Source organism: Plantibacter sp. 2H11-2 (genome assembly GCF_050031945.1).
Taxonomy (GTDB): Bacteria; Actinomycetota; Actinomycetes; order Actinomycetales; family Microbacteriaceae; genus Plantibacter; species Plantibacter auratus.
Window position 1 is genome coordinate 1 of sequence record NZ_JBNBBL010000004.1, and the last position, 56,218, is coordinate 56,218.

A 56,218-nucleotide genomic window follows, 5' to 3' on the forward strand; every position below is an offset into this window, starting at 1 on the left:
AGATGTGTATAAGAGACAGACCCATGACCTCTCCCGCACGGCCCGCCCCGCTCGCGGCCCGTCTGCGCTCGGCGCTCCCGCCGGTCCTGGTCCTCGCCGGCGCGGTGGGGTACCTCGGGGTCGTGCCGTGGGTCGACGAGCTGCACGCCGTGCCGGGTCAGGTGTCACCGTGGGCGCACGCGGCCCTGGTCGTGCTCCAGGCCATCGCCCTGCTCTTCCGGCGTCGGCACCCTGTCGCGGTGTTCGGCGTGGCGGTCCTCCTCGACCTCGTGGTCCTCGGGTCCAGTGGTGGCGAACTCGGGATCGGCTCGTTCGGCGTGATCCTCGCCACCTATGCGCTCGCTCGTCGCGCGGAGCGGCGGACGGCCATCCGCGCGCTGGTGGCCGGTGCGGTCGCGACGACGGTGGTCGGCGGCATCGCGATGATCTTCGGGTCGTCCGAGGAGCCGCTCATCCTCGTGTTCGCGGCCGTTGCGCGCATCGTGTTGCAGTACGTGCTCCCGGCCGGTGTCGCCGAGTACGCCAGGGGTCGCGAGCGCCTGCTGTCGGCGATCGAGGACCAGGCACGCATGGCCGAGAACGAGCGTCGCATCAGCGTGCAGAACGACCTCCGCGCTGAGCGCACCGCCCTCGCGCGGGAGCTGCACGACATCGCCGGGCACCACCTGTCGGGGATCATCGTCAGCGCGCAGGCGGCCAGCGCTCTGGTGGAGCGCGACCCGGAACGCGCTCGGGAGATGCTCCAGACGGTGCAGTCGGACGCACGGACGACGCTCGTGGACCTGCGGCGGACGGTCGGCCTGCTGCGCAGCGACGACGCGGACGCCCAGGGCGGCGGAGACGGATCGACCCTCGGGCCAGCGACCACTCCGACGATCGCGGCGATCCCGGAACTCGTCGAGGCGGCGCGGTCGCGTGGGCAGCACGTCGCGTACACCGTGACCGGTGAGCCTCGTGTGCTGGGGCCGCTCGCGGAGACGGCCGCGTACCGGACCGTCCAGGAATCGCTGGCGAACGCCGCCCGGCACGCGCCCGGAGCCGTCTGCCGCGTGGCGGTGCGGTTCGAGGTGGACGCGATCGAGCTCATCGTGACGAACGCGGCGTCGTCGCAGCGGCCTGCGTCGCCGTCTCGTGACGGTTATGGCCTCTGGGGCATGCGCGAGCGTGCCGAGCTCATCGGAGCGCGATTGACCGCGGCGCCGACGGACGACGGCGGGTGGCGCAACCGCCTGACCATCCCCGACGAACACCGTCCCGACCAGCAGGGTCCCGACCAGCATCGGAGTGACGCATGATCCGCCTCCTCATCGCCGACGACCAGGCGGTCGTCCGCGCCGGCCTCTCGGTGATCCTCGGTGCCGAGCCCGACATCGAGGTGGTGGGTGAGGCGATCGACGGTGCCGACGCGGTGCGGTTGGCGAAGGAGCTGCGTCCGGACCTGATCTGCATGGACATCCGGATGCCGGGCACAGACGGGATCGCGGCGACCCGCACGATCACCGCGGACCCGGAACTCGACGCCGACGTCCTCATCCTCACGACCTTCGACGTCGACGCGGACGTGTTCGCCGCCCTCGAAGCCGGTGCGGCCGGCTTCCTGCTGAAGGGCGCGGACGAGGCGACGCTGCTCGCCGCGATCCGTTCCGTCGCAGCGGGGGAGGGGACGCTCGACCAGCGCCTCACCCGTCGCATCCTCCGCGAGTTCTCGGAGCGCCGGCGCGAGGCCCCGGTCGCGACCGCGCCGGTCGAGTCACCGCTCACCGATCGTGAGTTCGAGGTGCTCGACCTCCTGGCGCAGGGACTCTCCAACGCGGAGATCGCCGACCGCCTCTTCGTCGAACCCACGACGGTGAAGTACCACCTCGCCGGCCTGCTGCAGAAGACGGGAGCGCGCGACCGCCTCCAGGCCGTGCTCTGGGGCATCCGTGCGGGGCTCGTCGACCCGCGTTGAGCTGTGGGTGCCGCATGCGAACGACATAATATATATTATCAGCTCGTAGCTGACGTAGGGCGGCGTCGTGTCGCGCGGGTCTCCCGCGGAGGAATTGCCGCCGGCTGAGGCCGAGCATAATGGCGGGATGCCGAAGCCTGCTCCTGGTCGACGAGCCCACCGCCGCCCTCGACCGCCGCCGCAGCCACGAAGTCGTCCAGCTCCTCGCCGACCGCGCACACGACTCCAACGTCGCGGTCGTCATGGTCACCCACGACCGCGACGTCCTCGAGCACTGCGACCGCATCTTCGAGATGGTCGATGGGCGCCTCGCCGAAGGCGCTCTCGCGCACTGATCCCGATCCACGACGGACACGGCCGTAACCCCCACCGCATCTCAGGGGACGTCACGGCCGTGTCCGTCGTTCACAACGTGAACGCATAGCTCCCCAGCAGTTGCAGGAAAGATCACCTCTAGCACGGCCTCTGCGACGGCGACCGGTTGCTCGTGCAGATGAGCGTCGGCACGGTCTCCGTCCGATCGCACTCATGCGCACCCGAAGTGGCGGCGCGGTTTCCCGCACCCGGCGGCCCGAAGAACACTGCAGGCCTGCTGGGCGGGCGGGACGTCGGCCGGCCCAGCAGAGCTCGTCTACTTGCCGACGCGTTCGTTGTAGGCCAGGAGTTGGGTGGTGCCCTTGTCCTGTGCCGCCTGCAGCGAGGTGCGCACGTCCGCGCCGCCGGCGATGGCTTGAATGGCGCTCTTCACGTCTGCTCGGCTCTGTCCGAATGCTCCGTTGTGGCATCCGCCGGTGGCGGCTGACTCGGTCGTGTTCGTCAGCTGGGTGAGTAGTGCGACCTTTGCCTGGGTGGATTCAGACTTCGTGAGTGCGTCGAGTGCCTCCTGGTTGCTTGGGAGGTATCCGCTGTCCTGGAAGATCTGTTCCTGCACGCTCTTTGATCCCATGAACTTCGAGAACTCCAGAGCAGCTGCTTGTTCTGCGTCACCGTGTCCCTCACCCAGGATCCAGAGGGAGCTGCCGCCTGGTACCGCTCCGCCCTTGTCGCCGGAGATCGGTAGAGCGAAGGCATTGACGTCGAAGGCGGCAGCTGCCGAGGTTGTCCCGAGGCTGGCCGAGGAAGCCAAGAGCATGGCTGATTGGCCGACGCTGAAGGAGTTCTGAGCTGCGACGCCGTCACTGCCGACATTGACGATTGCCCCGGACTGGAGAGAAGTTTGGTAGTGACTCCATACGTCGACGAGGTCGTCGTTGACGAAGTCGAATGCGTCGGCAGGCTTCCCCTTGAGTCCGTTGTCCGGTGTGCAGTAGACGACACCGTTCAGCGCGCTGAACTGCTCGTTCCACCACTCGTTCTGCTGGAACACGAGTCCGGGCGTTCCGGTTGTCTCGTAGATCTTGTCTGCCCAGTCGAAGAGTTCAGAGACCGAGGTGGGTGGCTTCGACGGGTCGAGTTCGGCGGTTGCGAGGATCGCCGGGTCGAAGAAGACGGCTGGTTGCGAAACCATCAGGGGCACGGCCCACAGTTCGTCATCGAATGTGTAGTAGTTCGCGGCCGCGGGGACCACGCCGTCGGCATCGAACGGCTTGCCGTCGAAAGCAGTGACCGCCTCAGGGGCGGTGGCGAGTCCACTGTCGTGCAAATACGACGCGAAGGTGTCGCCGCCCTGCAGGAGCACTGGAGTGTCACCACTCTGCACGGCGTTGGTGAGCTTTGCCGTCGTTTCGGTGTAGTCGCCCTGATAGACCGCATTGACGGTGATGTCATACGCGTTGTCGCTGTTGAACGCATCGACCTGCTTCAGGAGGGCGTCGGCAGACGAGCCGCCAACCGAATACCAGAAGTCCACGGTGATCGGGCCACTCGGGGTGACTTCTGGTGTTGCTTCACCGGTGCATCCTGCGACGCCGACTGTCAGTGCGGCGATCACCCCGATGGCCGCGTACGTCTTCGTGCGTGTGCTGATCATTTGACTGCTCCTTCAGTGAGTCCTCGAGCGAGGAACTTCTGGCCGACAATCACGAGGATGATCGTCGGAATGCTGACGACGACAAGCCCAGCAAGGCCTGCGCCGAAATCGGTGTCTGCTTCGTCGAAGAGGGCTTTCACGCCAACCTGCACGGTCCGTGACGTCGGCGACTCCGTGACCAGGAGGGGCCAAAGGTAGCCGTTCCATGCGGCGATTGCGGACACGAGGGTGACCGTCATGATGATCGGTTTCGTGAGGGGAAGCAGGAATCGGAACAGGAACCGCATCGGCCCAGCTCCATCGATCGTCGCGGCTTCAAGGATCTCGGTCGGGAAGCTCATGAAGGTCTGCCGCAACAGGAAGATCGAATAGGCGGATGCCACGAACGGGATGAAGACGGCGATCAGGGTGTCGAAGAGGCCGACAGACCGGATGGTGAGGTAGTTGGCAACCACCGTCGCCTCGTTCGGGATCATCATGGTCACGAGATACGCCGCGAGGATGAGCCCGGGACGGCGGAACCTGCCGAAGACGATCGCGTAAGCCGCCAGCACGCTGGTCATGACCTGCAAACCGGTCTGCGCGATGACGACCATGAGGCTGTTGAGCATCTGTCGAAGCAGTGGGGCGCGGTCGAACGCGGAGGCGAAGTGATCCCAGGTGAATCCGGTCGGGAGGATGTCCCAGAGCGTTCCGGTGATAGCAGGAGTCGGTCGAATTGCTCCGAAGAGCACGTACGCCAGGGGAAGGATGATCGCCAGAGCGACGATCGCGAGGTAGGCGAACAGAGCCACTTGCGGAATGGTCTTCTTCATCGGTAGTTGACCTTCCGCTCGAGGACGCCGAACTGAATCGCGGTGAGCGCGAGGATCAGGACGAGCAAGATGATGGATCGCGCAGATGAAGCGCCGTAGTCCGCCGTGCCACCGAACGCTGCCTGGTAGATGTCGATAACGAGTGTGCGGGTCGAGTCGGCCGGCCCACCACCGGTCAAGACGTTGATGATCGTGAACTCTCGCAACGCCTGAATCGACTGGGTGACGATGATGAAGAACAGCGTCGGCGTGATGAGCGGAAGGGTGATGCTGATCGTCCGGCGCCAGAATCCTGCTCCATCGACATCCGCGGCCTCAAACACCTGAGCATCGATCGAGTCAAGCGCCGCTAGCAGGAGTAGCACGGTGAACCCGAGCGCCGTCCACACATCGACGATGATCACCGAAAGCAGCGCGACGTCCGTCGACGTCAACCATCCGACATTGCCACCTCCCAAGGCTTGAGCGATGACATCGAACAGGCCTGTGGACGGGGTCATCAGCGCGCGAAACGCGAGGCCTGCGACTGCTGTCGACACAGCCATCGGAATCAGCACCGATGCGCGGAACACGCCGGTCCCTCGAACACGCCGCGAAAGCGGAAGCGCGATCGCCAACCCGACGATCACCTTGGCAGAAACGGAACCAACCATGAACAGCACCGTCGTGCCCAGCATGCGCCAGAAGTCCGAGTCGGCGAACATCGTCTCGAAATTCTTCAACCCAACGAACCCGCTGGGTTGCCCGAAGAGATTCGTGGACTGCATCGACAGGAAACTGGTGCGCAGAAGTGGCCAGTAGTCGAAAGCGACGATCGCGAGGAGGCTCGGCAACAGGAACAGCACCGCCCACAATTGCGGCTTCTGGCGTCGCCGAGTCCGAGACCTCGGCGCGCCTCGAACGGAAGTATCAACCACGATGTCAGCTCCGATGGATTGTGAGGGGCAATTGCGAGTGTAGGGAACGTTCCCTACACTCGCAACCACCGGTTACAGGATTCTGTAGCCGAGGCGACCAAGCGCGGAAGATCCGGTGAATATGTTGTTGCAGATTGAATGGTTCGGGACGTCGACCCTGACTGAGATGTTCCTGCTCGTGCTGGCGTTCATCTTGTCCGCCGTCATCGGCCTCGAACGCCACCGTCAGGTCAAGAGCGCCGGCCTACGCACGCACACGTTGGTCGGTGTCGGCGCGGCACTGTTCACACTCGTGTCCGCCTATGGCTTCAGCATGATCGACGGCACGAACGTCACCCTCGACCCGTCTCGGATCGCCGCCCAGATCGTGTCAGGCATAGGCTTCCTCGGTGCTGGCGTGATCTTCGTCCGACAGAACATCGTCTCGGGACTCACCACTGCGGCGTCCATCTGGGTGGTCGCTGCGATCGGCATGGCGTGTGGAGCGGGCATGCCGATTCTCGCCGCATTGGGAACCTGCATGCACCTCTTGACGGTGACCGTGCTGTCCCGACTGGCGCGAAAGGTCCCTGTTGCGGGCAGGGGACGCGATCTCATCGTTCACTACAAGGATGGGCGCGGCGCCCTCCGCGCGATCCTTGAACGTGCGTCGGAGCTTGGTTTCGAAGTTGCGCTCACCGGCACAGACCGTGAGGAAGCGGGGAGAGCCACACCAATCGTCGCTGCGAGCCTGAGGTTCAACCGCGGGAAGACATCAATCGATACCCTCGTGGAAGCACTCACCGAGATCAAGGGAGTGCAGCGCGTCGCCGGTGCGGACGACGGAGATTCGTCACTCTAGGAGCAGAGAGCAGCGGTGGTATCGCGATGAGTCCAGCCAAGGAAGGGAATGCCCGCGAGGTCGCAGTGGAGCGGGTGGCGGCTGGCGAGTCCGTCGAGGAGGTGGCCCTACGGTTCAATATCGCTCCCGACAAGCTCCGTCGCTGGTCCGGCCTCGCCCCGGTGACGCCAGATACCTCGACGGTTGACAAGCCCCGGCCGAGAAGCGGACAGGCCACGATTCTGGACCTCGCTGAGCGGACAGGGCTCTCGAAATCAGTGGTCTCGCGTGCGCTTCGCGGGCAATACGGTGTCAGTGCCGACGCGCAAGACCGTGTCGCTCGAGCAGTTGACGAGCTCGGCTACGTCTCGAATGCCGCCGCCCAGAACCTCAGCGCCTACCGGACCAACACCATCGGCGTCCTCGTCCGAGACGCCTCCGCAGCGTTCTACGGCGAGATGCAGTCCGCGCTCCAGAAGCGCGGTACAGCTCTCAACCAGCGCGTCTTCATCACCTCCGGCGCCCTCGACAACCACGACGAGCGACGAGCGCTCGAGGATCTCATCGCCCTCCGCGTGGACGGGCTGATCGTCTGCAGCGGTCGACTGCCACTCCGCGAAGTCGAACGATTCTCAGATAGGTTCCCCGTCGTCGTCGCGGGCCGCCCCGATGTGAACGGCAATGTGAGCAGCGTCTTCGGCGACGAGGATGAGGGAGCCAGACTCTTGGCCCGCCACGTCGTCGAACGCGGACACCGACACGTGGCCGTCACCCGACCCCCAGCCGGTGTCGCACCGCTGCTCCGGCGTCGCACGCAAATCATGGCCGAGGAACTGCAGCGCCTGGGCGCTCAATCCGCATTCCACGACGTCGCCTCGGCGAAAGACATCGCCGAGACGCTTGCTCAAATACCGCCCGCTGTGACCGCGGTGATGTGCCCCAACGACCGCTATGCAGCCGAGTTGCTCCTGGCGCTCCGCGGAGCTGACCGATCACTCGCGATAACGGGTTTCGATGGCATCGGTGGGCTTTCCAGTGAGCTCATCGGCCTCACAACCTGGCAGCAACCCATCGAGGAGATCGGCGTTCGCGCCGTCGACGTCCTCATGCAACGCATCAGCGACTCACAAGCAGGGGTCCGCCACGTCAAGATCCCTGGAACCCTTCGAATCTCGCGTTCGACGGCAATCTAACTCGGAGTTAGTTCCATTGCAGCAGCGTTGCAGCTAACGTAGGGAACGTTCCCTACATTGGAGTTGTTCTGTGAGTCCCAAAGCCAACGGATACACCTATGGCGTATATCTGCGCCCTGACCCCCTCACGTGTCGCGCGGTCGTCGACCTCACTGATCTCCTGAAGCGTCAGTTCGGAATCGTGTCGGCTGCCGCTTTTCCCCCGCACGCAACGCTCGCGGGCGCGGTGCCGAGCGACGCCACGACCGAGGAGCTCATTGCAGCACTCGACCCGGTCATGGGCCAGGCGACGGCAATCCCTGTCCACAACGCAGGAATCAGTCGACACAACATCGCCGTGACGTTCAACGTGGACATGACTCACCGGGGCGAGAAGAACCACGCGATCAAGGCCCTGGCGGTCGCCATCGATGAAGCCTTGGAACCGCTCAAGGGCAGCTCATCCGGCCACCGGATGAAGCCATTCGACGCGGACGGGTTCCGAGCGCATCTCTCGCTCGCGTCCCATGATCTCGAGACGCTCCCCCACCTTCGGAGTGAAGTGGAAGACTTCCTCCGAGCGTCACCACACTCCGCGCCGTCCGACTTCATCGCCGACACCATCACGCTGTTCCGATTCCACAGCGCGGATTGGTCCGGCGAATGGTGGCACGATCTGCGATGGTGGCACCTGCACTCGTGGAAACTGCCCCGCCTGTAGCCGTAACCATCGCTGGCAGAGCTGCTGACCGATGCGACGCCCACAGCTGAGGCACCTCGCGGACTGGTGCCGGTAGCGGTTCGGTCGGCCGAGGATGTTCAGGCCTCGGCACCCTTCGACGAGCCCTGCCTGCTCTCATGCACCGACAGCTCGAGCTCGATGAAGGCGTCAATCATCGCCCGATACGTGTGCTCCACAACCTCGGGTGACGCGCCTGCTCGTTCAGCGAGGGCGCGAACTTTGACGATGACTGTCTCCACTCGATCAGGGGCTCGAACAGCACCACGATCCTGCTTCAACTTCCCCGCCTCGACGACCCCAGGGTCGAGGAAAGATCGAACGCTTCTTCCGAACGATCAACACCGAACTCCTTGCCCTTCTCCCCAGACACCTCGGACCCGGCAATAGAAAACCTCAGCCTGTCCTGGATCTCCCCGCACTCGACCTGGCGGTTGGTGTCTCGAAGAACTCGACGGACCATTCAGCCTCAGGCAGGTGATTGGCGGGAGCGGTAGTTGTCGACCGCCGATCACAGCAGATAAGTTTTGCTGGTGGAAATTCTCTTCACTCCATCTGCTCCAGATTCCCCAGACGGAGGACGCCTGGGCGGCGCTCCGCCGATGACCATCCAGGAGCATGAGCTCTTCGCTACGCATCAGTACCTCCTGACGGTACCCGCGGATCACGCTCCGTGGGCTCGAGGTGTAGAGGTATCGGTGCTGCTGAGGCGAGGGTTCACTATTGGTGACGACGACCTCGAGTACCCGAATATGGCGATGCGTGCGATCGTGCATGAGCCGTCACCGCGCGGCGATCGCCCCGAGTTCGGGTGGCCAGAACTTCGCGCAACTGCTCTCACCGTCATGCCTGGCGATGACTCTCCCGGACTTGTGCGTATCGCAGATGAACCGCAACTGATCCAGCAAGAGCCGGAGTACTCGGCAGCGGTCCGTGCCGACGGACACCGATTCCTGTTCCAGATCGACGAGGACGGCTGGCCAGTCGACGGGGACCTGGCCGGCACCGTGGACGAATACCTCTGGGGTTACGGATCCGTGTACTTTTACGGAACTCCCGGGCCTGACGGAGTCGTCCGAGAGGTCCTCGCGGGTTTCATCGATTTCTGACCATCAGCCTCAATCGATCACGAATCAACACATTCAGCTACGACGGCAGCCGAGGACAGAAGTGGATTTCATCGGTTCCCCTCTGGGGCGGCTGACGATCAATGCGGCAGATGACAATCGCGATTCGCTCAAGGCATGTATCGCGGTTTGGGAGCCAGAAGTGATCTTCTTCTCGATAAAGCTCACTACAGACGGCTTTGTATCGTCAAGTGCGAACTTAGCGAAGAGCCGGATGGATAATTTCGAGAAATTCTCTGTTCTCGCATCCAGAACGGCCGCTATGCGATGAGTCACCTTAACACTGTCGCACCTGCCGGGGTTGTAGGTTTCCATAACCGGCCGAAACCGATCGTTTCTGAGCATGTTCCGGTCTACCTGATGCCGTAGCGAAATTATGAGGTATCTACCGCTTGGCGTCGGGTGGACGGCGTTGCACCACGGATCGCGTAATTCTTCGAATCCGCGGCGTTTTGGATGTGAATAAGCGTTCTACTCGCCAGCCAAATACAACCGCCGACCGGTGGGGCCAGGGGCCACCTGGCTCCAGCGGTCCGAGAGCAGCTCGCAACGGCGGAGACTCCGGAGGCGGAGGCGGAGGCGATGGCGATGGCGATGGGTGCGGTGGCGACTGAGGAACTGCTCATGCGCGGTAGCCTCACTGCATGGGGGAATCAGTATTGAAACGCCACGCGACACCCTCCCGAACCTGGCTGACCCTGTCCTGGTGCGCATCAGTCTTGGCCGCGGCGTTCCTGGGGGCAGGTGTGGTGAGCATCTCGACCTACGCTTCGTTCCTCGACTTCCCGCGGGACGATCCCAGCTGGATCAGCCACCACGACTGGCTCGCCTCCACCGGCACCGCTGCACTGATCATCGGCGCCGCGCTCGCGGTCTGCAGCGTGGTGGCGTTCATCCTGTGGCAGGTTGGGCTCCCGCAGAAGTACACCCGGAACGGGGAGCGGCCGGGACCGGGCGGGCCGTGAATGGCTACCGTACCCGCTCGTCCTAGCGCGGAAATTTGTCCCGCCAATAACAGTCGACAGGACCCATCCGTTTCCGATCGTTTCTGAGCGTGTTCCGGTGGATGCGATGCCGTAGCAAAGTTCTGTGGGCGTCTGGTGCCCAGAACTCGTTGCCGAATCCGAACTGCTCGAAGTCTCAGAGCGCAGGGGTTCTGTTCGTGGAGCCGGTCTGGTGGCGGTAGAGCGTCGCACGACTCCAGCCGACGAGTGCTGCGGCTTCTGCGGCCGAGCGGCCCCGGCTGCGCGCGTCGGCGACGATGGCGAGCTTCTCTGTGATGGTGTCTGGGTTCACCGGTGGGCGCCCGAAGCGGGTGCCTGCTTCACGCGCGGCAGCGATGCCGGCGTTCACGCGTTCGACGATGAGCTCGCGCTCATACTCCGCGAGGGTGGCGAGCATGTGGAGCATGAGCCGGCCCGTCGACGTCGAGGGGTCAATCCCATCCGAGAGCGATCGCACGTAGATCCCGCGGCCACGCAAGAGCTCGACCGTGTTCAGGACGTCGATGAGGGATCGGCCGAGCCTGTCGATGCGCCACACGATCACGGTGTCGCCGGCCTCGGCGTACTCGAGCAATTTCGCCATGCCGGGGCGCTCGATCGCGGTCTTGCTGCCGGATGTCACGTCAGCGAACACATCACGTTTCTGCACGCCAGCGGCGACGAGCGCGTCGAGCTGCAGCTGCGCGTCCTGGCCGGCGGTGCTCACTCTGGTGTACCCGATTTGTCTCATCGCTCCAGCATGTCTCAGAAACCTGCGCGAGCCACGACGAGACACGATTCAATATGAGACGAGTTTTCGAGACGATCGGCCATCGGCGATATCTGCGAACTTCCGGGCCTCAGCTCTCCGGATTTGTCGACAGCTCGCATGTCTCGTAAACCTGTTGCCTTTTGAGACGCTTTCAGATGTGCCTGATGAATAACGCCGTTAGGCTGGGCGCCGGTATCAGTCGTCCGAGGCGACGGATTGCCCTCGAATCGAGGCTCAGACCCCCCAGGGGCGGGCCGCCGGGATACTTCGCGCTCGCAGGAGGCGTCTCGCCCACTTTCCCTTCGATGAGCTGCCGAAGCGACGTGATCTCGTTCGTGAGTGCTTCGATGTGCGCACTGGTGATCGCTTCGGATACGGCCTCCCTTTGCTCGACGCGCTCGACGATCCATGAGGCAAGCGTGGCAGTGACGACACCGATGAGGGCGATCCCGCCGATCATGACTCCGACGGCAACGAGCTGTCCGGTGTACGTCACGGGGAAGTAGTCGCCGTAGCCGACTGTGGTGATGGTGACGAATGCCCACCAGAGGGCTTGGCCAAGTGTCTGGATCGAGCCGTCACCGCCGCGTTCAGCATCAAGGACCGCAAGACCCGCGACGTACACCAGGAGCGTGGATGCGCCGGCGGCATAGATGATGACCCGTCCTCGGAAGGCGGCGCCGGCGGTCCGGTTCAGGATCGCCAGGAGTGTGACGAGCCGGAGTAGGCGCAACGGCCGGAGCAGCGGGAGGACGACGATCGCGAGGTCGAGTAGGTGTGTGTAGAACCATCGCCATCGCGGCCTCGCGAGCACGAGATTGACGATGTAGTCGGCCACGAAGACCACCCACGTCGCCGCGATGATGACCTCGGCGATGCTTCCACCGGGTTCGGCGATCACCTCGTAGGAGTACGCCGCGAGGAAGACGACCGCCGCGATCGCGAGGGGCCATTCAGTGAGCTTCTGCCAACGTGCCTGGGTCATGCGGCGAGCGTATCTGGAGGAGCCGTCCGCGTTGACGTGTCCGGCGGACTGTTCCTGTGGTTGATCGGCGGGTCGGACTACCGAGCTAGAAAGTCGGGAACCTTGCGTTCGGTCATCCTCGCTGGCCAAGTTCAAGATCCGTGTGTCCGTAGCCGGGTTCCGTCTTCAGGGGGATGTGTCGTCGTGACGTGTTTGGTGCAGTTGGATCATGGAGTTGATGCTTCGAGGAGGAGATGTGGAAGTTCGGCGGCTACGGCTGGCACTGCGGCTCGTCAGCGTCGTTGCCGTCATCGGCGCGGCGGCCGCCGTCGTCTGGTTCGGGTTCGCGGTCGCCGATGCGTCCGGTGCTCAGATGACCGCGGCGAGCGCGATGTTCGCGGCAGTCGCGAGCGGGTGGTCGGGTGCTTTCGCGGGTATCAGGGCGAAGTTGAAGTCGGGCGAGGAAGCTCAGGTCTGACTTCGTGTGTTGGCCCGGGCCACGACGCCGCGGTTGAGGGCGGCGGCGCAGTAGACGATGGCGTGCTTGCCTCGTGGGTCGCGCGGCGGCGATTCGCGCAGCCCGGTCAGGTAAGGCTATCCTTCCTAGGTCCCACCCCTCGAATGAAGGAGACGACGTGCACCAGCGCGCCGCCATCAGCCTCGTCCTCGCCGCGGCACTCGCCGTCGGACTGTCCGCCTGCGGCGCGTCCGAAGCGGTCGAGCCCGAATCGACCGCAGCCGCAGGGCAGGGCGCGACCGACTACCCGCTCACGCTCGACAACTGCGGCACCGAGGTCACGATCGACGCCGCACCCCAGCGGGTCGTCTCCCTCGACCAGAACTCGACCGAGATCCTGCTGTCCCTCGGTCTCGAAGACCGCATGGTCGGCACCGCCTCCTGGACGGACCCCGTCCTCGACTCACTCGCCGACGCGAACGCCGACGTCCCGCGCCTGGCCGACAACGCCCCCACCTACGAGGTCGTCCTCGGTGCCGACCCGGACTTCGTCACCGCGTCCTTCGGCCGCCACTTCAACGAGGGCGGCGTCGCACCACGCGAGCGGTTCGCCGAGACCAGTGTCGCCAGCTACCTCTCGCCCACCGACTGCGACAACGGCACGAGCATCAACGGCGGCGGGACGCGCACGACGCCGCTCACCATCGACGCGCTGTACCAGGAGATCACCGAGATAGGCGAGGTCTTCGACGTCTCCGACCGTGCTGCTGCGCTCGTCGCCAAGCTGCAGGGTCGTGCCGCGAAGGCGACCGAGGGTGTCGACTTCGACGGCACGACGGTCGCGTTCTGGTTCGCCGACACGAAGACCCCGTACGTCGGCGGTGGGCTCGGATCCGCCGCGCTGCTCGCCTCGACCACCGGGCTCGACAACGTCTTCGGGGAACTCGGGGACGACTGGCCGGCCACCACCTGGGAAGACCTCGTCGACCGCGACCCGCAGGTCCTCGTCCTCGGCGACCTGCAGCGCGACCGGTTCCCCGGCGACCGCCTCGACGACAAAGTCGCCTTCCTGGAGTCCGACCCGCTCACGAAGACCATGGACGCGGTGCGCAACCAGCGGTACATCGCCCTGCACGGCGCCGAGCTGAACCCGTCCATCCGCTTCGTCGACGGCCTCGAGAAGATCAAGGCGTGGTGGGTCGAGCACGAGGACGAGCTCTGAACCCGGAGACGGTGACGAGCGGCGAACCGGTGACGAGCGGCGACACGCTGATGAACAGCGACACGGCACGGCGACCGGCCTCGCGCGCACGCCGCGCGACGATCACCGGCCTGCTCGTCCTCGCCGGCGTGGTCCTCCTCCTCGTCTCGGTCGGCATGGCGATCACGCTCGGACCGGCGGACATCCTGCTCGTGAACGTCCGGGACATCGTCGCGAACCACCTCGGTGTCACCGACATCCCGGTGAAGCTGTCGAAGGACGCGATCGTCTGGGAGGAGCGGTTGCCGCGAGCCTTCGTCGCGGCAGCCTGCGGAGCCGGGCTCGGGCTCTGCGGCGTCATCATGCAGTCGCTTCTCCGCAACCCGCTGGCCGACCCCTTCATCCTCGGCATCTCCTCCGGTGCGTCGACCGGTGCCGTCGCGATCGGGATCCTCGGACTGGGCGGGGCGTCGATCGGCCTCTCCGGCGGCGCGTTCATCGGCGCGCTCGTCGCCTTCGGACTCGTGCTGCTGCTGTCCCGTCTGTCGGGCGGCGGGACCGACCGGGTCGTGCTGGCGGGCGTCGCCAGCACGCAACTCTTCTCCGCACTGACCTCGTTGATCATCTTCGCGTTCGCCGACTCGGACGAGACGCGCGGCGTGATGTTCTGGCTGCTCGGCTCGCTCGAGGGCGTGCGCTGGGACGACGTGGCACTCTGTGCGATCGTCGTCGTCGCCGGTCGCTCCTGTGCCTGCGGTACGCCCATGCGCTCGACGCGTTCGCCTTCGGTGAGGACGTCGCGGCGTCGCTCGGCATCCACGTCGCGAGGACGCGGGCGATCCTGCTCATCGCGACGGCGCTCATCACGGCGACCCTGGTGAGCGTCGCGGGGGCGATCGGCTTCGTCGGACTCGTGCTGCCCCACGCCGCCCGCCTACTCGTCGGACCCCGTCACGGTCGGCTCATCCCGGCCACGGCGATCATCGGTGCGATCTTCATGGTCTGGGTGGATGCCGGCTCCCGCGCCGCGTTCTCACCGACGCCGCTGCCGGTCGGCGTCGGGACCGCGCTCGTCGGGGTCCCGGTCTTCATCGCGCTGCTGGCGCGGAGACGGAGGCGCGGATGACCCTGCATGCAGAGCACGTGTCCTGGAACCGCGGCGGCGCGCTCGTCGTCGACGGCGTGACCCTGCACCCCGAACCGGGACAGACCGTCGGCCTTCTCGGTCCGAACGGGTCGGGGAAGTCCTCGCTTCTGCGGATGCTCCACGGGCTCGTGAAGCCGACCGCCGGACTCGTGACGCTCGACGGTGTCGACCTGGCGTCGGTCGGACGAAGGCGCATCGCGCGTTCGGTCGCCTCGGTGACGCAGCACGCCGACACCGACGTCGACATCACGGTGCGCGACATCGCACGACTCGGTCGGATCCCGCACCGCTCGGGGCTCGGCGGTGACACCGCAGCCGACGAGACCGCCGTCGACCGCGCGCTCGCCCACGTCGGCCTGCTCGACCAGGCCGGCCGCCTGTGGCACACCCTGTCCGGAGGCGAACGCCAGCGGGCACAGATCGCGCGGGCACTCGCCCAGGAGCCGCGCGAGCTCCTCCTCGACGAACCGACCAACCACCTCGACATCCGACACCAGCTGGAGCTGCTCGACCTCGTCTGCGCGCTCCCGGTCACCACCGTGATCGCCATCCACGACCTCAACCTCGCCGCGATGTACTGCGACACGGTCGTCGTGCTGCGGGCCGGCCAGGTGGTCGCTGCCGGGGCACCGGGCGAGGTGCTGACCGCGGCGCTGACCGCGGCGCTGATCGCAGACGTCTACGGCGTGGTGGCCGAAGTGACGCTGGACGTCGAGCGCGGGTATCCGGTGGTCACGTTCACGAGATCGGCTGGGCCGTCCCCGTCACGGTGATGCCGCCGGAGGCCGAGACGTCGACCGCCAGCAGACTGGGCGCGCCGACGTGGTGGCCCTGCCGGATGAGGATCCGAGACGGAGGGGTGAGGAGACCGAGCTCCCGCAGGTAGCCACCGAAGGAGGCGGCTGCGGAGCCGGTCGCCGGGTCCTCGGTGATATCGCCGACGGGGAAGAGGTTGCGGGCCTCGACGAGCAGGTGGCCGGCGTCGTCGAAGCCGTGATCGTGCACGACGGTCACCGTCCCGGCCCAACCCTGCTCGTCCATCAGCGCGCGCAGGGCGGCCGGGTCGAAGGTGAAGGCGTCGAAGACCTGCTGCTCGCGGACCGCGACGACCGGGTGCCGGTTGCCGGCGAACGACTCGCGGAGCGGCCACCGCTCGTCGAGGTCGGAACGCTGGAGCCCGAGTAGTGACAGCAGACGATCGGCGACCTCGGCGTCGAGAGCGCGCACGGTGGGTTCGACGCTGGTGAACGACGCGGTGATCGAGCCGGTGCCGCCGTTCGTGTCGGCGTCTGCGTCGGAGGCCGTCTCGACGACGAGGGGCCCGACGTTCGTCTCCAGCGTGAAGCGTCCGACGCCACGGCGCTCAGCCAGGGCGACGGCGGTGGCAATGGTCGCGTGACCGCAGAACGGCACCTCGGCGCCGGGGGAGAAGTAGCGCATGCGCACGTGGCGGTCGTCGCCGTCGACACCCGGGTCGACGACGAACGCCGTCTCCGGATACGCGACCTCGGTGGCGATCGCCTGCATCTCGTCGTCCGTCAGCGCCGAGGCGTCGAGGACGACCCCGGCAGGGTTCCCACCGCCCGGCTCGGCTGCGAAGGCGGTCAGGCGGAGGATCTCGGGAGGTCGCGTGGTCGACATCCGACGATGCTACCCGCTCGAAAACCGGTGTCGCAGCGCGCCGGAGCGGCGTACCGTTCAGCCATGATCAACGACGATCCGACGGTGAGCAATCCCGACAACTACACGACCCTCTGGGAGAACGACTTCGTGCGTGTCCTGGACTACCAGGACACGCCGGGCACGCAGACCGTGCCCCACCGGCATCCGAACAGCGTGATGATCACGCTGACCGACTTCCAGCGCCGACTGCACTCGGGCGAGCGGGTGTTCGACACCGAGCTCCACGCCGGGAACCCGGTCTGGTTGCCCGCGCAGCGGCACTCCGGCGAGAACACCGGCACGACCCCGACGCACGTCATCCTGGTCGAGCTGAAGGGCGCATCGGCTGGCGAGGAGTCGGCGGCGGCGCTCGGGCCTGCGCGATGAGCGGGCGCGATGCTACCTGACCCGACAGGGCTTGACCCGCCGTATCGCGCGGGTCGTGGCGGTCAAGCGCGCGGCCTGGCCCACATGACGACGCCGTACCAGGCGATGACCGCTACGACGCCGGCGATCAGCCCACCGAGGACGAGGTCGCCGAACGGGTCGTCGCCCGCGACGCCGTTCAGGGTCCAGATGCCCAGGATCACCGCGGCGGCGAGGGCCGACGGGGTCAGCCAGCGCACCGCGTCGCGGAGCAGACCCGGCTTCGGGGCCCGGCGCCGGGCCGACCCGAGGGCGCCGATCACGGAACCGAGGATGGCAAGCCCGGCGAGGACCACCGTGAGGAGCCCCGGTGCCAGGGCAGCCGTCCGAGCCCAGCCGGCGGCGCCGGCGTCGGTACCGGCGACCGTCCCGGCGGGGAGGTCGAGGACCACACCGAGGTCGTCGCCACGGACGTCGAGCGACCACCGGCCGTCGTCGTCCGGCGCGAGATCGATGGTTGCCGTCTCGCGACCGGAATCCCCCTCGGACGCGGCCGGTCGCCAAGCCCCTGCCTCGGTGGGGGTCCACCCGGCATCGACGGCGTCGTCGAGGAGTTCGTCGTCGGCGGTGAAGCTGAGCCGGAACGGCCCCTGCGCGACGTCCTCGTCCCAGGCGACGCCGCTCGTCCAGCCGTCGAGGAGCGCGACCCAGCTGACCCGGTCGACGTCCCGTCCCTCGACGGTCGCGGAGACGGCCGGCCTCGTGGCGGTCGTCTGGATCACGACGTCGTGCAGGCCGGTGCGCACGTCGGCGAAGGTCGTGCGGAGCAGCAGCCGACCCTCCGCGCGTTCCGTCGTGAAGGGCGCATCATCGCCGTCGACCGTCACCCGGTCGACCGTGAGGCCGAGGTCCTGGCCGTCGACGACGGCGGGCCATTCGCGCACCACCTGTGCGGGCACCGAGCCCTCGTCGGAGAAGTCCACACCGAGCCGTTCGGTGACGCGTAGTCGCGCGCCGTCGCCGTCGGTCCGCGTGAGCTCCGCGTCGAGGTCGGCTGTCGCGATCGTCGTGAGGGTCGATCCGGGGATGTCGCCCGTGTAGGAACGGGGTGTCTCGGACTCCAGCGACGGCGCCGGGAGGACGTTCACGGCGACGATCGCGCCGACGACGAGCAGCACGGCGAGCACCCGGACGGCGATGCGCGGTCCGGTCAGGAAGCCCGCTCTCGACCCGTCGGCGCGCGAGGCGCGATCGGCCGCGGCCGCCGGCATCGTGATCTCCGGGGCGATCAGCGCGGCGACCCGTCTGCCCGTCACCCGAGGCGGAGCGCCGAGCACGGCGTAGGGCAGGAGGCGGTCGCGCAGGGTCGCGCGATCGAGCAGCTGCGTCCGCTCGGCGTAGACACGAATCCCGAGGAGGTGCTGCTTCACGAGCGCACCCCTGCGGGTCAGCGGCCGGGCGGTCAGGGCGATCGCGAGCACGATGGCGGCGAAGACGGTGGAGAGGGCGACGAAGGCGAGCGGCCACCACACCACCGCGAGCACGGTCTGATGGGAGAGCTGCCGGACGATGCCCCACTGAAGGAGGGTCAGCGCGATCGGTGCGGCGATGAACCAGTCACGCACGAAGCCCTTCGGCACCCGGCGGAGACCCGCCTGGATCTGCCCGGCGCGTTCCGGCCCGGTGAGGTACCGACGCAGGGCACGGGGTCGGTCGCCCAAGCGGCCGGCCCGCTTGGCGGCACCGGCCGCCGCGATGAGGCGCGCCTGTCGTTTTGCCTGCTGCTTCGTGCCGCTCACCGCGGCGTCCTTGAGTTTTTCGGCGAGCTCCATCGTCGCGGGCGACCGGAGGAGGTGCGCGGCGATGCGCGGCGAGATGCCCTCCGGCGGTTCCGACTGGGCAAGGTACCACGGACGTCCACGCGCGTCACCCCACGCGACCGCACGGGCCGCGAACGACAGCAGGAGCGTCGCAGCGAGGACGAGCATCGGCAGGACGGGTCCGAAGGTCTGCACCCAGAAGATCCAGGACTGCGGCGGCATCGTGATCGAGCCGGCCTCGAACGGCATGGTGAACCGCACTTGAGCGTGCGGCGGGAGGGCCTGGTCGATGACAAACGCGTAGGTTACCTCGCCGGGTGGCGCGTCAGCCTCGGGAGTGAGCCAGACCCCGCCGTTCACGAGCGTCCAGGCCATCGTGCCGCGCGGTTGCCGGACGAGACGGTCGTCGAGCTCCTGTGGGATGGTCACCCGCACATCGAGTTTCGCCACGGCCTGCTGCAGGTCGGGGCCGAACACGTCCCATCGGAGGAGGTCGACGGGCTGCCCGGTGGCGGGGTCCGGAGCGACGTAGGCGAGATCGGAGAGCTGGTACCGGATGACGAGCTCGTGGTCGCCCGTGAGTTGCTCACCGGGGTCGACGACGAGCCGGAGGAAGACCGCTGCCCGCTCCCGGGTCACGTCCTGCTTCACACCGTCCAACGTCACCGTGATCGCTGACGGGTCGAGGGCGTGACCCTGGTACTCGGTCGCGAGCACGCGTTCGATCGTGCGGTCGTCGAGGTCCTTCGGGAAGAACGCGTCGATACGCTCCTGGACGTCGGTGACGAGTCGGCCGTTCTCGTCTGTCGTCACGCGGTAGTCGGCGCTGAAGGAGCGGGCGATCCAGGTGTCGGTGACGTCGGATGCCTCGTCGGTGAGGTCGTCGAGAGTGAGGGGCGGGTTGATGACCGGGCCGACGAGGAGGAGGATCCCTCCGATGGCGACGAGCCCCCAGAGCTGCCACAGCCCGCCGCGGAGGCGGGAGCCGCCACGCGACTGCAACCATCGCTCGACCCGCAGGAGCCAGGCGGAGAGGACGGTCCACAGTGGCGTGTGCCGTGGCGCGGGATCCGGGATGCGGGTGTCGGGTTCGCCCACGCCGTCCGGTTCCGTCACGTCGTCGAGTGTAATCCCGTGGCGCCGAGCGACAGTCCGTGGACCGGCTCAGTCACCCTGGCGGAGCGAGTGCTGGGCCTCCTGCATCGCCTCGTCGAAGTCCAGTTCGGGGTCGTGGAGGATCCGGGCGGTCGCGCGAGCGTGCGCGCGGGCCTCGCGCTCGACCGCCTCGGATGCGGCTGTCTGCTCGACGGGTTCGATCGAGGGCTCGCCGATCGTGGCGAACGCACGCGTGAGGCTGAGCTGCACCTCGCGGTCGCCCCGGCCGAACTGCCTCGCCAACAGCTCGGCGAGCGCCGACGCCTCCCGCTCCGGGACGACCCCTGCGGCGGTGCGCCAGGCGGCTCGGGCGACCAGATCCTCCTCGTCCTCCAGCAGTGCGAGGGTGATGGCCGGCCAGGTGCGTTGGTCTCCGGTCTTCGAGAGGGTGTGCAGCGCCTGGCTGCGTGCCTGTGGGAAGACCGACCCGAGCTCCTCCATCAGGCGAGGGACGGTCACCTCGGGGTCGTGCCGCACGAGTGCCCAGGTCAACATGTCGCGCACGAAGAAGTCGGGCTCGACGGCGCAGCGGTCGACGAGCACCTCGATGTAGGCGGTCCTCGGGGTGGTGCCCGCGGCGAGCGCAGCCTGGAGCCGGTCTGAAGAGGCCGGCACGCGGAGGGCGCGGGCGAGCCCGTTCGCGGCGGCGTCGTCGTATTCCGAGGACATCTCGACCACCTTCCGGGGTGTGGGGACGGGTTTCCAGCGTAGGTGTCCGGTGACGCCGACGGCCCCCTATGACGGCGCTCGTCGCGCGGACGGCCAGACTGGACCCATGATCACCATCCACCTCCGCTACCAGATCGACCCCGAGCAGCTCGACACCTTCACCGAGTACGGGCGGCGCTGGATCCGCCTCGTGAACCGGCTCGGTGGCGACCACCACGGCTACTTCCTCCCCGCGGAGGGCGACAACGACGAGGCGTTCGCGCTGTTCAGCTTCCCCTCGCTCGCCGCCTACGAGCAGTACCGCATCGCCGCGACGACGGATCCGGAGTGCATCGAGGCCTACGAGCTCGTACGGGGCACCGGCTGCATCGTGCGCTTCGAGCGTCGCTTCCAGACGCCGCTCTTCGGCGACGAGGCGGACCGCCGACCCTGAGCCTCAGTGACCCTGAGCCACGGTGAGCGTCAGTAGGGCGCGCGGAACGTCAGGGTGAACCGGGTCGGCGCGTCCTCGGTGAGGAGGGACCCGTTCAGGAGTTCGGCGCGTTCGCTCAAGCCGACGAGGCCGTGGCCCGCGGACGACCACGAGCTGTCCGACGTGCGTGCGGGTCGGGCGTTCCGGATGACCACGGTGACCTCGTCTGCGGAGGCTTCGGCGCGCACGTCGACCGCGGCGCCCGGCGCATGCTTCCGCGCGTTCGTCAGTCCCTCCTGCACGGTCCGGTAGATCGCCCGCTGCACGGGTGCGGGGAGGCCGTCCGGCAACTCGATGGCGGAGGTGACGGCGATGCCGCTGTCCGCGATCAACCGGTCGAGGTCGTCGACCGTCGGTTGCGGGGCCAGCGGCGCATGACCGGTCTCCGCGCGCAGCAGCGTCACCATGTCCCGCAGCTCGTCGAGCGTGCGCGACGCGAGCGAGCGGATCGTCACCGCCATGCGTTTCGTGCCGGGTTCCTCGGTCTGCACCTGGATCGCCCCGGCCTGGACGGCGATCAGACTGACCTGGTGGGAGACGACGTCGTGCATCTCCCGGGCGATGCGCGTGCGCTCCTCGACGAGGACGTCGGAGGCGATGCGCGCCCGCTCGCTGCGTCGGATCTGTTCGAGGTCGTGTATGCGGTCGAACAGTTCGCGGCGGGTGCGGACGAGCAGACCGAAGGCGATCGGTGCCGCGGCGTAGAGCGCGGCGTACACGATGGACAGGATCGTGTAGTTGGGCGACGTCCACCCCCACCACGGCACCGCGGCGAGGACGAAGACCACCGCGCCGGTCGTGACGAGCCGCCAGCGTCGACGTTCCCGCACCGCGACGGAGAAGAGCGACGCCAACCCGGCCAGGGTGGCGAGGTTGAGGGTGAAGGCCGGCACGGCGAGGAGGAGCGACAGCCACGGCCAGCGCCGCCGGAAGACGAGGCCGACGGCGGCGGCGATCGCCAGGCCGGACTCCCAGGGCGTCGCCCACTCGAGCGTCGTCAGGCTCTCGACGGCCGCCGCCGCGATGAGGGCGAGTTCGAGGAGGACCGACCAGAGCCGGGAGCGCCGCTTCACCGGGGCTCCGCCTCGTCGCCACGAACGCCGGCACGCTCAGCGATGATGGCGGCTTCGAGTCGGGTCGTCACCTCGAGTTTGCCGAGGATGGCACTCACGTGGTCCTTCACGGTCGCGCGGCTGAGGTGCAGTGCCTCGCCGATCTCGGTGTTGGACGCGCCGGTCCTGAGCGCGGCGAGCACATCCTGTTCGCGGCCGGTCAGCCCGGACAGCCGCTTCGCCGCCTCGCGGTCGGCGGTGCGGGCAAATCCGCCGACGAGCGTCCGGGACACCTGTGGGGAGAGCACGATGCCGCCCGCGGAGAGGGACCGGAGCAGCATGGGGAGCTGCTCCGGGTCCGTGTCCTTCACGAGGAACCCCGCGGCGCCGCTGCGGAGGGCGCGGGCGATGTAGTCGTCGGAGTCGAAGGTGGTCAGGATCGCGACGACGGGCGGGTCGTCCCAGGTCTGCAGTTCGTCGAGGATGTCGAGCCCGTCGCGCCCGGGCATGCGGACGTCGAGGAGGACCACGTCGGGACGGCTCGAGCGGATCGCCTCCACGGCGTCGATCCCGTCGACCGAGGCGACGACCTCGATGTCCTCGACGGCACCCAGGATGAGTTCGAATCCGGACCGTACCAACGCCTCGTCGTCGACGATGGCCACTCCGATCACGGTGTCCTCCTCAGCTAGACTCTCACCCTACGAGTCCCGGGAAGCGGCCGGCGACGGCCGGGAGGCGGAACCCGCCAGGTGGCGGGGGTGGAATAGCCCGCAGCAGGATGCGGGTCGTGCCCGCCGAGGCGGAGACTGAATCGCTTGGTCCCGTGGAGCGGAACCTGGCGCGTCCGGGATCGACGATCTCGGACGGACGATGGGGGAGCACGCATGGGGGACATCACGTGAGGTCACGACAGGGGAGTGGCGCGCGCCGCCGGACCGGCGTCGACGACGCGCCGACGGTCGGTATCGGGATCCTCGCGTCCGTCGGCGTCATCCTGTTGCTGGTCCTGGCCGGCGCGTTCGTCACGACCCTGGCCCTCGGTGGTCGTTGATGGTCGAGGTTTCCCTCGCGCAGCGGATCCCGCTGTCGAAGCCCTTCCACGCCGCCGGTGAACTCGAACAGCTCGAACGCGTCCTCGCCGGAGACCACGTCCACGGCGACGGTGCCTTCACCGCGTCGGCATCCGAGCGCCTCAGGGACCTCACGGGCGCGCAGCACGTGCTCCTGACCACCTCGGGGACCCACGCGCTCGAGATGATGACCCGCCTGATCGGCGTCGGTCCCGGCGACGAGGTCATCCTGCCGACCTTCACCTTCCCGTCGGCGGCGAACGCGGTGGTCCTCACCGGCGCGACGCCGGTCTTCGTCGACAGCGACCCGGTGACGGGCAACCTGGATCCCCAGCACGTCGCGGACGCCATCGGACCACGCACGCGGGCGATCTCGATCATGCACTACGGCGGTGTCCCGGTGGACGTGCCGGCGTTCCAGCAGCTCACGGGCGAGCACGGGCTGCATCTGCTCGAGGACAACGCGCACGGCCTCGGGGTCGCCGGCGACGGTGTCCGCCTCGGCACGGTCGGAGCGATGGCGGCCCAGAGCTTCCACGACACGAAGAACGTGCACTGCGGCGAGGGCGGCGCCCTGCTCATCTCCGATGAGACCGTCCTGCTCCGCGCCGAGATCATGCGCGAGAAGGGGACCGATCGGGCCCAGTTCCTCCGCGGGCAGGTCGACAAGTACAGCTGGGCGGACCTCGGGTCGAGCTACCTGCCGAGCGAGCTCAACGCCGCCGTCCTCGACGCCCAGCTCCGCGACTTCGACGTCATCCAGGGGCATCGGCATCGCATCTGGGACCGCTATGCGGCCGAACTCGCCGAGTGGGCTCACGATCGCGGCGCGACGCTCATGGACCCGCCCGGTGGTGTGCACGCCGCGCACCTGTTCTTCCTCCTGCTGCCGGATGCGCCGGTGCAGCAGGAGTTCCTGCGGCACCTTCAGGCGCACGGTGTCGGAGCGGCCTTCCACTACGTGCCGCTGCACTCGAGCGCGGCGGGCCGGCGCTACGGCAGAGTGGTCACCGAGCCGCAGCACGCGGTCCGGTTCGCCGAGCGTCTCGTCCGGCTCCCGTTGTGGCCCGCCATGACGGACGACGAGGTGGACCGGGTCATCACGGCGGTCCGCGCGTTCGGACCCGTGACAACAGCGACACCAGCAGCACCTGCGGCACTCGCAGCGACGGCATCGACGGGACAGGACTCCAGATGGGCATGATCGGGCAGGGGCTCCGAGCCATCCGCGGCGAGGGCGTCCGGTCGACGCTCTGGCGCGCCGCGCACTTCGCCGACGGACGGTTCAACCCGATGCGGCGCAAGCCGACGGACCTGTACCCGAGCGACGCCATCGCCGCGGACTGGACGGTGCCGCGGAACTTCAACGCCGCCGAGTTCCCGGAGCGCCCGTACGACGTGGCGTGGTTGATCTCGCCGCCGAGCCGGACCTCGGGCGGGCACCAGAACGCCTTCCGGTTCATGGAGTTCCTCGAGCGCGCCGGGCACCGGCTCACGATCTACCTGTACCAGGCGTCGGCCCAGCCCGCGGTCGACATCCCCGGGATCCGGGCGATGATGGCCGCGAGCAGCGCGTACCCGGAGCTGCAGGCCGACCTCGTCCGGTACGACCCGACGACCGGCATCGCGCCGGGCGCGGACGTCGTCGTGTCCTCCGACTGGCAGACGGCCTACCCCGCGTTCCGCTACGAGGGGGCGGCCAAACGGTTCTCCTTCGTGCAGGACTTCGAACCGTGGTTCTACCCGGCCAGCAGCGAGTACGTGCTCGCGGAGAACACCTACCGGTTCGGATTCCACGGCTTCTCCGCTGGGCCGTGGCTCGCGCAGAAGGTCGCGGACGAGTACGGGATGAGCTGCGACCACTTCGACTACTCGGTCGACAAGCAGCACTACTCGCACGTGAACGACGCGCCTCGCACCGAGATCCTGTTCTACGCCCGCCCGCCGACTCCTCGACGCGGCTGGGAGATCGGCGAGCTCGCCCTGACCGAGTTCCACCGACTGCGGCCCGACATCACGATCAACCTCGTCGGCTGGGACATGTCGGGATACGAGACCGGGTTCCCGTTCGTCAACCGGTCGGCGATGGACATCTCGGAGCTCAACGCGGTCTACAACCGGTGTGCCGCGGGTCTCGTCCTCTCGCTGACCGACATGTCGTTGTTGCCGCTCGAGATCATGTCCTCCGGCGTCGTGCCCGTCGTCAACGACAGCCCGAACACGACCGGGGTGCTCGACAGCGAGCACATCGAGTACGTCCCGTTGTCGCCAGCGGCCATCGCCCGTCGCCTCGTCGACATCGTCGAACGGCCCGACGCGGTCGAGCACGCGAAGCGGATCTCGGCGTCCATCACCGCCGCGGACTGGTCCGACCCGGGCACGCAGTTCGTGGCGCAGTTCGAGCGCGCGATGCGCACGTCGATCTGACGCGCCTCCGCCGGGTCGGCCCGCTAGGACCGGTCAGCCCGCCCGCACCTGTCGGCCACGCGAGTCGATGTCGGGCACCGTGGCGGTGGTGGCCGCTTCGCGCGAGCCGAGGGCGGTGAGTGCAAGCTCGACCGCCTCCCGCACGCTCAAGCCGGTCGCCGTGAGGGTGTTCAGCTGCGTGAGGGCCTCGGGATCCACGATGACGACCGAGACGGGCGACTCGGGCCCCGCCTCGCCCACGGCGGACCCAGCGCGAGCCCGACGGGTGGTGAGCCCGCGAGCGATCCACGCCCGGTTCCGCTCGACATCGATCTTCAACAACCGTTGGTTGTTCCGGACCCGTTCGGCGACGAGTCTGCCCTCGTGGATGTCGGAGTACACCTGCCAGCGCGGGTAGAGGAGCCGGGTCGCGAGGTCGGTCGGTCGCAGGGGGACCGGGAGGTCGTCGATGAAGTCCTGCAGCACGGCGTCGGCGAGCGCCTCGCGGAGCGGTCGCCGCTGCAGGGTGTCGTCGGGCGAAGCTGGGAACGGCAGGGTCATGGGGATCCGGTGGTCAGAGGTCGGGTATGGTCCAGTGTCACTCCGGGTCCTGCGCCCCGGGTGGACTCCACCTGGAAACCACCCCGGAACCAACCCCTGCAATCCGTTGACCGTGCAAGTGCCGGTCTCATCGCACGGACCTGATCGGCAGCACGGCGAGTCCGCCCAGGACGGCGAACACGATCGCCGCGACATACAGCGCGTGATAGTTCTCCCCGCCACCGAGCGCGAGCAGGGGGACGGCGACGATCGGTACGAGCAGCTGTGGGAGCTGGTACGACAGTGAGACGATGCCGAGGTCCTTGCCGGCCTCGTCGAACGACGGCAAGACCTCCGTCATGAGGGCGATGTCGACGGACACGTAGGCCCCCTGAGCCGCTCCGACGATGAAGATACCGACGAGGAACACGGTGACGTCGGGGGAGATGATCGCGACCCCGAGTCCGACCGCGCTCAGGAGGCTGGAGACGAGCACGATCGGCTTGCGTCGCCCGGTCCGGTCGGAGATCCAACCGAACAGGACCGTCATGACGATGTTCCCGACCGTGAAGATGATGAGCGCGTTCGCCTGGACACCCGACGCCTGTTCCTTCGGGATGCCCAACTGGTCGATGATGAAGAACAACAGGTAGATCGACACCGAGACGATCGACATCGTCACGAGCAGGCGGCAGGCCCACGCCCAGAAGAAGTCGCGATAGCGCACGGGGTTCAGCCAGTACGTGGACAAGATGTCGGCCACGCGCAACGGCGGAGCAGGTACCGTCCGCACGATGTCCCGGAGCCCGAACACGAGCGCGGTGCTCAGGACGCCGCCGATCAGGCCCGGCACGACGAACCAGGTCCACCGCGCGTCGTTGGGGAGAGCGGCGACGATCTGCGCGCCGACGATCAGGGCGAGCCCGCCCGAGACGCTGGCGGCGGCTGCGACGCGCGCCCGGATCCGCGCCGGGATCTGATCGGCGAGCAGCGCGTGCACCGCCATGTTCGTCGCACCGAAGCCGAGCTGCACGATGCTCCACCCCAGGATCGTCACCGTGAGGCTGTCGCCCGTCGCCAGGATCGCGACCCCGCCGAGCGCCACGACCGCTCCGCCGAGCATCCACGGCCGCCGCATCCCGAATCGCGAGAGCGAACGGTCGGACAGCCGGCCGAACAGCGGCGTGATGATCATGATGACGACGCCGCCGACCGCCGCGACGATCGAGAGGTTCGTCCCCTTCGTCGCGTCGTCGAGGAACGCGAGGGCCTTCGGGATCGACGCCCCGCTGATGGTGCCGAGCGCCAGCGTGACCCCGAACCAGGCCAGGACGAACAGCGGCAGGAAGCCGCGCGCCTGCGGGGACCCGGGGACGGCGTCCGGATCGACCGCCGCGACGGGGACGGCGTCACCGATGCGCGGCTCCGGCTCTGCTGGCCCCGTGGACGGACCGGTGGGTGGGGTGAGAGCTGACATCATCGTCTCCTCGGCTGGATCGGTTCGGGCACGAGCGGGTTCGTCCCGTAGGCTTCACGGAGCGCGGTGGCCTGGACCGCCTGCCACTCCCTCGCGCCCGCCATGACGGCCGTGAGACCACCCGACGCATGGACGTGGCCGCGCCCGATCCACGTCACCGACGGGACCCCCGCCTCCACGAGTCGCCGTCCGTACGCCAGACCCGCGTCGCGGAGCGGGTCGTGCTCGGCGACCTGGATCAGCGTGGGCGGCAGGTCCGAGAGGTCGTCGGCCTCGAGCGGGGAGGCGTAGGCGTCCGCCGCACGCGGACCGCCGAGGTAGAGCGGCACGAGTGCCTCCGCGTCGTCCAGCCCGAACCCGCGCGCGTACCGGGTGGCGGAGTCGCCCGACGGGGTCAGCGACACCGCGGGGACCTCGAGCGCCTGATGGACGAGGGGGAGGTCACCCGAGTCACGCAGGTGGAGGACGGCGCTCGCCGCGATCCCGCCACCCGCCGAGTTGCCGGCGATGCCCAGGCGGCCTGGATCGACGTCGAAACGGCTCGGGCCTGCTTCGGAGGTCAGGACCCGCAGGGCGTGGATGGTGTCGTCGACGGCGGCCGGATAGGGGTGCTCGGGTGCGAGCCGGTATCCGAGCGCGACGACCTGGATCCCGGCGGCGAAGGCCCGGGCGGCGAGCAGTCGGTCGTTCAGGAGCTCGTGGACGGTGCCGGACGTGAAGCCGCCGCCGTGCAGCGCGAGTTGGGTCGGCGCCGGAGACGGGAGTCCTTCCGGGCGGTACCGGCGGAGCTCGAGCCGGCCGGCCGGTCCGTCGATCCAGCTCGTAGTGATCTCGACCGACGGTGGTGCGGGTTCGGTGAACTCCTCCGCCAGGAGGTCGGAGAGCCGCCGCGCCGCCTGCCGACGGAGGGCGAGGTCCGAGGAGCGGAGTGCCGGCAGCTGCTCCGCGTGCTCCTCGATCCGCGCAGCCCAGGCGAGGATGCCCGGGTCCAGCCGCAGCTCCTCCACGGACGTCACCGCGAGGCCTCCGCCGGCTCGCGGAGCGGCGCGCCGTAGCTCACCGGGTCCTCGTGCAGCGTCCGCAGGGTCGTGATGACGTCGCGATGCAGGTGGTCTGCCGCCGGGACATGACCGGTCAGCCCGCCGGAGGTGTGCGTCTGCCCGATGTACCGGACGCAGCTCACCGGCACGCCGGCCTCGCTCAGCACGCGGGCGTAGGCCTCGCCGTCTCCGCGGAGTGGGTCCATCTCCGCCGTGTAGATGACGGCCGGTGGCAGATCCCGGTGGTCGGTCGCGAGGAGTGGCGACGCGTACGGTTCGTGCTGCGTCGCCCGGTCCGGCCCCAGGTACTGGAGCACGAGCTGGCGCGCGAGGCGACGCAGGATGGCACCCGGGACCTGCGTGATCCCCCGGGCGTCGAGGTGTCCGCGCGTCAGGTCGAGTGACGGCGCCTCGAGCAGCTGCAGCCGGATCGGCCGCTTGGCGCGGTCGCGGTTCATGAGGGTCACGGCGGCGGCGAGGTTCCCGCCCGATGATGCACCGCCGATCGCGAGTCGGTCGGGGTCACCGCCGAGTGAACGCGCGTGTTCGGCCGCCCACTCGAACACGGACCAGCACTGCTCCGGCTGGGCGGGGTACCGGACCTCCGGGGCCAAGGAGTACTCGCCGGCGACGATGATGACACCGGCCTCCCTGGCGCGGCGACGGAACCCGGCGTCCCAACCGATCCAGTCGATCCCGGCGATCGTGAAGCCACCGCCGAAGAAGTACACGAGGACGGGCCGACCACCGGACGCACCGTCGGCCAGGGCGGGGAGTCGCTGCTGGTCGGGCCAGTAGACGCGGAGCCGTGCGTCCGGGTGGCCGGGCACTCGGACGGTGTGGTCCGCGGTCGCTGCCACGAGGGTCTCGGTGCCGAGCGCCTCGGAGGACACCCGGTCGAAGGCGGCCGCGTGTGCACGCCGCCCGGCGGGATCCTTCGGCTCGGGCGTCTGCAGCGCTGCCAGACGCCCCGTGACGGCCGTGACGAACGCGTCGACGGTGGGCTTGCTCCGAGCCATGGTGTTCCTCCGATCCCGGCATCGATGCCGTGTCCGGTTCGAGTATCCGCTATCGAAGAACTTCGATCAAAGAACTTTTTACGAGCTAGGATCGTCGGAGGAGGTGCGCCATGGACCAGCGACCGCAGAAGGCGACGATCTACGCGGTGGCCAAGCGTGCCGGCGTGAGCATCTCGACCGTCTCCCTGGCCATCAACCACCCGCAGCGGGTGAACGAGGCGACGCGACGATCGGTCATCGCCGCAGCGACGGAGCTCGGTTACCGAGGTGGTGCCGCCGCGAGCGGTGCTCAGCGGATCGCCGTCGCTGCGCCGTTCTCGAGTTACGCCTCCTACTACCGCCGACTGTCGGGGATCATGGAGCGCGCCGCGATGGACTCGGTCGAGATCGTCGTGCACGACCTCCCGTCGGCGGCGGGGAGCGACAGTCCCGTCCTCGACGCGCTGCCCATGCGAGCGGGGATCGACGGCATCGTGGTGATGGGCGTGCCGCTGTCACCGGCCGCGTTGGAGTCGAAGGCGCTCCCCGGCCCGCCCGTCGTCCTCGTCGACGTCCCGGACGGCGCGCAGCGGCGACTCGGGCTGCCCTCCGTCCTCATCGACGACGAACGGGGTGGCGAACTCATCGCCCGACATCTGTCGGAGCTCGGTCACGAACGCGTGGTGTTCCTCCACGAACCGCAACGCTCCGAGGAGTACGTGTCGGCCGGCATGCTGCGGGCGCGCGGCCTCGGTCACCTGCTCTCCGTCTCCGAGGCCGTGGCCGACGTCGCCGCGACAGACCTCGTCGAAGCCGTCGGTGCCGCGCTCGAGCGGGCGTTCCTGGCCGACCCGGAAGCGACCGCCGTGGTCGCCAACCACGACGAGCTGGCCGCCGCCGCGCACCGGGCGTTCCGCGTCACCGGCGCGCACCTGCCCGAGGGCCGCTCGCTCGTCGGCTACGACGACGGACCGCTGGCGTCGGCACTCGACCTCACGACGGTCCGCCAGCCGTTCGAGGAGTCCGGGTACGCCGCGCTCGATCTCCTGCTCGGCCGCCTCTCGGGTGAGCACGCCCGAGTCTCATCGGTCCAGCTCGCACCCGACCTGGTCGTCCGAGGCACCACCTTCCGCGTCTGACCCGACCCCGCGAGCGCCCGCCGCCGCGACGCTGTTAGCCTCGACGCACGAACACCACCGTTGAGGGAGGAATCGTCATGGGCAACGACGCCGGACGACAGGACCGAGCACGCGCAGGATCGAAGCGGGACGGAGCGCTGCAGCCCGCGGGTGGCGGGGAGGCGGAACCCGTCCTGGTCCAGGATCCGGAGCTGCCGCCCACGGCGGTCGACGAGGCCGACCTCGCCCCGAGATGGACCCCGGCGAAGGTGATCCTGTGGGTCGCCATCGCCTTGCTCGGCGGTCTCGCCTGGACGATGCTCGCCCTCGTCCGCGGTGAGACGGTCAACGCGATCTGGTTCGTCTTCGCGGCGGTCTGCACCTACCTCATCGCCTACCGCTTCTACTCGAAGCTCATCGAACGCAAGCTGCTGCGCCCCGACGACCGGCGGGCCACCCCGGCCGAGTACCTCGCCAACGGCAAGGACTTCGTCCCCACCGACCGCCGGGTGCTGTACGGCCACCACTTCGCGGCGATCGCCGGGGCCGGTCCACTCGTCGGCCCGGTGCTCGCGGCCCAGATGGGCTACCTGCCGGGCACCATCTGGATCATCATCGGCGTGATCCTGGCGGGTGCCGTGCAGGACTACCTCGTCCTCTTCTTCTCGATGCGCCGTGGCGGACGTTCCCTCGGCCAGATGGCGCGCGACGAACTCGGCGTGATCGGCGGCACTGCGGCGATCATCGCGACGCTCGCGATCATGGTCATCATCGTCGCGATCCTCGCCCTCGTGGTCGTCAACGCGCTCGGCGAGAGCCCGTGGGGTGTCTTCAGCGTCTCCATGACGATCCCGATCGCACTCTTCATGGGCGTGTACCTGCGCTTCATCCGGCCGGGCAAGATCACCGAGATCTCGATCATCGGCTTCGTCCTCCTCATGTTCGCGATCGTGGCCGGCGGCTGGGTCGCCGAGACCGAGTGGGGCGCCGCGGCGTTCACCCTCGACCGCACGGTCATCGCGGTCGGAATCATCGTCTACGGCTTCGTCGCCGCGATCCTGCCGGTGTGGCTGCTCCTCGCACCACGCGACTACCTCTCCACGTTCATGAAGATCGGCACGATCGTCATGCTCGCGGGCGCGATCGTCCTCGTCCGCCCGGAGATCACGGTCCCGGCGTTCAGCGAGTTCGCCGGTGGCGACGCCGGCCCGGTCGTGAGCGGCTCGCTCTTCCCGTTCCTCTTCGTCACGATCGCGTGCGGCGCCCTCTCCGGTTTCCACGCACTCATCGCCTCGGGCACCACGCCGAAACTGATCGAGAAGGAGCGCCAGACCCGCTTCATCGGATACGGCGGCATGCTCATGGAGTCGTTCGTCGCGATCATGGCCCTCGTCGCGGCACTGTCGATCGACCGCGGCATCTACTTCGCGATGAACTCCTCCGCAGCGGCCACGGGCGGGACCGTCGAGGGCGCGGTCGCCTTCGTGAACTCGCTCGGCCTCGCCGGAGTGAACCTCACGCCCGACGTGCTCACGCAGACGGCGGCGAACGTGGGGGAGGAGTCGATCGTCTCCCGGACCGGCGGTGCGCCGACGCTCGCCCTCGGCCTCGCGCACATCATGCAGCAACTCATCGGCGGCACGTCGCTCATGTCGTTCTGGTACCACTTCGCGATCATGTTCGAGGCGCTGTTCATCCTCACCGCGGTCGACGCCGGGACGCGCGTGGCGCGCTTCATGCTGCAGGACACCTTCGGCAACATCATCCCGAAGTTCCGCGACCCGGACTGGCGGGTCGGAGCATGGATCTGCACCGCGGTCATGGTGGCGGCGTGGGGAGCGATCCTCATCATGGGCGTCACCGATCCGCTCGGCGGCATCAACACCCTCTTCCCGCTGTTCGGCATCGCGAACCAGCTGCTCGCCGCCATCGCGCTCGCCGTCTGCATGGCGATCGTGGCGAAACGCGGGAACTTCCGCTGGCTGTGGATCGTCGCCGTCCCGCTGGCCTTCACCGCCGTGGTGACGATCACCGCGTCGATGTTCAAGATCTTCTCGCCGGTTCCGGCCGTCGGCTACTGGGCGCAGAACGCGGCGTTCCGTGAGGCGCTCGCGGCGGGCGAGGACAGCTTCGGAAATGCACCGACGCGGGCGGCGATGGAGGCGGTCGTGCGGAACACCACCGTGCAGGGGGTGCTCTCGATCCTGTTCGTGACCCTCGCGATCATCGTCATCTTCTTCGCGATCCTCCACACCGTGCGGTCGTTCCGCTCGGGTGGCGGGCCGAGTTCGGAGGATCCGGCGCTGCCGTCGCGCCGGTACGCGCCGTCGGGGCTCATCGCCACGAAGGCGGAGAAGGTGCTCGAGCGCGAGTGGTCGACCGTGGACGCCGACAAGCGACCCGCGCGGTCGGGGCACTGATGGCCGGCTTGCGGCGGGGTTGGGCGTCGGTGCGGTGGTTCGTCACCTCGCTCATGGGTGACACCGCCTACGCCACGTTCGTGGACCACCAGCGTCGCGTCCATCCCGACGCACCGGTCCCCGACGAGCGCACATTCTGGCGGGAGCGCTTCGCGGAGCAGGACCGAACGCCCGGCTCACGCTGCTGCTGAGCGCGCGGGGCGCTCGTGCCGTCGCGTCCTACTGGTCGACGGCGTGGACGGAGAGGACGACCTGCTCCTCCGGCACGAGCGCCTCGAGGGCCTTGCGAGCGCTCTGGTAGTCGCGGCCCTCGGCCTCGATGGTGCGGGTTGCCGTCGGTCGGAAGACCGCGGTGCCGACGAGGTCGCCGTTCACCCGGCCGCCGCCGTGCAGCCCGGCGAGGGCGTGCCCGGGCGGGGTGGAGGCGAGGACGGCGGCCCGCAGGGCGGCGACGTCCGGTGCGGAGGCTTCGGTGGTGATGGTCGCGCGGTCGCGGACGGTGGCGATGAGCTTCACCCCTCCAGCCTACGGAACGTCGGGTTCCGGGACGAACCCCTTCCGGTCCCTGCCGAGGGACCTCCCGAATCCGGTGATCCTTTCCCGGTCCCTGAGCTTGTCGAAGGGCACACGGGGGGGCTTCCCTTTCCGGTGGTCTTCTCCCGGTCCCTGAGCTTGTCGAAGGGCACACGGGGGGCTTCCCGTTCCGGTGGTCTTCTCCCGGTCCCTGAGCTTGTCGAAGGGCCCACGAGGGACCTCCTGCTCCGGTGATCTTCTCCCGGTCCCTGAGCTTGTCGAAAGGCCCACGAGCAACTTCCACAACCGCTTCGACTCAGCATCTGGAATGTCAGTGGTCCATGGTGGACTGGTTCCATGACCGAGACCACCCTCACCGCGACCCGCGCGAGCGACGAGTACGCCGCGCAGCTCGAGGAGTTCTCGGACCGATGGGCCGAGCTCCACCGGCAACAGGCCGTCCTGGACGCACGGAAGGCGCGCCTCCTGGCCCGCTCCGCCGCCTATGCCGATGCCTTCGCGGACGCCACGGTCCCGGCGATCTTCCCGCCGGCTGAACGTCAGGCGCTTTCCCGTCGGTCGACGTGTGCGGCCCTCGCGATGGCGACCCGGATGCCGGAGCGGACGGTCCAGCTTGCGACGAACAACGCCGAACGTCTGGTGAATGACGCACCGGCTGTGCTGGCGTCGCTGGAGGCCGGCCGGATCTCGGCGCGGCATGCGCAGGTGATCACCGACCAGCTCTGTGACGTCCCGACCGCAGGGCGGGCGGTGTTCCTCGAACAGGTACTGCCGGTCGCCGAAGGTGCGACCGTCTCGTACCTCCGGCAACGCGCTCGCGTCCTGCGCGAACGGCTCCACCCGGAATCGATCACCGCACGCGCCAAGCGTTCCGAGGCCGACCGCCGGGTCGAGTTCGAACCCGCAGCCGACGGCATGGCCTGGGTGCACCTCTTCACCACGGCACCCATCGCGCAGGGCATCATCGAACGCGTCGAAGCAGCAGCAGCGGAATCACGTGCAGCTGGCGACACCCGGACGTGCGCTCAGCTGCAGGCGGACGCCCTCGCAGCCCTGGCCCTCACCGGTGTGACCCCGGACGACGTCATGTCGAGCCCGGTGCTCCCGCACCCGATCGAAGTGCAGGAGCACATCAGGCCGACCGTGCAGATCACGGTCCCGGCGCTCACCGTGGCCGGAGTCTCGGACACCCCGGCCACCCTCGACGGCTACGGCCCCATCGACCCGGAGACCGCGGCACGCATCGCGGTGAACGCACCCAGCTTCACCCGGATCCTCGTCCAACCCGAGACCGGCGCGATCCTCTCCGTGGGGCGGAACCAGTACCGGGTCCCGGCTGATCTGCAACGCGCGGTGCGGTTGCGAGACGGCACCTGTCGGGCACCTGGGTGCGGGCGGCGCGCCAGAGCCTGCGACCTCGATCATTCGGTCGCCTGGGAAGACGGCGGCACCACGGATGTCGGCAACCTCGCGTGTCTCTGCCGACATCACCACCGGATGAAGCACCTGCCCGGCTGGAACCTCGACCACGGGCCCGGCGGGGTCCTCGATTGGACGACACCCGACGGGAAGCACCACCGGACCGAACCAGACCCCGCGCCGTTCTGACCTGCCTCGGCGTACTCGGATCGAAGGGTTCCTCGTGGGCACTTCGACAAGCTCAGTGACCGGAAGAGGTTCACCGTGAACGTTTCGGTTCCTGAGCCTGTCGAAGGGTTCCTCGTGGGCACTTCGACAAGCTCAGTGACCGGGTAGGGCGTGCCCGCGTAGCCGCTGGGGCGCTCGGGGTCGGACCGTCCTGCGTGTGCCGCTCGATGCAGGCGTGCACACCCCTCACCGCCGACGGCTCGGTAGCCTGGGCGGATGACCGGACCGACCGATGCATCCCCGGAGTTCGAACGCATCTCGGACGGTCTGCGGATCCTCGATGCGATCGTCGGCCTCACGCCCCGTGAAGCCGCGACCCACCCGTCGCTGTGGCCGCTGCTCGGCGTCCCTGCCATCGACCGTGGTGCGCTCGTGATCTTCCCCCTGGCCGCCTGCAGCGCGACGGACCGATCAGGGCTCGAGCGGCTGCGCGAAGTCTGTGCGGCACTGCAACAGGACTGCATCCACCTCTTCGGCGGGGACCACATCCACCGGGAGACCGTGCTCGACCCGGATGAGGACCCGTACGGGCGGCGTCTCGCCGAAGTCGGAGCGCACGCGACGACACCGCGCGGGGTGGTGGTGTGGCGTGTCCGCGATCGTGGCGCGGCACTCGTCCTCGTGGTCGACGAGGAGCGCGAGCAGGCGACGCTGGCCTTCCACCTGGTGCCGAAGGATTGGATCTGGAACTGGCCTCCGACGCCCACGACGAAGCGCGAAGCGTCCCGTCGTCGGACCGCGGTGAAGGAACAGGCGGCCGTCGACGTCGTCTGGTCCTGGCCTGCGGCCGACCTGGCTCAGGTTCGGTGAACGGAGGGCTCGCCAGGTTCGTCCGAGGGTGTCGACCCGTTGAGCGCCGCAGCACGTTCGGTGTCCGCGGTGCGCGCGGCGAAGAGCGCGAGCGCCGCAACGAGACCGGCCACCAGTGCGAGGATCGGTGGGAATGAGAACAGCAGGTCCTCGACCTCGCCGGCGCGGATCATCATGCAGACGAGCGCCACCGTCGCGAAGAACGCGGTCCCGCCCGAGACCTGCATGGCGCGGGTGCGCGCTGCACCGTGGTCGCGTCGCCCGATCGACCACTGCATGAGGACGTTGAGGAACGCCAGGCTGTAGCAGACCGCCACGACGGGGAGCCCCGTCTCAGCCGGGAAGATGAACGTGCCCCGGTCACCCGAGTCGCCGGCACCGCGCGTCTCCGCACGCGAGAAGGTGAACGGCGACATCCAGAGCCAGCCTGCTCCGGTCACGAGCCACATGACACCGGTCACCGTGCCGACGACGCCGATGCGTCGGTAGCTCTCACCCAGGGTCCGCAACTCCTTCCGCTTCACGACTGGTCCGCCGTCTGCGCATCCGTCGCGATCGTTGAGCGACCCGGGCGCGGGTCGTCGCCTCCGAAGGCGACGACGCGGTCCCACAACCAGTCGGTGAGGCTCGCGGCCACCTCTTCGTCGTCACGTCCGGCGGCACGACGAAGGAGCCGTCCGCCGGAACCCTCGATGAGGTAGGCGCCCGCATCGTCGGTGAAGAGCTGCGTGTAGTAGTCGCGCTCGGCGTCCCACTGCGGCCACGCTTCCGGGTCCCGTTCGATCGCCTCGTCCATCTCGCCGATCTCGGCGCCGCTCATGAGACGGAACGGGCTACCGTCGCCCCAGCGCCCGCCGGTGCCGGGAAGTTGCCCGTCGTGCCAGGCGAGCACCTTGTCGTCACCGCCGCTCGCGCCCGCGGCGTCGAGGTCGAGCGACGGGCGCAGCGAGGCCGCCAGCTCCTCCGGGAGCAGTGGGTCCAGAGCGGCCAATGCGTCGGCGAGCCCGGCCTCGAAGAGCTTGTCGCGCAGGATCCGCCAGGCGATCTCGCCCATGCCGGCCCGGCGCAGGTCGTCCATCGTCCCGGCGCCACGCTCGATGGGATCGAGGAACGCCCGCGCGACGATCATCCCGCCCTGGGCGACCTCGTCCATCGGGTCCTCACGCAGGACCCGGGCGAGGAGTTCCAGGGCCTCCTGCGGACGGTAGTCGTAGAGATAGGCGAAGGCCAATGCCGTCGAGAGCGTCATCTCGCTCGGATCCGCCTCGATCGCCTGCTGCGCGGCGACGAGGAATCGACCGGGTGGGGTGCCCGTCGACAGGAAGTGCACGGCTCGGAGCCCGAGCGCGCCGGCGTGGGCCTCCGGGGCGGTCCGGCCGGCGAGCTCGACCGCGTCGTCCATGAGTGCCCACCCGCGCTGGGGATCGGCTGCCATCGCGACGGCGGCCGCGTGGTCCATGTGGTCGAACCAGTCCGCCTCCGGGTCCTCGCGGAGGACGAGTTCACCGAGTCGCATGGCCTCCGCGAAGTCGCCCTCGGACCCTTCGAGATCGCGCAGGCGACGCAGTGCACCGAGGAACTGTCGGTCGCGTCGGCCGAGCAACTCCCGGAGGAGGCGTCTGGCCTCATCGACGTCGCCGCAGGCCTGCCGGTGCATGGAGAGCAGGATGATCATCCCGGTGAACTGCGGCGCCCGGGCGAGGACGCTCATCGCCAGCTCGGGGATCCGCGGGTGTTCGGGCTGGAAGTCGTAGAGCTCCCAGGCGAGGTCGCGGTCGTGTTCGATGGCCTCGCGTTCGACGCCGACGGGGTCGCTCATCGGAGCCCGTGCTGCACGCGGTACGCCCGGAGCTGGGCGAAGGTGCCGTCGTCGACACCGTATTCGAGCACCGGTGCGACCTGGTCGAACCACGATGCCGTCGAGGGGGTGAGTCCGGCTGCGGCGTCGAGGAGCGCCTGCGTGTCGACCGGCACGATGGTGCCAGCGTTCATCGAGGCGGTGAGTGACTGCTGCAGTGCGATCCTGGTCACCTGAGCGATGTCGGCACCGGAGAAGCCCTCGGTCGCTGCGGCCGCTGCGATCACATCGACCTCGTCCGTCGGTTTGCCGTCGAGGCCGCCCTGCAGGATGGCCGCTCTGGCGACGGCGTCGGGCGGGAGCACCAGGACGGTCTTGTCGATGCGGCCTGGGCGCCGCAACGCCGGATCGATGTCCCACGGGCGGTTGGTCGCGGCGAGGAAGTAGACGCCGTCGTTCTCGTCCGCCACTCCGTCGAGCTCCTCGAGCAGCTGTGTCACGATCGTACGCATCGACTGCGATCCGCCCCCGGACGTGCGGCGGCCACCGAGCGCGTCGAACTCGTCGAAGAAGATGACGCATGGAGCGGCGGCCCGAGCATCGTGGAAGACACTCTGGATCGCCTTCTCGCTGTCACCCAGCCACTTGCTCAGCAGGTCGGCGAGGGTGACGTGGATGAAGGACGCCCCGAGGTCACCGGCGATCGCCTTGGCGATGAACGTCTTGCCGCAGCCGGGCGGGCCGTACATGAGCAGTGAACCGCCGGGCTTCTGCCCGAACGCTGCGGCGAGCTCCGGGTTGCGGAGTGGCGCGAGGAACGTCGAGTCGAGGTGCTGCTTCACGTCGGCGAGTCCCGCCACGTCCGCGAGCGTGACGGCTGGTCGTTCCGCGTCCCAGAGGCTCGGCTGGTCGATCGGCATGGTGGCGGTTTCGGATGCCGACGGGGCGGGGATCGCCGAGCGGTCGGGCTCGATCGAGGTGTCGGTCGCTGTTCCCCGGAGTCGCGCCGCCATCACGCGGGCGCGCAGCAGCCGGACCCGCGCCGGGTCGCCCCCGAGTCGCTCGAAGGTCGTCACCTCCTGCGCCGCGCGGTCGACGTCGTGCTGCAGCAGCAGGGTGACGAAGTCCTCGCGGAGCGCGGCGTTCTGCGGATCCTGCGCGACTTCCGCCGCGATCACCTCGAGGAAGTCCTCGTCCTGCGTCATGTCGTCCCCCCGGTCGATGTGCGATTCCGACCATCCTGCCAGCGGAACACTGATCGGCGACAGGTGTCCGCCGGCATTGAGCGGGCGGAGGGGGAGCGCACCCCATCCGCCCTGACCCGCTCGTGTACCGTCGAGACGAGCGTCGGACCTGAAGGCGGCTTGAGGTCGATGCGAGGAACGAGGGTGGGACACTGTGCACAGTCCGGACGAGTTGCTCAGTGTCGGCGAGATGAGTCGTCGCACCGGCGTCGCGGTGTCGGCGCTGCACTACTACGAGCGGCTCGGCCTCATCGGTTCCGAGCGGACCGCCGGCAACCAGCGGCGATACCCCCGGCACATGCTGCGCCGCGTCGCGCTCATCTCGGTCGCGAAGCGCCTCGGTATCCCGCTCGAGGACGTGGCGGAGGCGTTCGCCGACGTGCCGCTCTCCAGCACCCCGAGTCACGAGGACTGGCAGCGTGCCTCCCGCCGCTGGCAGAAGGTCCTCGAACAGCGTCGGCGCGGGATCGAGCAACTCGAACGCGAGCTCACCGGCTGCATCGGCTGCGGTTGCCTCTCGATGAAGGCGTGCACGCTCCTCAACCCCGACGACGAGCTCGGCGACACCGGCACCGGCGCGAGGCGCATCCCGGTCTGAGTGCTGCCGGCCCGGTGTTCAGCCGTCGCGGCGTTGTCCGAACGTCGCGGGATCGACCGGCCGCAGCCGTTTCGGCAGCCCCTCGACGACGAGCAGGTACGACTCCGTGACGAGGTCGTCGACGAACGCCGGTTCGAGCTCGCCGTCCGGCTTGAGCGAGATCCAGTGCCGTTTGTTCATGTGATAGCCGGGGATGATGTCGGGGAAGGCCTCGCGCAGACTGTGGCTGTCCTCGGGCCTCGCCTTCAGCGTGACGATGGGTTCGCCCGTCGCCCCCGTCTGCAGCATGAAGACCTTGCCGCGGACCTTGTAGACGTCCCACTCCTCGCCGAACGGGTGCGTCAGCTCCGCACCGGGGAGTTCGTCGGCGCGGCGTGCCGCCCGGTCCTGCAGCTCCGAGCCGTGCATCGTGGTCCTCCTCGGAGTCGGCGTCAGCCCTGGGTGTCCGTGGGCCTGAGCCCCGCCAGGTTCTGCAGCGGGCACCAGGCGCCGAGGCGCGGGTAGTCGATGGTCACGCCGACGACCCCGTGCTCGCCGAAGGACCGGACCCAGTCGATCGCCGCGGGCATCGGGACCGCGAGCAGCGACACCGTGGCGTCCGGCGGGACCAGCCCGTTCGCGTACGCGGCCTCCTGCGCTCGTTTCCCGCTGCTGTAGATGCCGATCAGGTTCCCCGGTTGCGCTGCGAGCGCGTACGGCCGCGGGTTGTCCTCCGGACCACGGTTGATGAAGACCCACCGGTCGAGTGCGGCGACCGCCCGCCAGAGTCGGATCTGAGGGTCGACGTCGTCCGGCGCCGCCCGGCAGGCCTCGTTCAGTGCGTCGAGCTCGGTCAGCACCTCGGGAGCGGGTTCGAGGGTGCGGCCCTGGTTCGGCTGCTCCGGGGCGTCGATCTGCTCATCGACCGGGCTGTCGTCGTTCGGGCTGTCGTCGTTCGGGCTGCCGTCGCGGCGGAACGGGTTCTTCATGGTCACTTCCTCGTGGCTCGGGATCCGGGTTCGGGGACGTGGCCAACGCTATCGCAGGGGTCCGACGGGGAGCCGGAGGTTCAGAACGCACTCCCGAAGGCGAGGGCTTCGGCCGCTGCCTGCGCCGGCGAGCCGAAGAACGCCGGGCCGTGTCCCGGCAGCACGACGGAGGCCGGGAGTCCGGCCAGCGTCGTCAACGACTGGCGGGCGCGCTGGAGGTCGCCGTGGAACATCTCGGGGAGCAACTGCGGGCCGTCGTGCGGGCTGGTGGGGTGCGCGGTGACGAGTGCGTCGCCCGCGACGAGGACGCCGTGCTCGACGAGGAGGAATCCGAGGTGCCCGCGCGTGTGGCCGGGGAGGGGGAGCGGGCGGACCGCGACACCGAGGGTCGCCCGGAGCTCGGGCACGTCCTCGATCGCGGTGACCGACGTCGGCGGCACGACCTCGAGTCCGCCGGCCTCCACCGCGTGGTTCAACCAGCTCGCGACGCCCGGACGCTCCAGGTGGGGCTGGACGTCGGCGAGTCCGACCTGCTCGAGCACGTCCCGTCGGACGTTCGGGATCTCGTCGTGGGCGGCGAGGACGTCGCAGTCGGCGAGCCCGGCGATGAACGTCGCATTGCCGATGTGGTCGCTGTGTCCGTGAGTGAGGAGGATCGCCTGCACGTCCTCGACCGCGTAGCCGAGCGCGCCGAGGGTCGCGGTGACGGCCGCGCCGTCGCCGGGGTAGCCGGTGTCGATGAGGACCGGCCCGAGGTCGCCCTCGACGATGATCCAGTTGACGGACGGACCCTGCACGAGGTGTACCCGATCCGTGACCGTGGTGCTGCGGGTGGTGCCGTTCGGCACGGCGTCGATCTGGGACATGGGCGTCCTTCCGATTGCGGAGACGGGGTTCGGGGGAGGGGTCGGTGCTCGGGAGAGGGTCAGTGTTCGGCCGGTCCGGCGACGAGCTCATGAGCGGCCGCTGCGGCGGTCGTCGTGGCTGCAGCGCCGGCGGGATCGACGGTCGCGAGGATCGGCCGGATCAGGGTGATCAGTCGCTCGCTGAGCTCAGCCGCATCGTCGTCGCCGACCGTCGTGGTGACGAGTCCGAAGCAGGCGTCGAGCAGGACGTCTGCGACGCCGTCGAGGTCCGGGAGGTCGAGATCGTGCGCTGCGGCCTCCATGCGGAGGTTCGTGCGGGTGTACGCCCGCCAGTCGAACACCGTGTAGACCGGGTCGTCCATCCGTGGCAGTTCGTGCAGGAGCCGGATGGCGCCCATCGCGATGGGGGATCGCTGCGCTTCCTGCGCGGAGGCGAGGATCATCGTCACCCACCGGAGCGCGCCGTAAGGCACGCCGATCCGTGCGTCCGCCGCCTGCCATCGTTCGTCCTGCTCCGCGATCACCGCGTGCGCGAGGCTCCGCTTCGAGGGGAACAGGTGGTACCCGATGACCGATTTCGGCTTGCCCATGACGGACGCGATGCCGGAGAACGACGTCCCGGCGTACCCGTTCCGGCCGAACTCGAGCCCGGCGGCGTCGATGATCTCGTCGCGGACCTGGTTCATCGCGTACTGGCGCAGACCGCTCACGAGCGCTCCTTCGAGGTGGAGGGCCCGGGGCTCGGGCCGTTAGACGATCGTCTGAGTCAGACGTTCGTCTAGCTTAGACGAGCGTCTGTGAGGAAGCTGAGGGAGGCGACGACCACCCGCACCGACCACTCAGGCCGGGAGCGGCTCGATGAGGTGCGGGCCCGTGTTGCGGACGTTGTTCACGTCGCGCGTGACCTCGTAGTGGGTGAGATCGTGGGCGACCGCGAAGGACTCCCGGTCGAGCAGCTGCAACAGCTGGTCGGTGTCGAGGTGGTTGCCGAGCCAGTCGTCGTAGCCGTCGGGGGTGAGGCAGGCCGGCATGCGGTCGTGGACCTCGCCCGGTGAGACGTGCGCGTCCCGCGTGATGATCGCCATCGACAGACGCCACTTGTCCGGGTCGTCCTCCGCCTTGCCCGGGTCGGGCCAGGCACTGATGATGCCCGCCATCGCGAGCGCGGCCTCGGGGTCGTGGATGAAGTGCGGCTGCTTCCCGGTCTCGGTCACCACCCACTCGTAGTACCCGGTCGCCGGGACGATGCACCGTGCTGACGCGAAGGCCTTGCGGAACATGGAGCCGGTTGCGACCGTCTCCATACGCGCGTTGATGGGTTGTGGCCGTTGCTTGGCGAAGTCCTTGGCCCAGCCGGGGACGAAGCCCCAACGGGCGCTGGTCGCGGTCCGTTCCTCGTGCCGGGTGCGGACCACCGTCACCTCGGTGGTGGGCGCGACGTTGTAGTCGGGCGCAGGCGCTTCGAACTCGGCCACGAGGTCCGCGAGGAGGGTGGACGTGGAATCGGTGACGACGAAGCGACCGCACATGCGCTCAGCATAGGAGCGCATGTGCGGTCGGTCGACCCCTACCGCTCGAGGCCCGCTCGTGCGTCGCGGCGGGTCTTTGCGAGCGAGGCCACCGTCGCCACGGTGATGGTCGCGGCGATGAAGAGCAGCGAGAACCAGATCGGGATGTCGGGGATCCAGTCGATGTGCTGCCCGCCGTTGATGAACGGCAGCTCGTTCACGTGGAGGGCGTGGAACACGAGCTTCACGCCGATGAATGCGAGGATGACGGCGAGGCCCTGCGCCAGGTAGACGAGGCGTTCCAGCAGACCACCGATGAGGAAGAACAGCTGGCGGAGGCCCATCAGGGCGAAGGCGTTCGCGGTGAACACGATGTACGCCTGCTCGGTGAGGCCGTAGATCGCGGGGATCGAGTCGACCGCGAACACGAGGTCGACGAACCCGATCGCGACGATCGTCAGCAGCATCGGCGTGAAGGAGCGCTTGCCGTCGATCCTCACCGAGAGTCGGTCACCGTGATAGGTGTCGGTGATCGGGAGGATGCGGCGGGCGAATCCCACGACCTTGCCGTTGGCCGGGTCGCTCTCGTGGCTGCCGAACGCCTGGCGGTACGCGAGGAACAGCAGCAGCGCGCCCATCAGGTAGAAGATCCAGGAGTAGTTCTCGATGAGTGCGGCGCCGACGGCGATGAACGCACCGCGCATGATGAGCGCGATGATGATGCCGATCATTAGCACCTTCTGCTGGTACGCCTTCGGGACGGCGAACCCGGCCATGACGATGAGGAAGACGAACAGGTTGTCGATCGACAGCGCCTTCTCGGTCAGGTACCCGGCGAAGTACTCGCCGCCGTACGTCCAGCCGGAGACGAGGCCGATGCCGACGCCGAACAGCAGGGCGAGGCTGACGTAGAAGATCGACCAGCGTGCCGACTCGGCGATCGTCGGTTCGTGGGGCTTCCGCACGTGCGCGAAGAACTCGTAGACGAAGAAGAGGATCGTGACACCGATGGTGATGATCCAGATCAGCGGGGTGACGGCCATGGTGGCTCCAGGGGCTCGAGGACGGGACTCCGACGCGATGGTCGGAACACGGTCTTCTCCACTCTCGATGAGAGCCGACACCCCGGGACCCGATGGCGGATCCGTACTGACGAGCATGTCGCGAAGGAGTACTCCCCCTGCTCCGACAAGTGTAGGTCAGGGGGTGGACGTGGTACCTGGGAATTCGCCCTTCGACAGGCTAAGGGACCGGGTGAGGGGCGGCTCAGGGACCGGGTGAGGGGCGGCTCAGGGACCGGAGGAGGGGCGGCTCAGGGACCGGAGGAGGGGCGGCTCACGGACCGGGATGGGGCTGAGGGACCGGTGTGGGGCAGGGACCGGGTGAGGCTCAGGGACCGGAGGTGCTCAGGGGACGTCGACCCGGCGCCTCGCCAAGCGCTCGGCGTTCGCCGTCGCTGTGGAGTCGCGCAGGATCAGCTCCGGTACCGAGGGTGGCACCGCTCCCGGGGGTTCTCCGTTGACGTGGTCGAGCAGGGTCGCGAGTAGCGTCCGGCCGACCTGTTCGAAGTCCTGCCGCACGGTGGTGAGCGGCGGTGAGAGGTGCTCCGCCTCGGGGATGTCGTCGAACCCCACGACGCTGAAGTCGAGCGGGACCCGGAGTCCGCGCTCGGTGAGGGAGTGCATGAGCCCGAGGGCCATCTGGTCGTTGGCGGCGAACACCGCGGTGACCTCGTCGTCCAGCTGACGGCCGAGAGCGTATCCGGAGGTCGGCGTCCAGTCGCCGGTCCCGACGACCTGCGCGACGAGACCCGCGGTGGCGAGTTCGTCTCGCCAGCCGCGCTCACGCTCGCGGGCGTCGATCGCGTCCGGTGGTCCGGCGAGGTGCCCGATGCGCCGGTGGCCGAGCCCGATGAGGTGGGCGGTCGCGGCACGCGCGCCGGCGTATTGGTCGACGCCGACGGTGACCATACCTGCACGTGGCGTGGCGTGCAGCGCCACGAGCGGCACGCTGAGTTCCATCCCCGCCACGATGTCGGTGACCCCCTCGCGTGCGCTGATCACGGCGATCCCCTCGACGTTCTGGCGCAGGAACCCCTCGACCGCTGCACGCGCGGAACCCGGGTCGCTGTCCACCATGTTCGCGGTGAAGACCGACCATCGTGCGTCGCGGGCCGCGGCGTTGAAGTGCAGGACCGAGGACGAGGGGCCGAACTCGGTGCCCCCGGTGGCGATGAGGCCGATGGTCCGGGATCGCTTCGTGACGAGCGTCCGGGCGGCAGGGGAGGGGACGTAGCGCAGCTGCTTGATCGCTTCGTCGACCCGCGCCTTCGTCGCCGGTCGCACGTTCGGGAGGTCGTTGAGCACCCGTGAGACGGTCTGGTGCGAGACCCCCGCGAGCCGCGCGACGTCGAAGATCGTCGCATGACGGGACGGCTCAGCCACGCGGTCCCCTCTCGTCGTCGGCGGTCGTGATCGGTTCCGGCGGGGCCTCGTCCGGCCCCTCCGAGATCGCGGCCAGCAGCTTCGAGACGGTGAGGTCGTAGTTCGGGAGGTCAGCGACCTTCCGTCGGTCGCGCAGCACGGCGATCCGGTGGCTGATGCGCAGGACCTCCTCGAGTTCGGCTGAGATGAACACGACCGACAGACCGTTCTCGGCGAGCCGGGTCACGAGCTTCTGGATCTCGGCCTTGGCGCCGATGTCGATGCCTCGGGTCGGTTCATCGAGCACGAGCAGCCGAGGAGCGAGCGCGAGCCACCTCGCCAAGAGTACCTTCTGCTGGTTCCCGCCTGAGAGCTCCTTCATGAGCGCATCGGGATTCGCCGGTTTGATGCCCATCGCCTGGATGTAGCTCTCGGCCAGTTCGTTCTGCCGACGCAGCGGGATCCGTCTGAACCACCCGAGGTCCGCCTGGAGGGCCAGCGCGATGTTGTCGCGCAGGCTGAGGTCGCCGATGATCCCCTCGGTGCGACGGTTCTCCGACGCGTAGACGATCCGTTGCTTGAGGGCGCGACGCGGAGATCCGAGGCGGGTGGCCCTCCCGGCCACCTCCACCGAGCCGGTGTCGGCCCGGTCGACGCCGGTCAGGAGTCTGGCGAGCTCCGTCCGTCCTGAGCCGAGCAGGCCGGCGATGCCGACGATCTCGCCCTCGTAGACCTTCAGATCGATCGGTTCGATCGCACCCTGGCGCCCGAGCCCGATCGCCGCGACGAACGGGTCCTCACCGTCCAGGGCGTCGCCCTCGTCGGAGGTGTCGAGCCCGCGTCGGATCTCGTCGAAGGTCGCGAGCTCCTTGCCGATCATCTTGTGGACGAGGTCGATCCGGAGCAGCTCATGTGGCAGGTACTCCCCGACGAGACGCCCCTCCCGCAGCACGGTGAGTCGGTCGGAGATCTCGTAGACCTGGTCGAGGAAGTGCGAGATGAAGAGGATCGCGACGCCCTCGGCCTTGAGGATCGAGATGACCCGGAAGAGTTCGGTGACCTCGTCGTTGTCGAGGCTCGAGGTCGGTTCGTCGAGGACGAGCACCTTGGTGCGCACGGCGATCGCCCGGACGATCGCGACGAGCTGCTGGATCGCCGGCGGGTGGGCGGAGAGCTGCGAGGCCGGGTCGATGTCGAGTCCGACGACGGCGAGCAGTTCGCGGGCGCGCTCGCGCATGCGCCTCCCCGAGATCCCTCCCCAGGCATGGCGTGGTTCGCGGCCGAGGAGGATGTTCTCGGCGACGGTCAGGTTGGGGAGGAGGTTGACCTCCTGGTAGACGGTGCTGATCCCGTGCGCCTGGGCGTCGGCGACGCTCGAGAACGACACCTCTCGTCCCTCGAGGAGGATGCTTCCGCTGTCGATCCGATGGACCCCGGTGAGCGACTTGATCAGGGTCGACTTCCCCGCTCCGTTCTCGCCCATGAGGGAGTGGACCTCACCGGGGAACAACCGGAGGTCGACGTCGTCGAGCGCTTTGACGCCGGGGAAGCTCACGGAGACACCGCGCAACTGCACGAGTGGCGTGGGCGAGGTCATCTGCAACTCTCCATCGAGGTGGTCGCGGCCGGGGTGTCCGCTGATCACCTGACTCTAGCGCGCGCGACGGCGCCGCCGGGCGGCCGCTCCGGAAGAATTGTGAGGGCTAACATTGCCTGTTGACAACAGGTTCGAGCCGTGGCTAATGTTCAGCACAACGCAGATGTGATCGCTAACAATCACCGACCACCTGCGTCACCGCAGCACCACGCACGTCACATTCACGCCGCACCCATCGTCGGGACCGCGGGTCTCAAAGAGGAGAACAATGTTCAAGACAACACGTGTCCGCGCACTCGCGGGCCTCGCCCTGGTCGGCGCTCTCGCGTTCAGCGCGACCGCCTGCTCGAGCGGTTCCGGAAGCTCCGACGGCGACGCCGGTTCCGACGGCGAACTCACCACCATCGGCTTCGTGGCCGTCGGTCCCGAAGGCGGATGGCGCACCGCGAACGAGAAGAACATCCAGGACTCGTTCTCGAAGGAGAACGGCTTCGACCTCAAGTACGCACCGGCGACGAACGGCGACCAGAACTCGCAGATCACCGCCTTCACCTCGTTCATCGACGAGGGCGTCGACGCCATCCTGCTGTCCGCCACCGAGGCGACCGGCTGGGAGAGCGTCCTGGAGCGCGCGAAGGAGGCCGAGATCCCCGTGGTCCTGCTGGACCGCGGCATCGAGCCGAACGACACCGAGCTCTACACGAGCCGCATCGCCCCCGACAACGTCGGCATCAGCGCCTCGGCCGCCGAGTGGGCGAACGGTCAGTTCCCCGACGGCGCCAAGTACGTCGTCCTCGAGGGCCCTCCCGGCCTCTCCGTCGTCAACGACCGCAACAAGGGCTGGGACGACACCATCGACCCGAACTTCACCAAGCTCGAGTCGCAGTCGGCCAACTGGTCCACCGAAGAGGCGAAGAGCGTCTTCGAGACCATCCTCAAGGCGAACAACAACGACGTCCAGCTCGTCTTCGCACAGAACGACGAGATGGGCCTCGGCGCTGCACTCGCCGTCGAGGAGGCCGGCCTGAAGCCCGGAACCGACGTCAAGATCATCACGATCGACGGCACCAAGGCGGCGCTCGAAGCACTCGCCGCCGGACGCCTGAGCTTCGTCGCCGAGTACAACCCGCTGTTCGGTGAGACCGCGATCGACATCGTCAAGAAGGCACTCGCCGGCGACAAGGTCGAATCGGACATCGTGGTGCCGAGCGTCACGTTCGACTCCCCGGACGCCGCGACGGCAGCACTGCCCGAACGCGCCTACTGATCCGACCCGGTCGCCCGGCAGCCACTCCCTCGCTGCCGGGCGACCGCCCACCCGCTTCCCGGGGACCAGACTCCCCGGCGACGACGCCGGATCGACCGGCAGAACGACCAGGCAGACATGGCAATCACCGAGCCGATCGTCGAGATGCAGCACATCTCCATCGAGTTCCCAGGCGTCAAAGCCCTGCAAGACGTGGACTTCCGTCTTTTCCCCGGCGAGGTCCACACGCTCATGGGCGAGAACGGCGCCGGCAAGTCGACGCTCATCAAGGCGCTCACCGGTGTGTACAAGATCGACTCCGGTACGATCCTGGTCGCCGGAGGCCCCCGTTCCTTCTCCGGAACGGCGGACGCGCAGAGCGCCGGCATCTCGACCGTCTATCAAGAAGTGAACCTCTGCGACAACCTCACCGTCGGCGAGAACGTGATGCTCGGCCACGAGGTCCGCGGTCCCTTCGGCATCAACTGGCGCCGCACCCACGAAGCCGCACACGAAGCGCTCGTCGGGCTCGGCCTCGGGCACATCGACCCCAAGCAGCCGCTCTCGAGCATCTCGCTCGCGCTGCAACAGCTCGTCGCGATCAGCCGAGCCATGGTCACCAAGTCGAAGGTGCTCATCCTCGACGAGCCGACCTCCAGCCTCGACGCCAACGAGGTGGAGGGCCTCTTCCAGGTCATGCGCCGACTGCGCGACCAGGGCGTCGCGATCCTCTTCGTCTCCCACTTCCTCGACCAGGTCTACGCGATCAGCGACCGACTCACGGTGCTCCGCAACGGTGAGTTCGTCGGGGAGTACCGCACCGCCGACCTCAACCGCACCGAGCTCATCTCCAAGATGATCGGCAAGGACTACGGCGCGCTCGCCGCCCTGGGTTCCAACCGCGGCCGGACCGCCACAGCCGACACCCCGGCGTTCTACAGCGCCAAGGACCTCGGGCGGAAGGGCTCGATCGACCCCGTCGACATCGAGGTCCACGCCGGCGAGGTCGTCGGTCTCGCCGGGCTCCTCGGGTCGGGCCGCACCGAGCTGGGTCGGCTCATCTACGGTGCCGACCGTCCCGACTCCGGCACGGTCACGATCGACGGCACGACCGCCGAGGTCCACACGCCCATGGCCGGCCTGTCGAAGCAGATCGCCTTCTCCACGGAGAACCGACGCGACGAAGGCATCATCGGCGACCTGACCGTGCGGGAGAACCTCATCCTCGCCGTCCAGGCCCGCAGGGGCTGGACGCGCCCGCTCTCCCGCCGCGAGCAGAACGAGCTCTGCGACAAGTACCTGCTCGAACTCAACGTCCGCCCCTCCGACCCGGAACGACCCATCAAGAACCTCTCCGGTGGTAACCAGCAGAAGGTGCTCCTCGGCCGATGGTTGGCGACGAAGCCGCAGCTCATCGTGCTCGACGAGCCGACCCGCGGCATCGATGTCGGCGCCAAGGCCGAGATCCAGGAGGCGATCGCCGCGCTCGCCGAGGACGGGATGTCCGTCGTGTTCATCTCCTCCGAGCTCGAGGAGGTCGTGCGTTTGAGCGAGCGGATCGTCGTGCTGAAGGACCACCGTAAGATCGGCGAGATCGTCAACGGACCCGAAGTCACCGCAGACACCATCGTCGACCTGATCGCCACCGAAGGGAGCGCCACGTGAGCGCCACCAGTCAGGGGCCGGCCCGTTCCGGTTCCTCCGCACGCGGCGGCCAGGGCTCAGCCCGCGGCGTCGTCAGCACCATCGTCCACCAGCCCTACATCTGGGCGATCGTGACGTTGCTGCTCCTCCTCATCATCAACCTCGTCAAGGACCCCGGCTACCTCGGCGTCTCCGTCAACGGCACGACCGGCAACCTGTCGGGCAACCCCATCGACATCCTGCGTGCGAGCGCCCCGATCATGATGATCGCGGTCGGGATGACGCTCGTGATCGCCACCCGCGGCATCGACCTCTCGGTCGGTTCCGTCATGGCCGTCTCCGGCGCCGTGTCGATGGAGTTCATGAGCAACCAGAGCGGCGGCGACGCCGGTTCGGCCATCGTCGCAGCGCTGCTCGCGCTCGCCGTGAGCGCCTTCCTCGGCACCGTCAACGGAGTGCTCGTCTCGATCGTCGGCCTACAGCCGTTCATCACCACGCTGATCACGATGCTCGCCGGCCGCGGCCTCGCGAAGGTCATCACCTCAGGGCAGAACACCTCCGCCACGAACGAGCCCTTCCGCTGGCTCGCCAACGGCACCGTGTTCGGATTCCCCGTCGTCTTCATCATCGCCGGTGTCATCGTCGCGATCGTCGCCTTCCTCGTCCGGCGCACCGCGCTCGGCCTGATGATCGAGTCCATCGGTATCAACCCGCGCGCCGCCCGGATGGCGGGTATCCGCCCCATCGGCATCCTCATCGCCGTCTACATCGTGAGCGCCGTCCTCGCGGGTGTCGCCGGGATCTTCAGCACCGCCAGCGTCATGACGGTCGAGGTGGCGAAGACCGGGTTGAACGCGGAGATGGACGCCATCCTCGCGGTCGTCATCGGTGGCACCTCGCTCGCCGGCGGCAAGTTCTCCCTCACCGGCAGCGTGATCGGCGCGCTCCTCATCGCGACCCTCGACAAGACGATCGTGTTCCTCTCCATCCCCTCCTCTGCAACGCCGGCGTTCAAGGCCGTCGTGATCGTGATCATCTGCCTCCTCCAGTCACAGCGCGTGAGAGCCCTGTTCGCCCGGCGGAAGTCCCGGACGACGCCCACGGCGTCGGTCCCCACGCGAAAGGAAACGGTGTCAGCATGAGCACCCTCACCGACCGACCGGCACCCGACGCTCCGGTGCTCCCGCGGCGCTCGCTGCTGTCCCGGCTGACGCCCAACCTCGAGACCCTGCCCACCCTGGCGGCCGTCGTCATCTTCATCGGCATGGTCGTCTACGGCGAGATCGCCTACGGACGGATCGTCCAGGCCAGCACGATCTCGAACCTGCTCATCAACAACGCCTACCTGATCATCCTCGCCGTCGGACTCACCTTCGTGATCCTCACGGGCGGCGTGGACCTCTCCGTCGGTGCGATCATCGCCATCAGCAGTCTGATCGGGGTGATGCTCGCGAACTCGGGCTGGAACCCGATCGCGGTCATGGTGATCATGATCCTGATCGGCTCCGCGTTCGGCGTGTTCTCGGGCGTGCTCGTGCAGTACTTCAACGTGCAACCGTTCATCGCCACCCTCGCGATGATGTTCCTCGGGCGTGGTCTCGCCTCGATGCTCAGCACCACCCCGGAGCGTCTCGCCGACGACTCGCCGATCCGTTCGCTGTCCACCGAGTGGAAGGTGATCGACGGCCCGAAGATCAACGACCTCATCACCACCCCGAACGTCCTGATCGCCCTGCTCGTCGTCGCCGCGGCGTTCGTGGTGCTCCACAAGACCCGCCTCGGCCGGACCGTCTACGCGATCGGCGGCTCGGAGCAGTCGGCGCTGCTCATGGGGCTGCCCGTCGTCCGCACGAAGCTCATGGTCTACGTGATCAGCGGCACGCTGGCCGGTCTCGCGGCCGTCGTCTACACCTCGAAGCTCGGCATCGCCCAGAACATCACGGGCGTCGGCTGGGAGCTCGACGCCATCGCCGCGGTCATCATCGGCGGCACGCTGCTGACCGGAGGCGCCGGCTTCGTCCTCGGCTCCGTCGTCGGCGCGCTCGTCCTCGGCCTCATGAACGTGCTCATCACCCGCGACGGCAGCATCCCGCCGGAGGCGACGACCATCATCACCGGCGGCATCCTGCTCGTCTTCGTCCTCCTCCAGCGACTCGTGGTCTCGCGCAAACGCAAGACCTGACGCCCGCCCCCGCCCCCCCCGCAGCACCACCCGTTCCACCCCGCTCGACAACGACGCCGAACCAGGAGAACCATTCCCGTGAGACAACTGCGCCTCAAAACGGTCGTCGCGACCTCCATCGCGGCCCTGATCCTGCCGCTCGTCGGTGCCTCCGGCGCTGCCGCAGCGGTGTCGCCGGGGACCGCCCCGGCAGCGACCTCCCAGTCCAGCTTCCGAGCCGCCCCCACGGCGCAGGAGGATCTGGACGCCGCCGCGGCGGCGCTCTCGATCGCGAACGTCGACGACGTGCGCGGCAATCTGACCCTGCCGGGAGCCCCCGAGGGGATCGACATCGCCTGGGCGTCGTCGGACACCACCGTGATCACCACCGACGGTGTCGTGACGCGGCCCGCCACGGACACCACCGTCACCCTGACCGCCACGCTGAGCCAGGGCGAGGCGACCGCGACGCGCGAGTTCACGGCGACCGTCCGCGCCGCGATCGCGGCCCCCGACTACGAGGGCTATGCGTTCGCCTACTTCACCGGCAACTCGCTCGCCGGCGAGAACATCTACTTCGCCGCCAGTGAGGGCAACAACGCGCTCGACTGGAACGAACTCAACGCCGGACGCCCGGTCCTCACCTCGGACGAGGGGACGAAGGGGCTGCGCGACCCGTTCCTCATCCGCTCTCCCGAGGGCGACACCTTCTACCTCATCGCCACCGACCTCTCGATCGGCAGTGGCACGTCCTGGGGTGACTCGGTCCGGAAGGGCAGCCACTACCTCGAGGTGTGGGAGTCCCACGACCTCGTGACCTGGTCCGACCAGCGGCACATCGAGGTCGCACCGGAGAACGCCGGCAACACCTGGGCACCCGAGGCGTACTACGACGACACCATCGGCGCGTACGTGGTCTTCTGGGCTTCGTCGCTCTACGGCGCCGACGACCCGGACCACACCGGGAACAGCTACCACCGCATGATGTACGCGACCACCCGCGACTTCACGACGTTCAGCGAGCCGCAGGTCTGGCAGGACCAGGGTGTCTCGCGGATCGACTCGACGGTGATCAAGTCGAGCGACACCTACTACCGCTTCACCAAGGACGAGGGTGCCGGTGGCACCGGGTGCGCCGACATCATCCAGGAGTCCTCGACGGACCTGCGGGCCACGCTCGAGTCCTGGACGGTGCTCGACACTTGCATCGGTCGCGATGCCGGCACCAGCGCGGTCGAGGGGCCGACGGCGTTCGCCGCCAACCCGGGCGACGTCAACGGTGACAAGTTCTACCTCTTCGTCGACGAGTACGGCGGACGCGGCTACATCCCGCTCGAGACCGAGGACATCGCGAACCCGGACTGGCAGGTCGCGAAGGACTACGACCTGCCCGCGAGCCCCCGCCACGGCACGGTGCTCCCCGTCACTGCAGCCGAACTGCAGCTGCTCGAGGACAGCCTCGGCGGCGCACCCGAGCCGGTGCCCGCGAACGAGGACGGCGAGATCGTCCGGTACGACTTCGCCGGCTCCGCGGGCTCGACGCTCAACGACGTGTCCGGCAACGGCCTCGACGCGACGGTCGAAGGCGGCGCGAGCTTCTCCGACGGTGCGCTGCAGCTGGACGGCGGCGACGACTACGTCAAGCTGCCGGACGACCTGCTCGCCGGCGTGAAGGACGTCACGGTGGAGGCGGAGGTCTGGATCGACCCGACGCAGGCCAACCCGTACTTCATCTACGGGCTCGGCAACACCACCGGTGGCGCCGGCGACGGCTACCTGTTCAGCACCGGCAACGCGTATCGGACGAGCCTCGCGACCGGCAACTGGAGCACGGAGCAGACGGTGTCGCAGGGCAAGGACCTGACGCGCGGTCGCTGGGCGAAACTGACGTACACGGTGCAGGGCACCACGGCCACGATCTACCTCGACGGCATCGCCGTCGGCACCGGGACCGTGACGTCCGATCCGGGCGACATCGGCGGCGGGTGGACGAGCGCCAACTACCTGGGCCGTTCGAACTACGATGCCGACAACCGCCTGAAGGGTGCGTTCCGAGAGTTCGCGATCTACAACCGCGCGCTCTCGGCGGACGAGGTGCTCGCCGGCTCCGGGAACACCGCTGCGCTGACCGACATCGGCCTCGAGGAGGACGTGCTGAAGACCGCCCCGATCGTCGACAACGACCGCCACGAGGTCGTCTTCCCGGTGCGACCGGGAACGGACCGCACCGCCTTGAGCCCGACGTTCACGACCGCGGCCGGTGTCACGGCGAGCCCCGCCTCGGGGACCACCGTCGACCTCAGCAGCCCGGTGACCGTGACGTTGACGCCGACCTCGGGTGAGGCCGTGACGTGGACGATGCGGGCGGTCGAGATGAAGAGCCCGGTCATCCCCGGTCTCTACGCCGACCCGAACGTCTTCGTCTGGGGCGACACCTACTACATCTACGCGACCACCGACGGCTTCGCCGGTTGGGGTGGCAAGGAGTTCTTCGTCTGGTCGTCGAAGGACCTCGTCGACTGGGAGCGCTCGGCGGAGCCGATCCTCACGCTCGACGGCGCGAACGGGAACGTGCCGTGGGCGACCGGCAACGCCTGGGCGCCGACGATCGGGGAGAAGGACGGGAAGTTCTTCTTCTACTTCAGCGGCCACAACCCCTCGGTCGACCGGAAGACCATCGGTGTCGCCGTCGCGGACAGCCCGGCCGGTCCGTTCACAGCCCAGCCGAACGCGATGATCCTCAACGACGAAGCGGTGACCTCGGGACAGGCGATCGACCCGGCCACGTTCACCGACCCGGTGACGGGGAAGAGCTACCTGTTCTGGGGCAACGGCTCGCCGGTGTACGCCGAGCTGTCGGACGACATGCTGTCGATCAAGGCCGACACGCTCAAGCGCATCGACGGCCTGACCGACTTCCGAGAGGGGGCCTTTGTCAACTACCGGGACGGGATCTACCACCTGACGTACTCGATCGACGACACCGGTTCGGAGAACTACCGGGTCGGGTACGCGACGGCGACGAGTGTGGACGGCCCGTGGACGTACCGCGGTGTGATCCTGCAGAAGCAGCCCGAACTCGGCATCCTCGCCACCGGTCACAGCTCGATCCTCAACGTGCCGGGCACCGACGACTGGTACATCGTCTACCACCGGTTCGCCATCCCGGGTGGTGACGGCCAGCACCGCGAGACGACGATCGACCGGCTGACGTTCGACCCGGAGACGGGCCTCATGAACCCGGTCGTCCCGACCCTCGAGAGCGTCGGCCCGCAGCGGATCGCGGTGCCCGGTGCCGAGGGCACGCTGACGATCGACCAGCCGTCGGTGCGGGTGGGTGAGTCGATCTCGGTGTCCGGGTCCGGCTTCGCCGCGGGGGAGCAGGTTCGGTTCACGCTGTTCTCCACCCCGACCGACCTCGGGACCGTCGTCGCGGACGCTTCGGGTGCGTTCGTTGCGACGCTCACCGTGCCCGCTACGGTGGTGCCGGGTGCACACACCTTGCAGGCGCTGGGTGCGGACTCCGGCATCACGGCCGAGGCGGCGCTGACCGTCCTGGCTGCGGATGCCGCGACTCCCGGCGCTGCGGGCTCCGGTCCTGGTGCGCTGTCGACCACCGGTGTCTCGGTCGTCGGATTCCTCGGCCTGGCCGGGCTGTTCCTCGCAGCCGGCGCGTGGCTGGTCGTCCGTCGCCGACGCGTCGCCGCCTAGCCCGCGCCGACACGGCATCGATCCCGTCCGGGGTGACCATCGTCACCTCGGGCGGGATCGTTGCTGATCAGCGGCGGGCTTCGAGGAGTGACACGAACTCGTCCGCCATCGCGAGCTGCTGTTGTAGCTTGGCGCGGCGCTCGGCCGCGTCGGTGATGAAG

At 68.4% G+C, this 56,218-nt stretch carries 56 protein-coding genes and 1 pseudogene (1 of these 57 cut by a window edge); 29 read left to right on the forward strand and 28 right to left on the reverse strand.

The features are described 5' to 3' along the window. Positions 1–23: 23 nt before the first annotated feature. The 3 genes from ACQG07_RS09480 to ACQG07_RS09490 all read left to right on the forward strand — a co-directional run bounded on the left by ACQG07_RS09480 (position 24) and on the right by ACQG07_RS09490 (position 2,286). Positions 24–1,295, forward strand: coding sequence for a histidine kinase (locus ACQG07_RS09480; RefSeq protein ID WP_426738103.1), 1,272 nt, complete (start codon positions 24–26; stop codon positions 1,293–1,295). Beyond that, on the forward strand, positions 1,292–1,951 hold the full coding sequence (locus ACQG07_RS09485) for a response regulator (RefSeq protein ID WP_191940180.1): 660 nt from the start codon (positions 1,292–1,294) through the stop codon (positions 1,949–1,951). Before ACQG07_RS09480 ends, ACQG07_RS09485 begins: the two co-directional genes overlap by 4 nt. A 119-nt stretch (positions 1,952–2,070) precedes the next feature. Further along, positions 2,071–2,286, forward strand: a complete 216-nt coding sequence (locus ACQG07_RS09490; RefSeq protein ID WP_426738104.1) for a hypothetical protein — start codon at positions 2,071–2,073, stop codon at positions 2,284–2,286. A gap of 296 nt (positions 2,287–2,582) precedes the next feature. Here the strand turns inward: ACQG07_RS09490 and ACQG07_RS09495 are convergent, their stop codons facing one another. The 3 genes from ACQG07_RS09495 to ACQG07_RS09505 form a co-directional block, all read right to left on the reverse strand. Further along, the gene (locus tag ACQG07_RS09495; RefSeq protein WP_426738105.1) at positions 2,583–3,920 is read right to left on the reverse strand and encodes an extracellular solute-binding protein; all 1,338 of its coding nucleotides are present in this window, start codon (positions 3,918–3,920) and stop codon (positions 2,583–2,585) included. Then, positions 3,917–4,516, reverse strand: coding sequence for a carbohydrate ABC transporter permease (locus tag ACQG07_RS09500; RefSeq protein ID WP_426738106.1), 600 nt, complete (start codon positions 4,514–4,516; stop codon positions 3,917–3,919). The genes ACQG07_RS09495 and ACQG07_RS09500 overlap by 4 nt, the downstream gene beginning before the upstream one ends. A 215-nt stretch (positions 4,517–4,731) precedes the next feature. Further along, entirely contained in the window at positions 4,732–5,580 is an 849-nt protein-coding gene (locus tag ACQG07_RS09505; RefSeq protein ID WP_426738107.1) for a carbohydrate ABC transporter permease, read from the reverse strand. A 193-nt stretch (positions 5,581–5,773) separates the two neighbouring features. On the opposite strand from ACQG07_RS09505, the gene ACQG07_RS09510 reads away from it, so the two are divergent. The 3 genes from ACQG07_RS09510 to ACQG07_RS09520 all read left to right on the forward strand — a co-directional run bounded on the left by ACQG07_RS09510 (position 5,774) and on the right by ACQG07_RS09520 (position 8,365). Beyond that, complete coding sequence (locus ACQG07_RS09510; RefSeq protein WP_426738326.1) at positions 5,774–6,493, forward strand: MgtC/SapB family protein; 720 nt, start codon at positions 5,774–5,776, stop codon at positions 6,491–6,493. Positions 6,494–6,519: 26 nt separating this feature from the next. Continuing rightward, positions 6,520–7,665: a LacI family DNA-binding transcriptional regulator gene (locus tag ACQG07_RS09515; protein ID WP_426738108.1), complete on the forward strand. Its 1,146-nt coding sequence runs from the start codon at positions 6,520–6,522 to the stop codon at positions 7,663–7,665. A 70-nt stretch (positions 7,666–7,735) separates the two neighbouring features. Next, positions 7,736–8,365: a 2'-5' RNA ligase family protein gene (locus tag ACQG07_RS09520; protein ID WP_426738109.1), complete on the forward strand. Its 630-nt coding sequence runs from the start codon at positions 7,736–7,738 to the stop codon at positions 8,363–8,365. A gap of 98 nt (positions 8,366–8,463) precedes the next feature. On the opposite strand, the gene ACQG07_RS09525 is transcribed toward ACQG07_RS09520, so the two are convergent. After that, positions 8,464–8,625: a hypothetical protein gene (locus ACQG07_RS09525; protein ID WP_426738327.1), complete on the reverse strand. Its 162-nt coding sequence runs from the start codon at positions 8,623–8,625 to the stop codon at positions 8,464–8,466. Positions 8,626–8,985: 360 nt separating this feature from the next. Between ACQG07_RS09525 and ACQG07_RS09530 the strand changes: the two genes are divergently transcribed. The 3 genes from ACQG07_RS09530 to ACQG07_RS09540 all read left to right on the forward strand — a co-directional run bounded on the left by ACQG07_RS09530 (position 8,986) and on the right by ACQG07_RS09540 (position 10,475). Next, entirely contained in the window at positions 8,986–9,492 is a 507-nt protein-coding gene (locus ACQG07_RS09530) for a hypothetical protein (protein ID WP_426738110.1), read from the forward strand. 61 nt (positions 9,493–9,553) lie between these two features. Next, a complete protein-coding gene (locus ACQG07_RS09535) occupies positions 9,554–9,781 on the forward strand; it encodes a hypothetical protein (RefSeq protein ID WP_426738111.1) in 228 nt (75 codons plus the stop codon). Between the two features lie 478 nt (positions 9,782–10,259). Then, positions 10,260–10,475 (forward strand): hypothetical protein, encoded by a 216-nt coding sequence (locus ACQG07_RS09540; RefSeq protein ID WP_426738112.1) that lies wholly within the window; start codon positions 10,260–10,262, stop codon positions 10,473–10,475. A gap of 175 nt (positions 10,476–10,650) precedes the next feature. Here ACQG07_RS09540 and ACQG07_RS09545 read toward each other — a convergent pair whose 3' ends face one another. After that, positions 10,651–11,244, reverse strand: coding sequence for a recombinase family protein (locus ACQG07_RS09545; RefSeq protein WP_426738113.1), 594 nt, complete (start codon positions 11,242–11,244; stop codon positions 10,651–10,653). A gap of 172 nt (positions 11,245–11,416) precedes the next feature. Then, the gene (locus ACQG07_RS09550) at positions 11,417–12,250 is read right to left on the reverse strand and encodes a potassium channel family protein (RefSeq protein ID WP_426738114.1); all 834 of its coding nucleotides are present in this window, start codon (positions 12,248–12,250) and stop codon (positions 11,417–11,419) included. 235 nt (positions 12,251–12,485) lie between these two features. On the opposite strand from ACQG07_RS09550, the gene ACQG07_RS09555 reads away from it, so the two are divergent. The 4 genes and pseudogenes from ACQG07_RS09555 to ACQG07_RS09570 all read left to right on the forward strand — a co-directional run bounded on the left by ACQG07_RS09555 (position 12,486) and on the right by ACQG07_RS09570 (position 15,807). Continuing rightward, complete coding sequence (locus ACQG07_RS09555) at positions 12,486–12,707, forward strand: hypothetical protein (protein WP_137242631.1); 222 nt, start codon at positions 12,486–12,488, stop codon at positions 12,705–12,707. A gap of 157 nt (positions 12,708–12,864) precedes the next feature. Further along, positions 12,865–13,908, forward strand: a complete 1,044-nt coding sequence (locus tag ACQG07_RS09560; RefSeq protein WP_426738115.1) for an ABC transporter substrate-binding protein — start codon at positions 12,865–12,867, stop codon at positions 13,906–13,908. A gap of 50 nt (positions 13,909–13,958) precedes the next feature. Further along, positions 13,959–15,013, forward strand: a pseudogene (locus tag ACQG07_RS09565) (FecCD family ABC transporter permease). After that, positions 15,010–15,807, forward strand: a complete 798-nt coding sequence (locus ACQG07_RS09570) for an ABC transporter ATP-binding protein (protein ID WP_426738116.1) — start codon at positions 15,010–15,012, stop codon at positions 15,805–15,807. Before ACQG07_RS09565 ends, ACQG07_RS09570 begins: the two are co-directional and overlap by 4 nt. Here ACQG07_RS09570 and ACQG07_RS09575 read toward each other — a convergent pair. Further along, positions 15,773–16,675 carry a PhzF family phenazine biosynthesis protein gene (locus ACQG07_RS09575; RefSeq protein ID WP_426738117.1) on the reverse strand — a complete coding sequence of 301 codons (903 nt, stop codon included), beginning with the start codon at positions 16,673–16,675 and terminating at the stop codon, positions 15,773–15,775. The two genes, ACQG07_RS09570 and ACQG07_RS09575, sit on opposite strands and share 35 nt — an antisense overlap. Positions 16,676–16,738: 63 nt before the next feature. Between ACQG07_RS09575 and ACQG07_RS09580 the strand changes: the two genes are divergently transcribed. Further along, positions 16,739–17,083, forward strand: coding sequence for a cupin domain-containing protein (locus ACQG07_RS09580; protein WP_426738118.1), 345 nt, complete (start codon positions 16,739–16,741; stop codon positions 17,081–17,083). Positions 17,084–17,145: 62 nt separating this feature from the next. On the opposite strand, the gene ACQG07_RS09585 is transcribed toward ACQG07_RS09580, so the two are convergent. Continuing rightward, entirely contained in the window at positions 17,146–19,998 is a 2,853-nt protein-coding gene (locus tag ACQG07_RS09585; protein WP_426738119.1) for a hypothetical protein, read from the reverse strand. A 48-nt stretch (positions 19,999–20,046) separates the two neighbouring features. Further along, positions 20,047–20,706, reverse strand: coding sequence for a HEAT repeat domain-containing protein (locus ACQG07_RS09590; protein WP_426738120.1), 660 nt, complete (start codon positions 20,704–20,706; stop codon positions 20,047–20,049). A gap of 106 nt (positions 20,707–20,812) precedes the next feature. Here ACQG07_RS09590 and ACQG07_RS09595 point away from each other — a divergent pair, with 106 nt between their 5' ends. Further along, a complete protein-coding gene (locus ACQG07_RS09595; protein ID WP_426738121.1) occupies positions 20,813–21,139 on the forward strand; it encodes an NIPSNAP family protein in 327 nt (108 codons plus the stop codon). A 29-nt stretch (positions 21,140–21,168) separates the two neighbouring features. Here the strand turns inward: ACQG07_RS09595 and ACQG07_RS09600 are convergent, their stop codons facing one another. Next, positions 21,169–22,251 (reverse strand): sensor histidine kinase, encoded by a 1,083-nt coding sequence (locus ACQG07_RS09600; protein ID WP_411557552.1) that lies wholly within the window; start codon positions 22,249–22,251, stop codon positions 21,169–21,171. Beyond that, the gene (locus tag ACQG07_RS09605; protein WP_426738122.1) at positions 22,248–22,904 is read right to left on the reverse strand and encodes a response regulator; all 657 of its coding nucleotides are present in this window, start codon (positions 22,902–22,904) and stop codon (positions 22,248–22,250) included. The genes ACQG07_RS09600 and ACQG07_RS09605 overlap by 4 nt, the downstream gene beginning before the upstream one ends. A gap of 227 nt (positions 22,905–23,131) precedes the next feature. On the opposite strand from ACQG07_RS09605, the gene ACQG07_RS09610 reads away from it, so the two are divergent. From ACQG07_RS09610 to ACQG07_RS09620, 3 genes are read left to right on the forward strand one after another with little or no spacing between them, the layout of a single operon-like run. Further along, positions 23,132–23,284: a hypothetical protein gene (locus tag ACQG07_RS09610; protein WP_426738123.1), complete on the forward strand. Its 153-nt coding sequence runs from the start codon at positions 23,132–23,134 to the stop codon at positions 23,282–23,284. Beyond that, positions 23,284–24,507 carry a dTDP-4-amino-4,6-dideoxygalactose transaminase gene (gene rffA / locus ACQG07_RS09615; protein ID WP_426738124.1) on the forward strand — a complete coding sequence of 408 codons (1,224 nt, stop codon included), beginning with the start codon at positions 23,284–23,286 and terminating at the stop codon, positions 24,505–24,507. Before ACQG07_RS09610 ends, rffA begins: the two co-directional genes overlap by 1 nt. Further along, entirely contained in the window at positions 24,498–25,730 is a 1,233-nt protein-coding gene (locus tag ACQG07_RS09620) for a glycosyltransferase family 1 protein (RefSeq protein WP_426738125.1), read from the forward strand. Before rffA ends, ACQG07_RS09620 begins: the two co-directional genes overlap by 10 nt. Before the next feature lie 33 nt (positions 25,731–25,763). Here the strand turns inward: ACQG07_RS09620 and ACQG07_RS09625 are convergent, their stop codons facing one another. From ACQG07_RS09625 to ACQG07_RS09640, 4 genes are all read right to left on the reverse strand, one after another. Next, positions 25,764–26,270 (reverse strand): hypothetical protein, encoded by a 507-nt coding sequence (locus tag ACQG07_RS09625; protein ID WP_426738126.1) that lies wholly within the window; start codon positions 26,268–26,270, stop codon positions 25,764–25,766. A gap of 127 nt (positions 26,271–26,397) precedes the next feature. Next, on the reverse strand, positions 26,398–27,726 hold the full coding sequence (locus tag ACQG07_RS09630; RefSeq protein WP_426738127.1) for an MFS transporter: 1,329 nt from the start codon (positions 27,724–27,726) through the stop codon (positions 26,398–26,400). After that, positions 27,726–28,742: an alpha/beta hydrolase gene (locus ACQG07_RS09635; protein WP_426738128.1), complete on the reverse strand. Its 1,017-nt coding sequence runs from the start codon at positions 28,740–28,742 to the stop codon at positions 27,726–27,728. Before ACQG07_RS09635 ends, ACQG07_RS09630 begins: the two co-directional genes overlap by 1 nt. Continuing rightward, positions 28,739–29,785 carry an alpha/beta hydrolase gene (locus ACQG07_RS09640; RefSeq protein ID WP_426738129.1) on the reverse strand — a complete coding sequence of 349 codons (1,047 nt, stop codon included), beginning with the start codon at positions 29,783–29,785 and terminating at the stop codon, positions 28,739–28,741. The genes ACQG07_RS09635 and ACQG07_RS09640 overlap by 4 nt, the downstream gene beginning before the upstream one ends. Positions 29,786–29,895: 110 nt before the next feature. Between ACQG07_RS09640 and ACQG07_RS09645 the strand changes: the two genes are divergently transcribed. The 3 genes from ACQG07_RS09645 to ACQG07_RS09655 all read left to right on the forward strand — a co-directional run bounded on the left by ACQG07_RS09645 (position 29,896) and on the right by ACQG07_RS09655 (position 33,493). Next, the gene (locus ACQG07_RS09645; protein WP_426738130.1) at positions 29,896–30,903 is read left to right on the forward strand and encodes a LacI family DNA-binding transcriptional regulator; all 1,008 of its coding nucleotides are present in this window, start codon (positions 29,896–29,898) and stop codon (positions 30,901–30,903) included. Between the two features lie 77 nt (positions 30,904–30,980). Further along, positions 30,981–33,302 carry a carbon starvation CstA family protein gene (locus ACQG07_RS09650; protein ID WP_137242608.1) on the forward strand — a complete coding sequence of 774 codons (2,322 nt, stop codon included), beginning with the start codon at positions 30,981–30,983 and terminating at the stop codon, positions 33,300–33,302. Beyond that, positions 33,302–33,493 (forward strand): YbdD/YjiX family protein, encoded by a 192-nt coding sequence (locus tag ACQG07_RS09655; RefSeq protein WP_426738131.1) that lies wholly within the window; start codon positions 33,302–33,304, stop codon positions 33,491–33,493. The genes ACQG07_RS09650 and ACQG07_RS09655 overlap by 1 nt, the downstream gene beginning before the upstream one ends. A gap of 28 nt (positions 33,494–33,521) precedes the next feature. Here ACQG07_RS09655 and ACQG07_RS09660 read toward each other — a convergent pair whose 3' ends face one another. Next, positions 33,522–33,818, reverse strand: a complete 297-nt coding sequence (locus ACQG07_RS09660) for a hypothetical protein (RefSeq protein ID WP_426738132.1) — start codon at positions 33,816–33,818, stop codon at positions 33,522–33,524. A gap of 354 nt (positions 33,819–34,172) precedes the next feature. On the opposite strand from ACQG07_RS09660, the gene ACQG07_RS09665 reads away from it, so the two are divergent. Continuing rightward, positions 34,173–35,444, forward strand: coding sequence for a DUF222 domain-containing protein (locus ACQG07_RS09665; protein ID WP_426738133.1), 1,272 nt, complete (start codon positions 34,173–34,175; stop codon positions 35,442–35,444). Positions 35,445–35,699: 255 nt separating this feature from the next. After that, the gene (locus tag ACQG07_RS09670; protein ID WP_137242604.1) at positions 35,700–36,293 is read left to right on the forward strand and encodes a hypothetical protein; all 594 of its coding nucleotides are present in this window, start codon (positions 35,700–35,702) and stop codon (positions 36,291–36,293) included. Here the strand turns inward: ACQG07_RS09670 and ACQG07_RS09675 are convergent. From ACQG07_RS09675 to ACQG07_RS09685, 3 genes are read right to left on the reverse strand one after another with little or no spacing between them, the layout of a single operon-like run. Continuing rightward, the gene (locus ACQG07_RS09675) at positions 36,281–36,817 is read right to left on the reverse strand and encodes a hypothetical protein (RefSeq protein WP_274499143.1); all 537 of its coding nucleotides are present in this window, start codon (positions 36,815–36,817) and stop codon (positions 36,281–36,283) included. The genes ACQG07_RS09670 and ACQG07_RS09675 overlap by 13 nt on opposite strands. Next, positions 36,814–38,112, reverse strand: coding sequence for a hypothetical protein (locus tag ACQG07_RS09680; RefSeq protein ID WP_426738134.1), 1,299 nt, complete (start codon positions 38,110–38,112; stop codon positions 36,814–36,816). The genes ACQG07_RS09675 and ACQG07_RS09680 overlap by 4 nt, the downstream gene beginning before the upstream one ends. Then, a complete protein-coding gene (locus ACQG07_RS09685; RefSeq protein ID WP_191940215.1) occupies positions 38,109–39,296 on the reverse strand; it encodes an ATP-binding protein in 1,188 nt (395 codons plus the stop codon). The genes ACQG07_RS09680 and ACQG07_RS09685 overlap by 4 nt, the downstream gene beginning before the upstream one ends. A 193-nt stretch (positions 39,297–39,489) precedes the next feature. Between ACQG07_RS09685 and soxR the strand changes: the two genes are divergently transcribed. Next, complete coding sequence (gene soxR / locus ACQG07_RS09690; RefSeq protein WP_255377972.1) at positions 39,490–39,933, forward strand: redox-sensitive transcriptional activator SoxR; 444 nt, start codon at positions 39,490–39,492, stop codon at positions 39,931–39,933. Positions 39,934–39,951: 18 nt separating this feature from the next. Here soxR and ACQG07_RS09695 read toward each other — a convergent pair whose 3' ends face one another. The 8 genes from ACQG07_RS09695 to ACQG07_RS09730 all read right to left on the reverse strand — a co-directional run bounded on the left by ACQG07_RS09695 (position 39,952) and on the right by ACQG07_RS09730 (position 47,295). Next, on the reverse strand, positions 39,952–40,341 hold the full coding sequence (locus ACQG07_RS09695; protein ID WP_079704704.1) for an MmcQ/YjbR family DNA-binding protein: 390 nt from the start codon (positions 40,339–40,341) through the stop codon (positions 39,952–39,954). Between the two features lie 23 nt (positions 40,342–40,364). Further along, positions 40,365–40,901 carry a hypothetical protein gene (locus tag ACQG07_RS09700; RefSeq protein ID WP_426738135.1) on the reverse strand — a complete coding sequence of 179 codons (537 nt, stop codon included), beginning with the start codon at positions 40,899–40,901 and terminating at the stop codon, positions 40,365–40,367. Positions 40,902–40,981: 80 nt separating this feature from the next. After that, positions 40,982–41,767 (reverse strand): MBL fold metallo-hydrolase, encoded by a 786-nt coding sequence (locus ACQG07_RS09705; protein ID WP_426738136.1) that lies wholly within the window; start codon positions 41,765–41,767, stop codon positions 40,982–40,984. A gap of 59 nt (positions 41,768–41,826) precedes the next feature. Further along, the gene (locus tag ACQG07_RS09710; RefSeq protein WP_064295974.1) at positions 41,827–42,477 is read right to left on the reverse strand and encodes a TetR/AcrR family transcriptional regulator; all 651 of its coding nucleotides are present in this window, start codon (positions 42,475–42,477) and stop codon (positions 41,827–41,829) included. Positions 42,478–42,606: 129 nt separating this feature from the next. Continuing rightward, entirely contained in the window at positions 42,607–43,296 is a 690-nt protein-coding gene (locus ACQG07_RS09715; RefSeq protein WP_426738137.1) for an SOS response-associated peptidase, read from the reverse strand. 38 nt (positions 43,297–43,334) lie between these two features. Next, a complete protein-coding gene (locus ACQG07_RS09720; RefSeq protein ID WP_426738138.1) occupies positions 43,335–44,318 on the reverse strand; it encodes a TerC family protein in 984 nt (327 codons plus the stop codon). Positions 44,319–44,681: 363 nt separating this feature from the next. Further along, on the reverse strand, positions 44,682–45,719 hold the full coding sequence (locus ACQG07_RS09725) for a LacI family DNA-binding transcriptional regulator (RefSeq protein WP_086472833.1): 1,038 nt from the start codon (positions 45,717–45,719) through the stop codon (positions 44,682–44,684). Beyond that, positions 45,712–47,295 (reverse strand): sugar ABC transporter ATP-binding protein, encoded by a 1,584-nt coding sequence (locus ACQG07_RS09730; protein ID WP_191940226.1) that lies wholly within the window; start codon positions 47,293–47,295, stop codon positions 45,712–45,714. Before ACQG07_RS09730 ends, ACQG07_RS09725 begins: the two co-directional genes overlap by 8 nt. A 268-nt stretch (positions 47,296–47,563) precedes the next feature. Here ACQG07_RS09730 and ACQG07_RS09735 point away from each other — a divergent pair, with 268 nt between their 5' ends. From ACQG07_RS09735 to ACQG07_RS09755, 5 genes are all read left to right on the forward strand, one after another. Further along, on the forward strand, positions 47,564–48,562 hold the full coding sequence (locus ACQG07_RS09735; protein ID WP_086472835.1) for an ABC transporter substrate-binding protein: 999 nt from the start codon (positions 47,564–47,566) through the stop codon (positions 48,560–48,562). Positions 48,563–48,679: 117 nt separating this feature from the next. Then, positions 48,680–50,206 carry a sugar ABC transporter ATP-binding protein gene (locus ACQG07_RS09740; protein ID WP_426738139.1) on the forward strand — a complete coding sequence of 509 codons (1,527 nt, stop codon included), beginning with the start codon at positions 48,680–48,682 and terminating at the stop codon, positions 50,204–50,206. After that, positions 50,203–51,327 carry an ABC transporter permease gene (locus ACQG07_RS09745; protein WP_124768368.1) on the forward strand — a complete coding sequence of 375 codons (1,125 nt, stop codon included), beginning with the start codon at positions 50,203–50,205 and terminating at the stop codon, positions 51,325–51,327. The genes ACQG07_RS09740 and ACQG07_RS09745 overlap by 4 nt, the downstream gene beginning before the upstream one ends. Then, entirely contained in the window at positions 51,324–52,367 is a 1,044-nt protein-coding gene (locus ACQG07_RS09750) for an ABC transporter permease (protein ID WP_079704715.1), read from the forward strand. The genes ACQG07_RS09745 and ACQG07_RS09750 overlap by 4 nt, the downstream gene beginning before the upstream one ends. Before the next feature lie 78 nt (positions 52,368–52,445). Then, a complete protein-coding gene (locus tag ACQG07_RS09755; protein ID WP_426738140.1) occupies positions 52,446–56,057 on the forward strand; it encodes a family 43 glycosylhydrolase in 3,612 nt (1,203 codons plus the stop codon). A 67-nt stretch (positions 56,058–56,124) separates the two neighbouring features. Here the strand turns inward: ACQG07_RS09755 and ACQG07_RS09760 are convergent, their stop codons facing one another. Continuing rightward, positions 56,125–56,218, reverse strand: the 3' portion of a protein-coding gene (locus tag ACQG07_RS09760; protein WP_121291167.1) for a MerR family transcriptional regulator. 260 nt of this gene lie beyond the right edge of the window; only the last 94 of its 354 coding nucleotides appear in the window; the start codon falls outside the window, past its right edge — the gene reads right to left on this strand; its stop codon occupies positions 56,125–56,127.

Bases quoted from the DNA above. Each gene is read 5' to 3' on its own strand.
- ACQG07_RS09480 (WP_426738103.1), top strand. From the start codon at position 24: ATGACCTCTCCCGCACGGCCCGCCCCGCTCGCGGCCCGTCTGCGCTCG.
- ACQG07_RS09485 (WP_191940180.1), top strand. From the start codon at position 1,292: ATGATCCGCCTCCTCATCGCCGACGACCAGGCGGTCGTCCGCGCCGGC.
- ACQG07_RS09490 (WP_426738104.1), top strand. From the start codon at position 2,071: ATGGCGGGATGCCGAAGCCTGCTCCTGGTCGACGAGCCCACCGCCGCC.
- ACQG07_RS09495 (WP_426738105.1), bottom strand. From the start codon at position 3,920: ATGATCAGCACACGCACGAAGACGTACGCGGCCATCGGGGTGATCGCC.
- ACQG07_RS09500 (WP_426738106.1), bottom strand. From the start codon at position 4,516: ATGGTCGTCATCGCGCAGACCGGTTTGCAGGTCATGACCAGCGTGCTG.
- ACQG07_RS09510 (WP_426738326.1), top strand. From the start codon at position 5,774: ATGTTGTTGCAGATTGAATGGTTCGGGACGTCGACCCTGACTGAGATG.
- ACQG07_RS09515 (WP_426738108.1), top strand. From the start codon at position 6,520: ATGAGTCCAGCCAAGGAAGGGAATGCCCGCGAGGTCGCAGTGGAGCGG.
- ACQG07_RS09530 (WP_426738110.1), top strand. From the start codon at position 8,986: ATGACCATCCAGGAGCATGAGCTCTTCGCTACGCATCAGTACCTCCTG.
- ACQG07_RS09545 (WP_426738113.1), bottom strand. From the start codon at position 11,244: ATGAGACAAATCGGGTACACCAGAGTGAGCACCGCCGGCCAGGACGCG.
- ACQG07_RS09550 (WP_426738114.1), bottom strand. From the start codon at position 12,250: ATGACCCAGGCACGTTGGCAGAAGCTCACTGAATGGCCCCTCGCGATC.
- ACQG07_RS09570 (WP_426738116.1), top strand. From the start codon at position 15,010: ATGACCCTGCATGCAGAGCACGTGTCCTGGAACCGCGGCGGCGCGCTC.
- ACQG07_RS09575 (WP_426738117.1), bottom strand. From the start codon at position 16,675: ATGTCGACCACGCGACCTCCCGAGATCCTCCGCCTGACCGCCTTCGCA.
- ACQG07_RS09580 (WP_426738118.1), top strand. From the start codon at position 16,739: ATGATCAACGACGATCCGACGGTGAGCAATCCCGACAACTACACGACC.
- ACQG07_RS09590 (WP_426738120.1), bottom strand. From the start codon at position 20,706: ATGTCCTCGGAATACGACGACGCCGCCGCGAACGGGCTCGCCCGCGCC.
- ACQG07_RS09595 (WP_426738121.1), top strand. From the start codon at position 20,813: ATGATCACCATCCACCTCCGCTACCAGATCGACCCCGAGCAGCTCGAC.
- rffA (WP_426738124.1), top strand. From the start codon at position 23,284: ATGGTCGAGGTTTCCCTCGCGCAGCGGATCCCGCTGTCGAAGCCCTTC.
- ACQG07_RS09620 (WP_426738125.1), top strand. From the start codon at position 24,498: ATGGGCATGATCGGGCAGGGGCTCCGAGCCATCCGCGGCGAGGGCGTC.
- ACQG07_RS09625 (WP_426738126.1), bottom strand. From the start codon at position 26,270: ATGACCCTGCCGTTCCCAGCTTCGCCCGACGACACCCTGCAGCGGCGA.
- ACQG07_RS09630 (WP_426738127.1), bottom strand. From the start codon at position 27,726: ATGTCAGCTCTCACCCCACCCACCGGTCCGTCCACGGGGCCAGCAGAG.
- ACQG07_RS09640 (WP_426738129.1), bottom strand. From the start codon at position 29,785: ATGGCTCGGAGCAAGCCCACCGTCGACGCGTTCGTCACGGCCGTCACG.
- ACQG07_RS09645 (WP_426738130.1), top strand. From the start codon at position 29,896: ATGGACCAGCGACCGCAGAAGGCGACGATCTACGCGGTGGCCAAGCGT.
- ACQG07_RS09650 (WP_137242608.1), top strand. From the start codon at position 30,981: ATGGGCAACGACGCCGGACGACAGGACCGAGCACGCGCAGGATCGAAG.
- ACQG07_RS09655 (WP_426738131.1), top strand. From the start codon at position 33,302: ATGGCCGGCTTGCGGCGGGGTTGGGCGTCGGTGCGGTGGTTCGTCACC.
- ACQG07_RS09665 (WP_426738133.1), top strand. From the start codon at position 34,173: ATGACCGAGACCACCCTCACCGCGACCCGCGCGAGCGACGAGTACGCC.
- ACQG07_RS09670 (WP_137242604.1), top strand. From the start codon at position 35,700: ATGACCGGACCGACCGATGCATCCCCGGAGTTCGAACGCATCTCGGAC.
- ACQG07_RS09680 (WP_426738134.1), bottom strand. From the start codon at position 38,112: ATGAGCGACCCCGTCGGCGTCGAACGCGAGGCCATCGAACACGACCGC.
- ACQG07_RS09685 (WP_191940215.1), bottom strand. From the start codon at position 39,296: ATGACGCAGGACGAGGACTTCCTCGAGGTGATCGCGGCGGAAGTCGCG.
- ACQG07_RS09695 (WP_079704704.1), bottom strand. From the start codon at position 40,341: ATGCACGGCTCGGAGCTGCAGGACCGGGCGGCACGCCGCGCCGACGAA.
- ACQG07_RS09700 (WP_426738135.1), bottom strand. From the start codon at position 40,901: ATGAAGAACCCGTTCCGCCGCGACGGCAGCCCGAACGACGACAGCCCG.
- ACQG07_RS09705 (WP_426738136.1), bottom strand. From the start codon at position 41,767: ATGTCCCAGATCGACGCCGTGCCGAACGGCACCACCCGCAGCACCACG.
- ACQG07_RS09715 (WP_426738137.1), bottom strand. From the start codon at position 43,296: ATGTGCGGTCGCTTCGTCGTCACCGATTCCACGTCCACCCTCCTCGCG.
- ACQG07_RS09720 (WP_426738138.1), bottom strand. From the start codon at position 44,318: ATGGCCGTCACCCCGCTGATCTGGATCATCACCATCGGTGTCACGATC.
- ACQG07_RS09730 (WP_191940226.1), bottom strand. From the start codon at position 47,295: ATGACCTCGCCCACGCCACTCGTGCAGTTGCGCGGTGTCTCCGTGAGC.
- ACQG07_RS09735 (WP_086472835.1), top strand. From the start codon at position 47,564: ATGTTCAAGACAACACGTGTCCGCGCACTCGCGGGCCTCGCCCTGGTC.
- ACQG07_RS09740 (WP_426738139.1), top strand. From the start codon at position 48,680: ATGGCAATCACCGAGCCGATCGTCGAGATGCAGCACATCTCCATCGAG.
- ACQG07_RS09750 (WP_079704715.1), top strand. From the start codon at position 51,324: ATGAGCACCCTCACCGACCGACCGGCACCCGACGCTCCGGTGCTCCCG.